This is a genomic window from Prevotella veroralis DSM 19559 = JCM 6290, assembly GCF_000377625.1.
Classification (GTDB): domain Bacteria; phylum Bacteroidota; class Bacteroidia; order Bacteroidales; family Bacteroidaceae; genus Prevotella; species Prevotella veroralis.
Genome location: NZ_KB898334.1, coordinates 1 through 46,561 on the forward strand (window position 1 = coordinate 1; position 46,561 = coordinate 46,561).

The window sequence follows — 46,561 nt, forward strand, 5'->3', positions numbered from 1 at the left end:
AAGGAAGTATTCCTGCATTTCTGTACTCTTGGAGCGTGCGTGTGCTGAGCCGTAATTGGCTGCAAACCTCCTCGCCAGTGAGGTAAACCTCTCCGCCCAGCATCGGACGGGCGGTAGCGCAATACCGCTCCAGTTTCTTCAATATTCCTTCCATCAGTTGTGAAAACAACAGCATCTGAGGGTCTTTCTGTGTAACGATTTCGTTCTCTGCCATAGTTCATTCAGTTTTTGCGTTCAGTAAATCTGTGATGTCGCTCTCCTTGTAATAACACTTATGTCCAATCATTGAATAAGGAATTTTACCCGTATCTCTGTATGATTGCAGGGTACGTTTGCTGATACCGAGTCTGCGACATACAGCTTCGTTGTCGAGCCATTCGTCCTTTTCGGGCGGATTGCCGATGAGTTGTTCGATACGATGAACAAAATCTGCAAAGTCGGAGCAGTGCTGCTCCCATGCCTTGCGATCGATAATAATGAGTTTCATTGCATTCTTTTTGTTTTGATTACATTATTGTTACACGGCAAACAAACTCATATACAGTCTGTTGCCACTATTGTCGTACGCAAAGGTAAGCGTAGAACTACATTGAACAAAGCAACGCAGAAAAGCAAGGATATAGAAGGAAGAGAAGAGAAATTAGTTTGTCAGTCTGAAAAGCTCCTAAGCTTTCACCAAAAAGCTCTTAAGCTTTTGGCAAAAAGCTTATAAGCTTTTGTCAGATTACTTATAAGCTTTTCATAGATTGCTTATAAGCTTTTCATAGATTGCTTATAAGCTTTTCATAGAAAGCTCATAAGCTTTAAGCGCAAAGGCTGGTAGTTTTCTCTATCAGATTTGGAGTCGCCGCTGAAAAACTCTTATGTTCTGTATAAGAATGGTATGATTGCGGTAATGAGAAGAGGTGCCGGTTCGTTTCATATCAACGAAAATGAAAGTAGGTAACTCTCGAGAGTTCGACAATTCGACATATCGATAGTCCGATAGTTCGATAAATAACGTGAGTTCGACGAATTATAAGTGTCTATAAATTTGGTGATTAGCGAAATTTGTTGTAACTTTAAAGAACTAATATACAAACAGTTACAAACAAAAACCGCTATGATTACCGAGGACAAAGTTACTGAAATATTTTGTATGACAGATGACTTCTGCAAGTTTTCTGATGCAATGACAGCAAAATATACGCTAAAACCTACAGGAAAAAGAAAATATCATCGAAATTCTACAATGTCAAAGGCAGAAGTTATGCTGATAATGATTCTATTCCACGATTCTGGTTATCGCTGCTTTAAACATTTCTATCTTGAAAAAGTATGCAAGCATCTTCTCCATTTGTTTCCAAAAGTTGTTTCTTATAACCGTATAGTAGAATTGGAAAGGGATGTAGTCATACCCTTAACCTTGTTTATCAAGAAGGTTCTGTTGGGCAAATGCACGGGTATAAGCTTCGTTGATAGCACACCATTGCGTATCTGCAAAAACCAAAGAATAACATATTCACAAAGTTTTCAAAGGCATAGCCCAAAGAGGAAAATGCTCTATGGGTTGGTTCTTCGGTTTCAAATTGCATTTGATTTGCAATGATAAAGGAGAGCTTCTCAACTTTATGATAACGCCGGGAGATGTTGATGACCGTAAGCCTTTGGAGTACAAAGCATTCATAGATTTTATATATGGTAAGCTATTCGGTGACAAGGGCTACATCGGCAAGAACCTATTTCAAAGGCTTTTCGTTGACGGAATACAGCTTATAACCAAATTGAAAAGTAACATGAAAGGAGCCTTAATGAGCGTTTCAGACAGACTTTTACTCAGAAAAAGAGCCATTATAGAAACGGTGAATGATGAACTTAAGAACATTGCGCAGGTGGAACACTCCATACATAGATACTTTGACCGCTTCATCATCAACTTATTATAGGCAATTACCACCTATTTCCTGTTTCCAAAGAAGCCGTCCATCAATGCACAAAGATCATTTACACTCCCCTTACATCGTTCTGAATCCGTCGAACTCACGTTATTTACTATGTGTTGAGTCTTGCGGCGAACCAATTGTTATATTCATATGGTTGCTGATTTTCTCAGCGTTAATGTGTTGTCTGTATTCATTTGGGGTTAGATGTATCTCTCTTAAGAATTGTTCGTAAAACAGTGTTGGTGTATTGTATCCCGAGTTAAAAGCCACTTCATTGACCGTAAGGTTCGAATGAGTTAGTAATTTACAAGCATATTTAATGCGTATGTTGGCAAGTACTTGGAATATACTCTTGTTGGTACATTTCTTAAAATATCGGCAAAGTGACGTCGGATTCTGACTAACAAAGTCAGCAAGTTCCGTGAGAACAATCTTCTTCTGGAAGTTATTATATAAATAGGTGAATACCTTGTCAATGGCAGTATCGGTATTAGGAGCTTTGTAATGGCTGAATGCTATTGGTGATAATAGCTTTGTTTGTGAACAGTTATATAATCTTTCGAGAATCTCATACAAAGCAATCAGACGCCTTGTATAGGACTGTGAATCGAACAAAGATAACCTTGAGAGGAGGTCCTCATATAATCCTTCATCATAGAAACGTATGCCATACTGGCTTTTCGATAGCAAATCAGCAATATGTTCATAGTCTGGTAGGTTAAGAATATCGGGTGGAAACATGTCTGGACTGAACTGTATTGTTTCACTTGTACTATGTTCCATAGCTTCTGTTTCTTGGCTATTTCCCATTCTACTTTTGCATAAATGCAGATGGGGAATATTACTTCCGATAAGTGCAACGTCGCCCTTTTTGTAGTCAGCAACCCCCTCTCCAACAAATTCTGTCCCACTTCCGCTGGTAAACAGGATGAGTTCATATTCGGAATGTCTATGAAATGGTAGATTAAACTCAGTGTATGTAATGTGACTGCACATGGTTTGCACATTATGTACTATCTTTCTATCAAGTATTACCATCTTTTTCTGCAAATGTAAATATACTCTATAACAACGCAAAGATAGTGTATGTTATTATTAAAAACAAGTAGTAACTTTACATTTTAAAGATAACTATAGTCAAAAAAAGCGGATTTTTAAAACATAACAATTAATTTTTAATTCAAAAAAGATTCTCTATGAAAGAAAAAAACAACTTCATTATACCAATGCTTTTCCTTGCTTTCATGTTCTTTACTTGTGGCTTTGCATTGGGAATCAATTCCTTATTAGTACCAGTATTGAAGGTTTCGCTAAGCGTTTCGTCCACAGAAGCATATATGCTTATAGGTGCTACGTTCTTACCATTCCTTATCTTTGGTTATCCAGCAGGCTTATTGATAAGTAAAATTGGATATAAGCGTACGATGGCTGCAGCTTTTGCCATGTTTGCTATAGCCTTCGGAGTGTTTATTCTCTCTGCAGCTGAAAGGAGTTTCATTATCTTTTTATTGGCATCTTTCCTTTGTGGAACAGCTAATACGTTCCTACAATCTGCTATAAATCCTTATGTAACAATCCTTGGACCAACGGAGAGTGCAGCAAAAAGAATCTCTATTATGGGCATGATAAACAAGTTAGCATGGCCTGTATCACCTTTGTTTATTGCTCTTTTTGCAAGTAATAGTGGAGGTGTTGGCTTGGAAGATCTTGACAAACCGTTCTTGGTTATAATCTGCTTATTTGTAATCTTAGGTGTCGTAGCACTTATATCACCATTGCCAGAGGTGAAAGCTGCTGGAGAAAATGACGCTGATGCAGATTCAGCAGTATCCGACTACGCAAACAGTAAGCATTCTGTCTTCCAGTTCCCACATCTTGTTCTTGGAGCAATTGCCATATTCTTTTATGTTGGTTCAGAGACCATCGTCTTGGGTACACTTATAGATTATGCAAGTGAATTAGGTCTTCCTCATCCTCATACGTACTCATGGATTACCCCAATCAGCATCAGTATAGGATATATCGCAGGTATTATTCTTATTCCTAAGTATCTTTCACAGACGAAAGCCTTACAGATCTGTTCCTTCGTTGCACTGTTTGGAACGCTACTTGTATTGTTACTCCCGGGTGTTTATAGTATTTATGCTGTAGGTATCATGGCATTAGGCTGCTCATTGATGTGGCCAGCATTCTGGCCTTTGGCTCTTATGGACTTGGGTAAATATACCAAGGAAGGCTCATCACTAATGACAATGGGACTTATCGGTGGTGCTGTTATCACTGTGTTGTTCGGACTTATTAAGGATGTTAGCAACATTCAATATGCGTATGGGATCTGTTTTGTCAGCTTTTCTTATATCCTTTTCTATGCATTCAAGGGCTATAAGTTGAGATAAAAACTTCTTCTTCTATAGCATAAGGATATCGGTAATCTATTTGAGAAGTGATATAAGTTGAATTGAAAACTTCTCCTTCTACAGCTCGTGAAGCTCTTTGTCCTTTTTAAAGGAGGACATAGAGCGTGCGAGCTGAATCTATTAAGTAGTCTCTCAGCTTACAGTATATCCATAATGGTCCATATTATTGGTCATGGTTCTGTCGCTGAAACACAATTAATTCTTTGTAAACTGTCGTTGGAACGTTAAAAAATCACCGACTGAAAGGCACATTTTTTATTGCCAATCCCGCCGTTTCTTTCGTCTTCTTCACGTCCGTTTCTCAGTCTGTTCACCCACCTTTTGAATCGGTAAAGCCGCTACCCTGATGACAAAGCACACTGAGCTTACTTTGAAAAACACAACGGAACGAACAGAAACAAAAATCCTTACACTTCTCACTTCGCTATCTTTCACTTTCCCTACCATATCCCTTCTTTATCTCCTTTGTAACCTTCAAGATATCAATAGGTTACAAACGGGCTTGTAAAAGGTGCCCTTTTTACATTGCAAAACATGCCCTTTTACACATCAAAAGATCGTAGATTAAAAAGCAGATGGGAATAATCTTTACATCTGAACAGTTCTTCCCTCCCTCCGTTCTGCTCTAATGCGAGGAGAGAAAGCGCAGAGATTCCCTAAAAAACAGCTGTTATGAGCGTGTAAATCTTTATATTAAGATTAATGTTCTCACTACTGATGGTATCCGCGTAAAGCCTCTTATAGATCGCAGTCTTTCTTGTTTTTGCTTTTATGTTACCGTGATCTCGACGAATTATAAGTGTCTATGGATTTGGTAATTAGTGAAAATCGTTGTAGCATTAAGGAGCTAATATACAAATAGTTATAAATAAAAACCGTAATAATCACCTATGGAGGAGTTACTGAAATATTTTGTATGGTAGTCGATTCCTGCAAGTTTTTTGATGTAATGACGGCAAAATATACGCTAAAACCTACCGGAAAACGAAAGCATCGTCGTGATTCTATGATGTCAAAGACAGAAGTTATGCTGGTAATGATTCCTTTCCACGGTTCTGGTTATCGCTGCTTTATTGAAACGGTGAATGATGAACTTAAGAACATTTCGCAGGTAGAACACTCCATACATAGATACTTTGACCGCTTCATCATCAACTTATTATAGGCAATTACCACCTATTTCCTGTTTCCAAAGAAGCCGTCCATCAATGCACAAAGCATCATTTACACTCCCCTTACATCGTTCTGAATCCGTCGAACTCACGTTAAATAGATAGTTCGAACGATAGACCGTTTGGACGAACGTAAGAATTATCTATCTCTCTGTGGTTAGATAGATAAATCGTCCGTACGATTAACAGGTAGAATGCTTATTTTATCGCTTGCGTCCAAAGAGCCTGAGTATGCCGTATTCGTTCGGGCATTTCTCTTTGGCGGTCAGCCTACTTTCGCAAGGTTGGAGCGAAAAATACAACCGTACAATAAATTGGACTTGAATGAAAACCGTTCTCGGCAGACAGAAGAGAAAAGCCCTGCGGTGGAGATTTTTCGCTCCATCAGCAGGACTTGACCTTGCAAGAAAGTAAAGGCAACCGCCATATCTTTGCCCGACCGATTACGGTTTCAGGGAACTTTGCGTAAGGCTGTTTATAAAGCGTAAACAAACGTTTTATCTGTCCGCCTGACCTACTGTCGGCAGATTATTGCTCTCGATGAGCAGCACTATCGTGCCAGTGAGTTCGGTGTAAAGACGGTCGTATTGTCCGCTTGCGGAAAATGTGTCCGTCAAACCGAACTTGTCGAATGTGGCTTGAACAGCCTTGTTCGACAACAATATGGGTGCAAGCTTATCGGGGAGCGGAGCAGGCAGTTCCCTCTCAAACTCGTTCTCCAAGACAGAAACAAGCGTGTCGTACTTGGAAAAGTGCAAACCTTGATACAATACCTCACTTGCTATGTTCTCTGCTTCGAGGTGCGAAAAACCTTATGCCACTGCATCGCAGTAAGCAGTGAGAGCCATGTCTGCCCATGCAGTGATAAACTCCGTATCTTGCAATCTCTCGGGATGATGCTCACTCATATAACTTCTTAACTTCAAACGAAAATAGGAAAGTTCCTGTTTGTTGTTCTCTTTCATAATCGTTTAGTTTTCAATCGTGAATAATAAATGTTTGGTAATTACTTCCTTTTTATGCTTGTTGCAATGGAACGTTCTGCCGTGCTATCGACTCACAATAACCCTCAAATACAGTATGCTCCCTGTCTGTGAGTGCAGTCATATCCTCCTGTATCTTGTGGTCGGTTATCTTTCCGTAGATTTGTGTCGTACCGATATTACTGTGTCCGAGCATCTTGCTGAGTGTTTCCATTGAAATGCCGTTGGATAGGCAAATTGTGGTCGAAAAGGTATGGCGAGCCATGTGGAAGGTCAAACCTTTCTCTATTCGGCATATCTGCCCGATGTTCACACAGGCAAAGGAAGCTTTGCGTATGGTCAGGTTGGGGAATATCAACTCGTCCGCTTTCTTGTCCTTGATATAAAGCGAAAGGATTTGCCCCGCAATAGGCAGGAGTGGGATGATGGCTTCCACGTCGGTCTTCTGTCGCTTGATGCGGATTTCCTCAGTACCATCCGCATTACGGATGATATGCTTCGGTTTGAGCCGTTGCATATCCACACGAGCCAGCCCCGTAAAGGCACAGAATAGGAAGAGTTGCCTTGCACGTTCAAACTGCTTGTCAATGATTGGGGTTTGTAATACTCGTTGCAACTCCTCCGTGGTGAGATAACGCCTTATACGGTGTGGCAGTTCTGCCTTGTAATCCACAAAGGGGTCGATGCGGATGTATTTCTTCAGCTGCCCGATGCTGATGAGTTTCCGCAGGAAAACGACGACAATCTGAATGGTGGCAAGGGAGAGATTGCGCTCTGATTTGAGGTAGAAGTCCAGCCCTTCGATAAAGCCATAATCCAACTGTGAGTATCGAATATCTTCCTGGCCTAAGCATTCACGCAGATAGGACTCAATGAGCTGCGCTGCATAGATGTAGTTGGCAAAGGTTGGCTTGGCAACTGAAATTCCCACACAGGGACGCTTATCCTCGATGAAGAGATGTACTTCCTCCAAAAGCTTGTCCTCTTCCAAAAGTTCACGCTTCAGCAGTTCGGCTGTGATATAGCCACGTTGCCATACCAACTCTTGATATTTTGCGTTGGCTTGTCCATCTTTGGCTTGCAGATAGCGATTGATTTCCTTCACCTCTTCACCTGTGCCCTTGCATCGCCCTTTCCTGCTGTCCCAAAGTTCGGAAAAGGTTTCCTTTCCCGTGCTGTATTGCACCTGCTCACCGTCTATGGTGATGCGCCCCATAATCGGGCATTTGCCGTTCTTTTTCTCTTTGGAGCGGTTGATATAAAAGAGTGTCTTGAATGTACTACGTGTCATAATGTCAAAGTTTTAAGGTGAATGTATCTTGTATGCGTTGTTGCACTTTCTGCATATCCCGATGGATTCTTTCGGAGGAAACCGCTGCATATACCTGTGTTGTTCTCAGGTTGGTGTGTCCGAGCATACGGCTCACCGTTTCGATAGGTACACCTGCCGAGAGTGTGATAAGCGAAGCAAAGGTGTGGCGAGCCATGTGGAAGGTCAGTGGGCTTTCCATGCCGATGTTTCTCTGTATGTAGTGAATGCCATTGAGAATAATGTCAGTAGTAGGGACATCAAATACAAAGCCTGCACGCTTTCCCCTGTACCGCTCTATTATCGCCCAAGCAGGAGGAAGTACTTGTACACGATACGGTGTCTTGGTTTTCATTCGCCTGCCCTTGATGCAGAGTTTGCCTTCTTCAGTGACGATATTCTCCTCCCGAAGATTGCGGACATCTGAGATTGCCAGACCTGTGAAGCAGGAAAAGACAAAGAGATCACGGACAATGCGGTAGTTCTCCCACTCAATCTCCAAGTCGATGATGTGTTCAAGTTCTTCCTGCGTAATGCTTCTTGGTTCGCCCTTTGGTCGCTCGTAACTGTAGCCCAAGAACGGATAGAAGTCCAGCACGCCTTTCTTTACCGCCATGCGGACGATGGTCTGCAAGGTGGATAAGGTACTGGATATGCTGCTGCGTTTCAGTCTGCGGTCGATGGTAAGATAATACTCGAAGCCTTCAATAAAGGATTTGTCCAACTGTGAAAGAGGAATGTCGCTTACTTTGTGCTTCTTTTGTACATACTCACGGAGCAGGGAGAGCTGGTAGGTACGGAGTTTGAATGTCTTTAATGCTCTGTCAATGCCTATACGCTCCTTTGTCTGTATGAGATACTCCCCGAAACTCTCCAAAAGCAAAGCTTGGCGGTGGATTTGCCCCTGATAGGCATCCCTCACATCAGTGGCGGTAAAGGCTTCTTCTCTTTCACTGAGTTTGTGAAAGCGTGCGTGGATGAGTGCGGTGCCATTCACCGAGTTTCTGATTGACAGACACCGCCATTGCACTCTTGCCGACGAGCCGTTGCTTACGGCTGTCCCAAAGAGTGAGCGGAGCCTTGCACTTGGTGGAGAACCCTGAATGAGTTCTGCCAACTGAGATGCGCCCAATAACAGGCACAAGTCCTTTCTTGTCGGTTCGTTTCGCCTGAACGAAGAACGATACTTTCAGTTTGTTTTCCTTCATTTTTCTGTCGTTTTTTCTAAATTTCCTTTGCTTGCAAAGGTACAGATGAACAAGTATTCCTGAGCGATGCAGAAAAATGAAAGATGAGGAATAAAAACCTATGAAACAGTTATTTAGCTTCAATTCGTAACCCCTTTTTGCTTTTCCCTTGATGGGTTACGATTTGGTAACGGAACTCCTGCCGTTTGATGCTCGTTTTCGCTTACCCTCAAAATAGCAAGAAAATGCTAAATAGTACTATTTCAAATAGTTACATTCCTTGCGTTACCCTATATTTCCCTTAATTCTTAGCTACTGATTATGCAGATAAGAGTATGCTAAATAATGACGATAAAAAACAACTTATGAAAGCTTTCCGTCTGCTCAACGAATTTATGGAAGAGATTATTGGAAACCAAAACAGGAGTTTTCAGATGATATTAATTGAGCATGCGGATGAATCGTATTGGAAGGATTTAGAGTATTTCCATACTACAGCAAAATTCTCTAAAATTGATCAAGGAGGCTTAATTCCTAAATATATCTACGAATAATGGTAAACTTAAAATTAGGAGTCCCTACAATAGCCACTATACAAAAAGTAGGTAATAAGTTAAAAGAAGAAGGTGTAGCATTTGCTTCTAAAGCAGATGATATGTCATTTGCTTCTGATTTTATATCAACATTGGTAAAAAACACATTCAAGTTTGATGTTTTTAGACAATTCGATTCAATAGAGTCTTTAGACATGAATTTGTCTTATAGATTTGTACACAAGATATTTGAAAATAAAGATGATATAGTTAAGCAATCTAACAATCTTGCTATACACCTTTATAACCAAAGCATACACCCTAATATAGCCAATGGTGAGTTTTATGTAATCTACATTGACGGTTGCATCCTTAATAATGAAACTGTTGATGCGCTCATGCTTCTCAAAACAGAAGCTAAAGATAGTTTCTTAACTGTGTCCTATGAGAATGGCGAATATTCAATAAAGCCGCAGTTAGGCTTGAGTACAAAACACTTGGATAAAGGTTGCTTAATTTTTAATACAAAATCAGAGGAAGGGTACTTGATTTCAATAGTGGAAACATCAACTATTCGTCAAGATGGTAGATATTGGTCGAATAACTTCCTATATGTTAAGGATATTATCACCGATTTTCAGTATACAGAAAACATAGTGAACTTTTGCTCTTTTATAGTGCAAAAGGTAAGTAAAGAACATCCTGAAAAATCCTTGAAATTAGCGAAGGCGTCTCGAAGAATTACACAAATGTTGCAAGATGATGGTGCCGAAATTAATACAAATGAATTGATTTCATCATTAGCAATAGATGACGAAGTAGCATCCTTATTACCAGTGTGTCGAAAGGAATATGAAGATAGAACAGGAAAAATACCAGAAATATTTAAATGCACACAAAATGCGACGAAAAGAAAAGCTATAACAAAGGCAAACATTATAAAGATAGGGACAGATTTTGAACTTAAGGTGTTAGATGCGTCTGCCTTTATTGAACAGGGATATGATGATGAGAAGAAAAAGAATTTTATTAAACTATACTATGAATAAGTATCATAGTATCCAAAAGTTTCGAACACATCCAAGGTATGGACGAGAATATTGCCTCTGAATGTTAGGCAAATGTATAATCTTTCTTGTACATTTCTTTTTTTCACAAACATCTCATACTATATTCAATTTGATCGTATGAACTGTCCGTTAGGGCGGCTTTTTGTTTTCCGTGTCTTCTATTCTTATGGTAAATAAGGGTGTGTCAAAATGCAAATTAATAACTTGACAACTTTCAAGCTATAAGTAGGTTTTCCTAAAAGCAAAGAAAAGACCATTTCTTTACTCAAAATCGAGTATAGAAATGGTCATTTTTTATTGGATTGTTTTAAACTGTAAGATTATCAAAATGGTATTTTTATTTTGACACACCCTCGTTTTTTGTATTCGCCCTGCTTCTCTCCCTGCACTTCCTCAACTTATGCCGTATATCATGTCGGGATCGGTTGTTCGTTGTCAGCGGCGAAGGTAGTTCCAGGCTTCTACGGACAAAAAAGGTGGGGCAGCAAGCCGTTTAGACGACAATCTCCACACTTCTATTTCATTGCAGGTAGTATTCTCGCCGTAAAACCTTGTTTGTTCTAAGCCCTACCTTTTTTCGCCCCTGAAACGAGAACGACCGACATCTCACTCTCTTTTCATGGGAATACCCTGTGAAATAAGTTCTCGGATGGCAAAACGGGATCTACCTTGCCATTTTTGTTCTCTGTCATACTTCCTTAATTTTTATTGTTATACAATTCACTGTTCTTTACGTTGCCAAGATATTTACCGATGGAGATGAATACATCCGTTATCGGAGATATATCCAATAATTGGCTTGTACCAGCAGGGCTACATCCTTTGTTCATACCCTTTCTGTGGAGATGTTAATTAGCGTCCATCAATACAATCGAACGATTGTATCTGCTTTTGCACATTCTATGCCTTTGGTAAATGTACTGGTATAACGTTCGTTGACAATACGATGATTCCTGTTTGTCACAATGTAAGAAGGTATTTTAACAAGGTCTTTGCTGGACTTGCCCAGAGTGGCAAGGGTACTATGGATTGGTGTAATGGATTCAAGTTTCATCTTCTTTGTAATGATTCAGGTGAAGTAATAACATTCTGTCTTACAGGAGCAAACGTTGATAAAAGGGATCGTAGAGTCTGGACGGTATTTGCAAAGGTACTCTATGGAAAGGGTTTTGCAGACAGAGGGTATATCAAGCAGAAACTCTTTAAAAGTCTGTTCAGTCAAGGTATTCAACTTGTTCATAGTCTTAAAGCAAAGAAGAAGCTTATGCCTATGTGGATAAGATTATGCTAAGGAAAAGAATATCATCGAGTGCATTAATGAACTGCTAAAGAACAAAGCGAGCATCGTACACTCACGACATCGATCGGTACATAACTTTATCATGAACTTATGTTCAGCCCTTACGGCATATTGCTTTTTTGAGAATAAGCCAGAGGCACTACCTGTATATGTAGAAAAATCAAGACAGTTAGAACTATTTTCATACTAAGCTGACAGGTTCGCCCAGTTTTTCTCACCTGTTTGCGAATCGTTTTCCACCTGTTCCAGCATTCTTTCTCACCTATTCCCCATTCCTTTCTAACGTGTTGCACATCATTTACACACGCATATAATGTTAGTCTCATCGTGATGAGACACAAGTTTCATCGTGAAGAGACACTGGTTTCATCACGATGAGACACTGGTTTCATCATGATGAGACTAATAAAAGATACGGATAAGAAAGACACAAGAAGCATGAGAAAGGAATGAGGAACTGGTGAGAAAGAATGCGGAAACCTATTAGACAAAGAGTGCGAACGGGGATAATATTATTCTAACACAAGAGGTAATATATGGCTTCCATTCTATTAAAAAAAGTACTATATTGGGGAGCTGGGGGTATCCTTTGCCTTTTAGTATTTGTTTTTAATATTAAGGAACTCGGCAATTTTGAGCCTTATAAGCAAGTATGCTACACATGTGCGTTTAATGTAAAAGTAACTTATCATTATTTTCTAATCACGACTTTGGAGTGATTAGAAGCATATAACTAAATTATGATTTTTATCTTGTGTTGATTATTACGGAACTCAGTGGGAGAGCAACCCTTTTTTCTTCTAAAAATACGGTTAAAGTTACTCAAGTTGTTATATCCACATTTAAAACTTATCTCAGATATGGTGTCTGTTGTATCTATCAGCATACGCGTGGCATATCCTAAGCGAATATCTATGATATAATCACTTAATCTACGCCCAGTATGCAACTTAAAAAAGCGACAGAATGCACCCTCACTCATATTTGCTAAGTCAGCTAATGTCTTTAAACGGAGTTCATATTTATAGTTCTCAAGGATGTACTTCTTTACACGTAGAATACGCTTACTATCGTCCTCAACATTTACCCGTGCATAGCTTGTTGTGGCAAGTGTTCGTGCACCAGTAGTCAAGGAAAGGGTATGCAAAATATTAATAAATTCCATCAACGCAGTGAATCGGTCGTTGATTTGACTAAGTTCGCTCAACCTTTCATACACTTTCATGATTGCAGAAACAGGGAATGCCAGTCCCATTCTCGCTTCTTTCATCATGCGTCTGATACTTTCAAACGGAGTCTTCCCAAAGAATTGGTCGTAAGCAGTTGTCCCTTCTCCGAAATTAAACTGAATGGTTATCTCCCGAATATCTGTGCTTTTACATTCATGTTGTAGCCATGCATGTTCAAGTGTAGGATTAGTGATGAGCACTAAATCATAGTCACCAATCACTTCATTACTGTCTCCAACTATTCTTTCTACCCCAGCGGCATTCTCTACGAAGTTTAGTTCGAAGGCCTCATGATTATGCACAGGATAAGAAAAGCTCCCTTTACGCCTATCTGCAATATAAAGGGCATCCGTCTCCATCAAAGGTGTAATTTCGTGTAGTACACATGTATCCATAAGAATTATTTTTTTAGATAACGACTCTGTGTAATACTTTATTGCACGTACCACACTGTGGAAGAATGAAGAGATTTATGCCTTGTTGATTAGTGCTTCTCGCTCTATTATCTCTAAACACATTCTCGTATTATGGTAAGGGCATTTCCAGAATCCAGCCTTATCGTCTATTATGTTTGGATGTTTGTTCTCGTCACAGCCCCAAAACCATTCTCCTTGTTTATGGTCGACAATATACCGCTTGGTATAGTCCCAGCATCTTTGTGCGATACAGAGAGATTCTGTATCACCAAAATATTGATAAAGGTCGACATGCCCAATGATACACTCGCACATCACCCACCATTGACGTTGGTTGTCAACTTTTGCTGTGTCGGTCCATCGTTCATATATCATAGAACCATCATTTTGTAGACCTTCATCAGCAGCTATCGCAATACGTTTTATAGCAGCCTCCACTTTAGTCAGCAACTGTCTTTCACCTAACTCCAATGCAGCCTCATGCAAAAGCCATACAGCCTCAATATCATGACCAAAGCTTTGTATGTTACGCTTGCCTTCCCACTCATCATTAAAGAAGAGATCCAAATGGTTTGTATTGGAGTTATACAACCGTTGTAAGAATGTACTAATTAGATTCTTAATGCATTCAGCCAGTTCTGGGGATTTCCACACACGATAGAGATTTGTGTAAGGTTCAAGAATATGCAAATGCGTGTTCATTGTTCGTGAACCATTCTCATCTTTATCACTCAGTCGCATGTCAGCAATAGGCTGCCAGTTACGTGTTAAAGCTTCAACATACCCATTGTTTATAGAGTCAAAAGCATGTTGCTCAATGTCATTATACAGCTGTTTTGCATACATCAAGCATTCTTCATCATCTGTTGCACGTGCAAATTCGCTTAATCCGTAGATAGCAAATCCAATAGCATAAGTCTGTTTCTTGCTATCAAGTATATTCCCTTTCGCATCTAAGCTCCAGAATACACCTCCCTCTTGCTTGTCGATGAAATGAGAAATAAAATAGTCTTTCGCCCTTATTGCACCTTCAAGATACTCTGGCTTATGTAATACTCTATATGCGGCAGCAAAAGCCCAAAGGATACGAGCATTTAGTACGGCTCCTTTTTCGGCTGTAGGTATGGGATTACCATTCCCATCTATTCTACCCAGAAAACCGCCATTATGTTCATCAACCATCTTATTCAACCAGAAAGGGAGAATATTCTCTGTAAGTTCGCTTTGTAACTCTTTCTTCAGTTTATACATAATCATTTTCTTTTTTCTTGTAGTTTAGTAGTTATTGATTTCATCTTTGCTTCTGAAAGAGGATAAAAGAAGATAAAAGCTAATGATAACAAAGCTCCAATAGCAGGCAAAATAGAGAGGAACATTTTTATACCTTGTATCGTTTCAGCCGACTGAACAGCATTAGCTTGAAATCCAAACTGCGCAAGCATCCAGCCTGTTATAGCTGTACCAAAAGCCCAACCGAATTTCTGACTCATCGAAGAAGAAGAGAATATCAGCCCCGTTGCCCGATTCCCTGTTTTCAGTTCACTATAATCAGCACAGTCAGCATACATGCTCCAAAGCAATGGGAAGATACTACCCGCACAGATGCTGATAAGCGTTTGTAGCAAGAAAATAAGGAAGAGTTGATCCTTATTAAGCCAAAAGAAGCCAATACTCAGTAAAGCAGCAATAGCCATTGCTCCCATAAAGGTGTGTCTTTTTCCTATACGATTACTGATAGGAGCTGCAAGAATTACTCCTAATATATTGGCAGCTTGTCCAACAGCTAAGTAAAGTCCACTAAGAACAAACGGAAGCCCTAAAAACGTAATACAACCAACAGAAGTCTCGTCAACATAATACTTAAAATAATAAACGGTGGCTCCATCACGTATAGAATTAAAGACCAGCGAGGCAACACCTGCACCAAGCAGAATCCACCATGGTCGGTTATGCAATAGGTCGCAAATATCAGTCTTCAAGGATGTTTTCTCTTTCTTTACAGATTTCACACGTTCCCTTGTCAGTGCAAAACAACCTAAGAAAAGAAGAATGCACACAATAGCAATTACTACAACAGCCATTAGCCAACCAAACTGTGGTGCAGTAAGCCAGCCATACACAGAGCTATGGCTATCATTACCGCTGAAAGCGTTTACCAATGGCATAAAGAGTAATAAAGCTAAGAACGAGCCTATATAAGCAAATGTCATGCGGTAAGTGGCTAACGTGTTTCGGTCGGCAGAATCAGGACTCATTACTCCCAACAATGAGGCATAAGGCACATTGATAGCCGAATAGACCATCATCATTAGTGCATAGGTAATAAAGGCATATACTATCTTTCCTGTCTCGCCAAATGGAGGAGTCAGAAAAGTCAATATGCCAATCAACCCGAATGGCAAAGCAAGATAGAGCAGATAAGGTCGAAAATGTCCCCAACGTGATGTGGTTCGATCAGCCATAACACCAACAATGGGATCAAAAAAAGAGTCCCATACACGCGTAATGGCGAACATGGTTCCAACGACTGCTGCCGAGATACCAAACACATCAGTATAAAAAATCATAAGATAAGCTCCAAACAGTTTCCAGAACATGGATGACGACATATCGCCCAGTCCATAGCCTATCTTTTCGCTAAGATGTATCTTCATAATGAACGATTTTTAGCAATGAGTTTCTTAATTGTTTCTACACTTGCTGCTGTAGTAAAGCCATCTTGCGGTGTATGTAAACAGTAATCAACTAATTTTTCCACAGTTGATGTTGCCACGTGCATACGTGTATCAGAAGAAGCATAATAGATAAACACACGCCCATCCTCATCAGCAATCCAGCCATTTGAGAAGACTACATTCATGACGTCACCTATATATTCGCCCCCCTCGGGTACAAGGAGATAACCTCCTGGCTGTGCGATCACACGTGTAGGGTCATCCAAAGCAGTCATATACATATAGAGAACATAACGCAATCCACTGGCACAACCTCTTACGCCATGTGCAAGATGCAACCATCCTTGTGGAGTCTTAATAGGGTGGGGACCTTCACCATTTTTCTGTTCCATGATGGTATGGTAATGGCGTGCATTAATAATCTTCTCTTCACGCACAACAGCATGTGTAATATCATCAACCAAAGCCCAACCAATTCCACCGCCAGAACCAGTATCAATAAATCCATCTTGCGGGCGTGTATAGAAAGCATACTTTCCTTCTACAAACTCAGGATGAAGTACAACATTACGTTGCTGGCTTGATGAGATAAGATCTGGTAAGCGTTTCCATTTTTTCAAATCCTTTGTACGTGCTATTCCTGCTGTAGCGGTAGCTGCAGAAAGATCACCAGGCTGACTATCATCGTGTCTCTCTGCGCAGAACACACCATAGATATATCCGTCCTCATGTTGTGTTAGACGCATATCGTAGATATTTGTCGCAGGTGTCTCCGTATCAGGCATAGTGATTGGTTCCTCCCAAAAGCGAAAATTATCCACACCATTCGGACTTTCTGCCACAGCAAAGAAACTCTTGCGATCAGCCCCTTCCACTCTGACGACCAATAGGTACTTCTCTCCCCATTTCATAGCTCCAGCGTTGAGTGTTGCATTCATCATGATGCGTTGCATCAGGAAGGGGTTAGTTTTCTCGTCCATATCATATCGCCATTCCAGCGGTGTATGCTCTGCGGTCAGGATGGGATTAGTATAACGCTCGTAAATACCATTACCGTTCTCTATTATGTGGTTTGGCTTAGATAGTAAAGATTCGTGTCTATCCTTAAGCTCTTTTAATTTTGAATTAAATATTGACATATCGCTTTTATTAATTTTTGTGACGATTACATTTTCTTTTTTCAGTGTATTTCTCCAAATGACTACGAAATAGGAACGCACCTTGTTTATAAATATCTTTGAAATCTTTTGCACATGCCTTCTCTGGAGCTGGTCCGAAATTCTCCTCTGCATTATCCCACGCATTTCGCCAAAGTAGAACATAACACGGTTTGAATCCCTTAATACCCGGTAAGAGCGTTGATGTGTACCACTTCTCATCAGGTGTATTTCGGTAGCCAGCCTCTGTTAATGCATACAATTTATTATGGCTCTTTGCATAGGCTGACATGATTTGCATCTCATTCTGACATTGGTTTATAAAGTCTTGTCTACCATTATTCTGATATAAATCAACACCTAACACATCAACATATTTATCGCCTGGATAAAATCGGAAATAATGCTCAGCAGTGTCGTCAGCCTGTGCATTGGGCGAATAACTCCAAACAATGTTAGACAGACCAGCTTGTCTCATAGTGTTATACGTAAGTTGATATAAAGTCTTATACTGTTCAGGGGTGCATTGTTGGTATCCCCACCAAAACCAGCTGCCACTCATCTCATGCCATGGACGGAAAATAACAGGGATGCTATTACCCTTATTATCCTTAAGTGACTTAAAGAAAGAGCCCAATCGTTTATGCCATAACTTCATCTTCACATTCTCCTTGCCCCCAGGAAGGACAGCTGTCACAGCATTGCCCTCCGTGTTCCAAGCATTCTGCCCAGTTACAGGGTTATAAGGATGCCAGCTGATGGTGATGATGCCTCCTTTCTTATAATGTTCTATAATTTGTTGGCGCATTTTATCGAATGGGACACCATCCAAATTCTTCTCATTGCCCAATTCCAATCCTCCCAGTTCACAACCGAGTACTGCTGGATAATCACCACAAACATCATTTACATCGCTTCTTCCATACTCCCATTTCCATGTTGTTCCATAGAAAAGAGCATCTTGATGACCAAACATTATACCATACTTTCTAAGTTGTTGTAGACGTTCGATAAGTTGTTCTGCTGGTGTCTTCTGCATATTCTTTCGCGCTACTGCATTAATTGTTAGCAAAGCTATTGCTATAATAAGGATAACTTTTCTCATTTCACTGAATTGTAAAGGTTGCTTTTTGTAAATCTTCATCACGACTACTTCCACCTATCATAACCTCAAACTCGCCAGCTTCTACTATTGGGTTCATATTGAGATCATAGAAAGCCAGTTTATCTGGTGTGATAGTAAACTCAACAGTGCGCTTCTCCCCTGCTTTTAATCCCACGCGTAGGAAATCCTTTAATTCTTTCACAGGACGAGAGACCGATGATACAAGATCGTTAATATACAATTGACAAATCTCCACACCATCACGTTGACCAGTATTCTCAATGGTCACACTTGCTATTATCTGAGTTTTACCATCGTTTGGAATAATTTGTTTGCTAAGTTTCAAATTACTATATCGGAAACTTGTATAACTCAGTCCATATCCAAAAGGATAGAGCGGCTTATTATCTGTACACACTGCGGGATGGAAGAAAGCAGAACGTTTATGGTTATACCATGTTGATATTTGTCCTGCACTTCGTGGTATTGTCATAGCAAGTTTAGCCGAGGGATTTACCTTACCATATATTATCTCTGCAACCACCTGTCCTCCAAACTGTCCAGGTTCCCACGCATTGATAATAGCAGGAACATGCGCTGCTGCATAACGAAGGCTGAGTGGTCTACCACTGATAATAACAACAATAGTAGGTTTTCCTGTTTCATTTAATCGTTGTATCAGTTGATTTTGTAGTCCTACAAGGTCAAGATTGTCACGATCAGTGTCTTCTCCTGAAGTACGTTCATTCCAGCGGAAGCGCATCATATATTCACCACAACAAACAATATTAAGGTCACAGTCTTTGGCTGCAGCTACAGCTGCATTAACTTGTGCTTGCGACATGTTGCGTGGATCCCAGCCTTGATCAACGAACTTGAAATCCGTAGTTGGTGAGACACTTTTCAATCCGCGTAAGACCGTCCAAACCTGATCCTCTGGTTGAAGTTCACTCCAATCACCCATAATATTTTGGTCGTTAGCATTGATACCAGTCACCAATACTTTTTTATATTTCTGTGCATCGAGTGGTAATAGGTCATTCTCATTCTTTAACAAGACGATACTATTACGTGATGCTTCCAAAGCTGTGCGCTTGTGTTCTGGGTCGTTGATGACACGGTCACGTGTTTTAACATCACTATAAGGGTGCTCAAAGAGTCCCAGCCTAAATTTTACGGTCAATATTCGTCTGACGCTTTCATCTATTCTGCTTTCAGGTATTCGACCCTCTTTTACCAATTCAACTACAGCTGTTTGCCATTCTGGTCCATGCATGTGCATGTCCATTCCAGCCATAATACTCTGGTAAAAAGCCTCTTTATTGTTGGCAGCAGTACGATGTTGGTCCACACAATGCTCGATATCCATCCAGTCACTTACAATAAAACCTCTGAATCCCCATTCTTTACGCAAGACATCAGTCATAAGCCAACTATTTGTATGGCAAGGTACACCATTCAAATCATTATGTGACATCATCACATTCCAGTCTCCCCCTTGTTGAATAGCAGCCTTGAAAGGTGGGAAGAATACTTCCCGTAAGGTGCGCTCAGAGACTTCACATGGTGCACCATTTGTTCCATTGATAGAATATGACCCCCCTACGAAATGTTTTACACAACCTAATACGTCCTGTGCATTATCTAAATTACGCTGATAACCTTTGTTTGTTGCTACTCCCATCAATGTGACTAGATAAGGGTCTTCACCAAAGGTTTCACCACAACGTCCCCATCGTGCATCGCGAGCCACTTCAACATTCGGGTTGAAATTCCAATGCATATTCATTGCACGCATCTCTTCAGCTGTTTGTCGAGCTATTTTATAAGCCATATCCACATCAAACGATGATGCCAATCCAATATTTGTTGGATAAACAGTATTACCTTTACATTTTGCGTTACCATGAATCGCATCGATACCGATAAGAAGAGGTATCTGCAAACGACTTTGCATATTGAGTTTTTGTAAGTAGTTTGCTTCTTCCATGGTTAATACATGTAAGAAAGAGGAAACCAGTCCACGTCTTGTCCAGTCCTCCATATCCTTTACCGTAACGCCAGGATAGAAGGCACTTGCAGTGTTTGTAGCCAACTCTTCTGCCGTCATTGAAGCCGAATTCTGCTTAAAATGCTCAATACCCACAAGCTGATTCATCTGTCCTACTTTCTCTTCGAGTGTCATTCTGCTCAAGAGGTCATTGACACGTTGTTCAATACTTGCTTTCGGGTTCTTATAAATAGGTTGTTCCTTTGTTCCTGCCATTGCATTCAATGTTATAGCCATAAGGGCTATTGTTAATATTTGTCTCATCATTCATTGACTATTTAGATTGATTTGTAATTGCTGTTTTGATGACTTTAAGTGTACTCTTATCCGTCGAGAATACTGAGTTAAGTCCTTGGGGCTCTTGTGCAGGGTCACCAGTATAGTCGTCACCAGACTGCCATTGTTCATGCCGTGGCAGTGCCTGTCCACCCCAACCCCAGAAATTACAACCAGCAAAGTATCCACCTCTTGAAATATCAGCTTTCATCAGTGAGAAAATGAAGTTATAATAGGCGTCACGTGCCGTTGTACTTGCTTTTTTTGAGAAAGAAAAACCATCTCTTGGATATCCAAACTCTTCCACCACAAGGGGTTTATTCAGTTGCCTGCATATTGCCAAGTGCCTATTAATATACTCTCTTGTCATTGCTTCAGCATTTTTCAGATGTTGCGTTAGCGAATCTTGTTTTGCCCACCCCCAATTATAGGGCCATATATGTATGTTACAATAATCGATATTTGGATCTGAGCAGATTCGCTGCCAAGCATCGTAATCATCTTCACAACCCCATGCACCTTCTGACCCGACACTTACCAAGTGGTTCTTATCAAGGCTCTTTATCAAAGCTGCAGCCTTAGAAAGCCAACCTTCAAAAGCAGGGAGGAGTGCCTTATCAAAAGCACGAGGCTCATTCCCTATCTGCCACGACATGATGGATGGATCATCAATGTATCGTTTACCAGTATAACGATTGATACGACAGACAATAAACCTCACATGATTGAAGAATAGTTCTTGTGCTTTGGAGTTAGTGGCAAATTGTGAGGCATATTTCATATAAGCTGGATATCCTGCTACATTAGGTTGCACTGCCTTCCCTGCACCAGCATTTTCCAGATAGAAGCCATAGCCGCCACTCCACTCCCATGAATTATTCAGGTAGAGAACAGCTACCATATTGCGAGCCTGTAGCTGTAGCATAAGATAATCAAGTCCTGCAAGGAGAGAGTCATTATACACACCTGGTGCTGTCTGAAGAACTGGCTTAACTTTACATTTCGAGTCATCATCCCCATCACTACCCACTAAAATACGGAGATTTGTGATGCCAAGCCGTTTCAATTCATCAAGTTCTTTATTTAGTCTTCTTCGATTTCCGCCCTTTCCTGTTGAACCTAAAATAGCTGCATACCAATAGTTTGCACCTATGAAGGTATAGGGCTTATCATTACGACAAAACCTTCTGTTCTCAACAGTGACAAAAGACTGTGCCTTTATAGAAACTGCACAAAGAAGACAAAGGACTAAAAGGAAATATCTTACACTTCGCATAACTTCTTGAAATTACATGATTATAGTTTCAATTCTTTGGCTATCCAATCCTCCCATTCGTCCCATTGTTCTTGGAACCAATAATGACCTGTCTCCTGATAAATACTCAACGTCTTCATACTCTTTATAACGTTATAAGTGGCATAGGTAGTGTTCGGTGGGACAACTTCATCGTTATATCCAAATGAAATCCAGCATGGAACTTTCAGCCTACGTGCAAAATTTACTCCATCAAAGTACCCACTATTAACTACTTTCTTACTGTCAGGATTCTTCTGACCATAGAAATAATGTGGCCAACCGCAAGCCTTACCATGTAGAGAGGCTGTATGGTCGCACATGGCAGCATGAACAGCACCTATAAAACTGACCTTTGGGTGCAGGGCTCCACATACCAATGATAACATTCCACCTTGGCTTGAGCCTGTTACACCTAACGTTTTCCCATCCCATTCAGGTAACTGGGTAAGATAATCTACAGCTCTCAATGCACCAATAAATATACGTCTATATGGCATTTGATACAAGTTATCAAGATTAGCTTCCCAATAACCATTTAAAGCACCATGTAGTAGATCATCGTACACCTGTTGCTGCATCGTGACAGGTATACCATGAACACCTATTTCGAGTGTAATAGCTCCGCGGTCAGCCATATATATATCACCTTGATAAGGTCTAACACCTGCCCCAGGTACACGAAGTAGTGCAGGACGTGGTTCCTTGAATGCTGTTGGAATACAAAGGATACCATAGATTCGGCTACCAGAATTAATCCCATTGAAACTTACTTCATAAACCGTTACACGATCGGTGCAGCGTTCTGGTAAAAGACGACGATGAGCATCAAGTGGATATTGACTTGCCTCTTGATATGTTTTTTTCCAGAATTGATCAAAGTCTGCAGGACAGTTGTCTGTTGGCTGGAGCGTCTCTGGTGCAAAACTAACTGTACACAAGCCTTCATGTGTCTTATTACCGATGTGCGCCACAACTTTCAGCCGATAGAAACCAGCTGTCTTCATAGACGCTTTCCAAGTGGTCGTGCCATCCCGCAAGACAACATCCTTTTGTTTTACATCAGGATACATAACTGGTCCAGCCTCTATATCAACTTTCGCTTGGGGGAGTGGACAGCCCTCCTTCAGTACAGTTACCTTAAAGATAGCATTCTCCCCTAAACGATAGTTCCAACTTGCATGATCGGGTTGAACCATTACTGCAATCTCACTTCCGCGTATCTGTGCACAGAGATTAAAACTTATCAGCAATAGAAAGCTGAAGATAAATATTAACCGTTTCATTATCTTTATTAGTTGTGTAGGTTATGAATGTGGAGAGAAAAAACATAAATGCTTCTCTCAGACTTAAACTATTGTTTTATTAAACGATAAGTTATCACATCTTGTGCAGGAACTGACACTTTACGTTCAATTTTTGATTTGAGCGTTGTTTTCCCTTCCATTCGTCCAGTCCATAAATTCTTTATCTTATAAACATTCTGATCAAAGGCTGTACTTCTCTTGCTTACTTCTTCATCTGTAAGATTGAAGTCTTGCCAATTGAGTGAACAAGAGAGCGATTGACGTGTAGGATTAAAGATGGTCATTGCCCAATCTCCATTGGATAAAGGCTTGAACCAATATTCGAGTCCCTCACGAATGAGGAAACGAAGTCCCTGTACTCCAAGTTTATCTTGATCAATAGCAATAAGGTCTCTATTAGTTAAGATAGCTTTCGTCTCATCACTCATATTGCGTACATCATTTCCAAGAATAAGTGGACTCGCCATCATACACCACATAGTGAAGTGTGCACGGTCTTGATTGACTGATAAACCATTCCCCACTTCTAACATGTCTGGGTCGTTCCAATGTCCAGGTCCAGCATAGCTCCGCAGACTATCATTACGATTGATACAGTCTATGATGCTACATTGTATATACGTTGGGAATACGTGCGTAGAATCAAACGAACACCAAATATCTGGTCCTATGCGCCATGAGTCGCCAATACCCTTTGCCCAGCGCCAAGGGTGGTTATCTCCCCATTCACACATAGAGAAGAAGATTGGCCGACCAGTAGCCTGAAGAGCATCACGCATCAGTTGATAAGCACCTTGTGCATTAACATTGGTTGTATTACACCAGTCATACTTCAGATAATCAATCCCCCAACGAGCATATTGCAAAGCATCTTGATACTCATGACCTAATGAGCCTGGTCGTCCTGCACATGTTTCAGAACCGGCATCGCTATAGATACCTAACTTTAGTCCACGTGAGTGAACATAGTCGGCAAGAGCCTTTATTCCATGTGGAAAATGCTTAGGGTCAGCCTGTATAAATCCATCAGCATCACGTTTACCATGCCAGCAATCGTCTATATTTATATATGTATAACCAGCATCTTTCAGTCCGCTTGCCACCATGGCATCGGCTATGCTCTTTATAATATCTTCATTAATGTTGCCTTGAAAATTGTTCCATGAGCTCCACCCCATCTGTGGTGTCAGTGATAGACTCTCTCTTGTTTGTGCTCTTCCAATTACAGGGAGAAGTAGAAGTAATAGGATTGTTAAAAGGAATCTTCTATTCATCTTCATTTATCAATTTTAGTTTTTAGATATTTACGATGCAAAGATAAGACTTAAAAGACGAAACTAATCATACTATCTTAACCAAAACTGACACTTTATGAGATTATCGGAACACTGGCTCTTTATTTCATTTTGCGAGAAAGATGTTTATATTCATCTTCCGTTCTAACTATTTGTTTTTTATTGTCTCACGATCTCCTGTTGAATAAACAAGCCTCTTTGGGCGTGGAAGATACCATCTCTTGACGTGCAACTAATCCTTGAAAATGAAGAAAAATAGAAGTTGGTGTAAACGAACTGATAATGAGCAGGAAACGGAATAATTTGCATAGAAGTTCCCTTTTCAAAAAGGGCAGTAATATGCAGATTTAGGCAGAAGTTCAGTTACCAAAGCGTTACCTGATTTTGGGATAGGTAACGATGAAGTAATGTTCGGTAACTAAATTATTTTTGCTCGTGTGGCTGTTGCTGTGGTCGGCAGTTTTCTGCATAAGTGAGGAACGCTTTGAAATTGGTAATTTTGCCACAAAACATCAAAGCGTATGAAACAAGAGAAAATGAAGGTGTTGCTCTACCTCAAAAAGAGCGGACTTGACAAGTCGGGCAAGGCTCCCATCATGGGACGTATCACACTTGGAAGGAGTATTGCGCAGTTCAGTTGTAAACTCTCCTGCAACCCCGACTTGTGGAATCCACGAGAGAGCAAAATGGACGGTAAGAGTCGTGAGGCGGTGGAGATAAACGGTAAATTGGAAAATCTGCTGTTGTCTGTTCAGTAAACTAAAATCATTATGAGAAGTACATTCAAGATACTGTTCTATATCAACAGACAGAAAACTAAGACAGACGGCAATACCGCCATTCTCTGCCGTATCACCATCGATGGAAAGAGCACAGCCATTACCACAGGTGAAGAGTGCAATCCCTCCGGGTGGAACAGCAAACAGGGGTTGACAACCAATAGGAAGACCAACCAAAGAATCAATGAGTTCAGGGAATTGGTAGAGAACACCTATCGGGACATACTGACGAGGGAAGGAGTGGTAAGCGTGGAACTTATCAAAAACCGCTTGCAGGGTATTGCCACCAATCCCACCACACTCCTTGCCATGAGCAGGGCGGAGCTGCAAGCCGTCAAGGAGAGTGTGGGCAGGTCAAGGGCAGAGGGGACTTATCTGAACCTTTACTATTCTGATAAAAATCTCCGAGAATTTATCGAAAACAAAGGAGTACAAGACATATCTATCACCACCATTACGGAGAGTCTGTTTGAGGAATACCGTTTCTTCCTGAAAAAGCGTGGGCTGAAAGCATCGACTGTCAATACTAACCTCTGTTGGTTGAGTCGACTGATGTTTCGTGCGGTCAGCAAGAGGATTATCCGCTGCAATTCCTTTGAGAACGCCAAGTATGAGAAGGAGGAAAAGAAGATACGCTTTCTGCAAAAGAGCGAGGTAATGAAACTTATGGCAATGAGGATGAACGACAGAGAATCGGAATTGGCACGGCTGATGTTCGTCTTCTCCTGCTTCACAGGTATGGCTATCGCTGATATGGAAAATTTGGAATACAGCCATATCCAAACGGCAGCAGACGGACAGAGATATATACGCAAGGAGCGTCAGAAGACAAAGCTTGAGTTTGTCGTGCCGTTACATCCCATAGCGGAAGCTATCATCAACTATTATAGGAAAGAGCTGGCAAGAAACGAAGAACAGCAGACGGTGAAAGAAAAAGGCGACAGCCTTGTCTTCCCCCATGAATGCAGCCGGAGCGTGATAAACGACAGACTTAGCATTGTGGGCAAGGCTTGCGGCATTAAGGAACGGTTGTCGTTCCACATGGCAAGGCATACTTTCGGCACCATGACACTCAATGCAGGAATCCCCATTGAGAGTATAGCCAAGATGATGGGACACGCTTCCATATCAAGCACGCAGATCTATGCGCAGATAACGGACAACAAGATTTCCGAGGATATGGATAGGCTTATTGCCAAGCAATCAGCAAAGGAGAAAGAAACTGCCAAGAGAGAGGCTGGTGAACTTTCGGAAAATGTAATAACTCATAAAATGGAGGAAACAGCATGAAGGCTATCAATAATCCCAAAAGAAAAATAAGCGTAAACAATCAGCGTAGTTATTTCGATTGGACTGATGAAATACAGGTCGTTCGCAAGGGGAATGGCGAAATCGTTATGGCGGAAGGAGAACTTGCAAGGTTCTTCGGCGTAACGTGGAGTAAACTCAACCACAGACTGCAAACGGTAATGAAATCCCCTAACCTGCATCCCGATGAGAGGGTTGCAGGTGAGGAGGAAGTCATAATCAACGAACAACTAAAAGGTTATGCTCCGCTCTATCCGCTTCCTGTCATCATCGCCCTGTCTTTTCAGTTGGACAGCGCGGAAGCCCATTTATTTAGAGAGTATATCTGTCAGAGATTGAAGAAACCTGCATCCGTGATAACACCGATATTTCTGTCCGGTAACACGAATAACTAATTGATTATTTCTTATCTTTCCTTTTTCTTTCACCGATTATATCTTACTACATAACTACATTAAGGGATAATGTATTGAAAAAGAAAGGTTTACATTGTAGTTAGTTGGAAGTCCTTACTATTACTACCATAGAACTACAGGCTACAATATAGTTGTCCTTTAAACATATTATTTTAATCTGGAATTTGTGGGGGTTGGAATAAATTATGTATTTTTGCAGTCATATAGTACACAATTACGTTATGCAATAAAACACCTATGAAATATAGATACAAAATAATACTCATATTTTTAGCTGCCGTGTTTAAACTAAGCTCTATTTGTGGGCAAACAGACACGGCTACGCTAAAAATTAGTTATAAAGCAGCATTTAAGTCTTGTGTAGAACGTCCGCAGCTGTTCGATGATATGATATTATTGGTTGGAAAGCAAATGAATATATTTTCTGTTTAGGGCAAATGCTTGGTGCCACCAGGAAAGCATAAAATTAACTTTGTGGTTTGGGAGCGAACATCGGTGCCTCGAGGGTATAGCTCGCAGAAAATGTTCGACTATGATGTAGAGATAGAACTAAAATCGGGTGGTTTATACGTCGTACAAGAACACCCTTCGTTGCCTTCTTTGAACATATCTTTAAGCTGTTTTGCTCCTAATATGCGTAAAATGGAGAATGAAAACCATAAACAGAGAGTTTGAATGTTACCATTCGGGGTGTTCTACTCGTTGTTTTGGCAAAATAATATCGTAAAGAATAAAGTAATATTACCTTATAAATATGGACGCAAGTACACTCTATTTCTGTTTATTTTTGTGGTGGGTAATTAGCTATTTAGCTGTTTCTTACCTGGTAAACCCGTCTCATGTGCGTTGGAACAACCCTATAAAGCAAAGTCGTATTGTAGTTCTTTCGGCTCTTGAAGTATCTTTTTTAAGCTTTATAGCACATTCTTACGTATATATAGAGGAATATCAAGCGAAGAATAACATAGAATTCAAATCAATATCCCACTTTTTTTCCTGTCTTACCGACCCACAGTCGAAGCCCATTTTCGAGGCAGATTACTTCTTGATGTTAGTTGTAATAGTTGTTATTTCTATAATTCCGCTTATCCGACACCTACGTTTAATATGGTGGATAAGTAGACACCCACACTATTCAATACTTATTTTCAAGGTGATACCCGAGATGCCGCCTCGCCAAATATTTATACTCAGCATAGATAATAAGGAATCTTGTGGCGGAAGATACATCTTGTCTTATTATAAATACTTGGTGTTGCCAGGCAAACATAAGTACCAATTCTGGTTGGGAGAACTTCATGGAAAAGGCAGTTATAGGCGTTTGTTCGGCCAAAAAATGGACCTTGATTTGTTGGCAGGGCATCAATACATTGTAGAAGAAGATGCTATGGAAGACAAGTTTAACATTCATGATACTTCGTCAGTTACCGATAGAGATAACTAAAGTAAAGAAACAAGTTAAAAAAATAGGTTATGATCATTGATTTTTTTGGATTTTAAGTTTGTGGTTACTATCCTTTTTGGTGGCTGTTTTGCTATATTTTAAATGGACCGCCCCCATTCTCGATCGATGGAACAACCTATTAGGACGGAGCGTTAAATTTGTAACACTTAGCGGTACCCTTCTTTTTATCAGTATTTGTGTGTTCTGTTACAAAACTATTGAGTGGGAAGTGTCTTCTAACAATACCGAAATTCGGAACTCTAACAGTCCTTCTTCCGATGATTCAAAGCCCAGAGTTATCTTCTCTCAGAAGGGCGATTTCATCTACATATTAGTTGTTCTATCTCTGGCATTTGCCTATTTTCTTATTCAATACCAGCGTTTAAAGCGATGGATAAGCGAACACCCAGACTACGCCATACTGGTTTTCGACCTTCAAGATATGGGATATGTTAAGCAAAAAGGGAGAATAATAAACGATGGTTTTCTCCCTATTAGCAGAGGACGAATCTACTTCACAAGAAGCGACTGCGGTTCCTGAAAGAGAAAGGCCAACAAACAAGCAGGACACAGAGAATACCATGCACTCTGAACCTGCACAGAACACTGAGCGTGCAACCGTTCAAAGACGCATCAGTGCCAAGATGAAAAAGAAAACACTTGAAGCCTACAAGCAAGCCTTTCTTGTACCGACTAAGTTAAACAACCGCAAGGCGGTTTATCTGAGCAAGGAAACACAGGAGCGTGCCGACTTCATTGTGCGTAGATTAGGCGACAGAGGCAGCAACCTTTCAAGCTTTGTTGAGAACATCGTTCGTCAGCATCTGGAGGAATATGGTGAGGACATAGAGAAATGGAGAAGACTGTAAGCCGTAAGAAAAGGTAGACGGTTTTCTGGAAAAAGGTCTACCCTTTCCTCAAAATAGGTCTACCTTTTCGAGCAAATAGGTCTACCTTTTTTGCTAAAAGGGTCTACCTTTTCTTCTTCAGCTTAGTTCTCTGTGAGAATACCACGAATGCAGTTGGTCATAGAATGCACGGCATTCGTTTTTAGGCTATAAAACGTTTTAAGCGTAAATGGTTTGTTCGGTAGCATTGCAAGACGTCAGTTTGTACCCACAAACAGCGCTTGCTCCCTCGTCAGACTATCGGGGAGATAAGACCGTAATCACTCCGTTCTCATCGGTCAGCATTCAGGAATTAAGAAATAACAAACCATCTACAATGATAAACTTTCAAAGAAACTTATATGAAAAGATACAAGGGAAAAACTGCCCGATGGCAGCAACAGAATAAGGAAGAACAGCGGATGAACAAGACGGAGTTCATCAAGGTAAGATGTACCTTAGAGGAAAAGCAACGTATCAAATCAAAAGCGGAAAGCACAGGGCGGAAGTTCTCTGACTACTGCCGTGAGATACTCCTTAACGGAGAAGTAACAGCTGTTCCCAAGATGACAGACAATGAGAGGGAAGCCATTGCCATTCTTCAACATACAGGAAAGTTCTACGGGCAGGTTTCCAATCTCATCAAAGTCAAGGACGAAAGATGGGTACTCATCACAAAGAACCTTTCCTTATGTGCCAAAGAAGCATTTAAGCGGTTTTACGACCCTCATTTTCGTGTGGATGATGAGGTATATAAGGTCTTAAATCTGAAGAGAGATGATAGGTAAATGTAAGGCGATAGCCCACGGCCGCACGGCTTTGGACTATATTTTTAGAGAAGGTAAGCTCGGCTATCGGCTTGCCTTCCACAATCTTTGCAGCAGGGAACCAAAGGCAATCTATGAGGAAATGAAAGTGATCAGCGACTACAACAGCCGTTGCAGGAACAAGTTTCTCCGTATCGAAATCGGCATCGCACCGCAGGACGAGAAAAAACTGCCCGTGTCCGAACTGATGCGGATAGCCCATTTGTTTGCCAAGCGAATGGGACTTGACAACCATCAATGGGTGGCGGTAACGCACAAGGACACCGACAACAGACACATTCACATCATCGCCAACCGTATCAGTCTGTACGGAGAAGTCTATGATACCACTTTTGTGAGCAACAGGGCAGCAAGGGTGGCAGAGGAAATAAGCAGGGAGAAAAACTTGACTATCGCAAAGGCGGTCAAGGCGGAAAGGAAATACCAAAAGGAAAAAGTCAGCCAGACGAGAGAGCAAACCAAGAAAGAGGTGCAGCAAATCTGTTATTCCCTGCTTGACAAGTACAAAGGTACGGGTATCACAGGGCATTCCATGTTCCTCTACGAGTTGAACAAGAACGGAATTTCCATAGGGCGCATGAAGAACAAGCAGGGCAAGGTCTATGGATTGAAGTTCTCATACAGAGAACATACATTCAAGGCATCCGAAATCGGCAGAGAGTTCGGCTACCGTTCCCTGCAGAAGAACTTTGAAACAACCAACAAGGAAGAATCAAGGAAACCACACCAAACAATACAGGAAGCAACAGAAAAGAACGAACGCCCTGATACTGGTTATCAACTCGTACCTCCAAGCCGTTCCTCAATTTCACGAGACAATGACACCTCACAAGTGCAGAATCCTATTAGTACAGTGGCAGACACCATTGTTGGTGCAGCCGACGAAGTGGTGGAAGGATTAGGCGATTTGATTACACCAACCGCACAGGGCGATGACCATGCCGAAACAGCATGGCAACGCAAATTGAGAAACCAAGCCAACAGGAAGAAGATACGAGGAAGAAGAATATAATCACTTTTCCAGCAACAAACAATATTAGAAAATGCAGAAAGAAGAATATCTCATCAAAAACGCTTGTTATTCGTTAACAAAGTATTATCTTTGCAGACAGAATAACAAGCGTTCTTTCTTTAGCAGTAAACAGCGACACAAAGCATTTCGCTCGTTTCCAAATCGTTACCTATTTAGTTTTACCAATAAGGTAACTTCTTTATTTTCAGACAGATATATTTTTATAATTATCTTGACGTGCAGTAGGTGCCCTTTTGAAGTCCAATAAAGCACCTTTTACTTTATTGCGTTATAACTAATTGATTTTCTGTGGATTGCAGACCTGATTCGTATATGTATTTTTGCCGTTATTTATAGATGTTTCCTTTGAAGTCATGTAATGATTTTTCAAAACCTTGTCTGCAAAAGAAGTTTATAGATGGATTCATAAATACAAAAAAAGTAGGCTGGAATAGCCAGCCTACTAAATGTCCATTACATCTAAAAATCTGTGTGTAAGAAACAAGTCTTATCACTCTAACTTTCTGAAGACCCAGAAATAAGAGTAACCTATTTATCTTGTGAGTACTGGCTTTCCCAGTTAGCCTCTTCTGGCTCTTCTCCCTTACGACCCTCAAGCTGAATAACAAAACTCTTTGCAGGGAAGTATGGAGTAATGTGAATATCAAGTAATACACGATCCTTTTGGTTTGGATCTTGCTCAATTCTCATCACTCGGAATTTCTCTATCAGACGTGTTGGACCTTGTATGCTATCAAGGAACTTCACAATCTGACTTCTCAAGTCAGCCTCTGTACGAGTAGTCCAGTTCTCGAATGCACGACGGTTCAGGAAGTCGAAAAGAACCTTAGAGATATAATCGAATACACGAACAACAGAGTATGTCTGCAATCCAAGGTTATCACCATTGAAGAGTGTCTTGGCAGAGAATGCCATCACCTTACTATACTCGTTGACCATTGGTACAAGACCCATGCGCTCTATTTCAGAAATCTCGCTTTTCTTCAAATCAAAACGTACACTCTCAACATCATTAAGACCACCGAATTTCTTACCAGCAACAACCTGTGACATCAATGTGCTGTAGATTTTACCAGCAAGTGCAGATGAGCCTGGAACGTAAAGATTGTCTTCTTCTCCTACCTGTACTACTTTCTGGCGTCCTAAAAGCCAGTTACATGTCATAATAATGTTTGACTTGTATATATCACCACCAGAATGGTCAGCATTAAAGAAGACATCAACAACATCGTCTGGTGTTTCTAAATCCTGGAAGTCGGTTAGGAGCATTACCTTATTGCTGTGTGCAATCTTACCCCACTTATCAAGTACAGCATTAGAACCTAAATATCCAGGGATGACAAGCAAAGAATAGTTGCGGCGGAGATCGAGACGATCGAAGTTATGCTTAAGCTCATTACTGATATAGTCAATGAAAACTGGATTGTCTAAGTCTTTCAATTGATCCATTTCAGCATTGACAATCGTTATGTTCTTTACCTTCTGACTCTCTGTATTGCGATAGAATAAAGCAACTGAACGGTAAGAAGTCTCAAGTTCGCGTGTACGAGCCAAAACCTTACTAAGATTTTTATTCAGTAAGTCCTCAACATGCAACGCTCTTTCCTTAGCCTTATCTCTCATTTGTTCAGCAGACTGACCAGATTTTAAAAGATCAATCCAAACCTCAAGACGATTGGCAAGAACCTTACGTTCATTCTCCCATTGTGCATCAGAGAGGAAAATGTTTCGGCGTGCCTTGCGTGTAGGATTCAGATTAGAAAAGCCGTCAATGATATTCTCTAAGAAAGTAAAACCACCATATTCTTTCAGCTTGTCTATTGCGTTAGCTGCAGAGGTGGTTCCCTGCTGTGCTATAGTACTTTTACTAATAGAAGGAGCCTGCTGTTCCTTAGCCTTTATTTTATTATTGTCCATTTTTAATTTAATTTTGATTCTTACTTGGCTTCTGTATTCTTAATTTCGTCAAGTGAACTCTGTAACAAATCAATTACAGCTTGGCGGGTTTCAGGATTAGCCAAAGCTTTCAGTAAGGCTTTATTTGATGAAAGTTGGCGAGCAATCTTTATATTCTGCTCTTTCTCTACATCAAGTTTACTAAGGAAAGCACTATGCTCTTTTAACTTTTCTGAGTCAAAATCTCCAAGATTCTTAAAGTGCATTGTCTCTGTGACATCTTCACCGTTGTCATCTTGCATCTCAAGTGTAACAGATGGTGAGAAATGTTCAAAGACATCTTCTACTGTTTGTAAACCATAAACCGCTTCAGGACTGGCTGGAGCCTCATCGGTTAACTTCTGTACTAACAAAGTTCTGTTGGAAGGGATGTCGGCAATTGACTCATTAGCGTCAACATTTACTTCATTTCCTCCAATTCCATAATCATAAATGGCCATATTTCTTATATTTAAGTTTTATCTAATAAGTTACAAATATACTCAAATCCGGCACAAAGCTATAAAATTTATACGTAATTCTCGTAAATTAAATGTGAAAAGACATTTATAAGCTAATTTTTATTATATTTTATTGATGGAGTTACTCAAAAAAGGTTGTTCATGGAGCACTATCTCCTCAAAACATCATTATACAAAAAGATATTTTATAAAAGTTCATTACGGATAAAAAGCAGTTCATAGATAAATTCGTAAAAACCAAAAATAGGGTTGGAGGGACTGTTATTGCGAAGAATTAGTGTAGCAGGAAAAAGAAAATGGTAAATAAGATTGTGCTCGCAGTAAGAAAGACATTCATATAACAATTTTACCATCTTAAGTACCAATAATTAAAATCCACTAATATAGTTCTTTAATGAGAACAATTCTCCTTTTTTAAGTATGGGATATTACCAATGGCACAATAATATAATTACGTAATATACTGTAGATATGAGATTTACATTTATATGCAAGCGTACAAGCATTCAGATTTGACCTACTTTTATTTGTTGTAAAATATTTTCCCGAAACCTCACAAGTTATGAAATAATGTAGGTGTTTTTGCCCCCTAAAAATTGGTTCATCCGACATTTGGAGTGATAACCTATAAATGATACTCAAAGTTTGAGACAAAAGTCTCTTCATAACCTTCTCATTAATAATGGATTTAGACTAAATGAAGTGAATCTATAAGTTATAGTAACTCCTGCACTACTAATTAGCACATTATGATTATAATTCTCCGTATATAAAGGGTTTAACATATATGAGCAATGGTGTAAGTAGTTGATTATTAATAACTAATTATTATCACTCCAAATTCCAGAAGACCCTAAAAATTGACCCACTGTTTGACCCACTTTTTCTCACGGAGTATTAGAACCTAAGTTATCAATAAATAAAACATCATATCAAATTATATCAGTAACTTCTTGATGTCCTGATAACTTTGACATGATTTGATATAAATCTTTAATGATTTTGTATAGAAGTCCATTTCCCTCTCTCTCCGCTTCGCATAGCGAGTTAAGTCCCTAAGTTACAACAACTTAGGGACTTTTTATTTATCTATACTAAAAAGTTGCCCCACTTTTTGCCCCAAAGTTGCCCCACTTTTTGCCCCACTTTTTGCCCCACTTTTTTCTCCGAAAATTTGTTCAATCCTGAAAAACGCTTTTTTATGTAAATATTTTTCAGTATTTGTAATTACCTGTTTTTCAATGAATAACAGAAGTCATAAAAAGTAGGAATCGAACCTTTCATATCAGATTATATCAAACGTTTCATTTATCGGATTTTTCGCCACTTGCAAATCACTTTCCCTTGCGGTTCGTTTTTGCCCTAATCAACTCCGAAGCTCGAATGATAGCCTTCTTGTTTAACACCACCCCTCCTTTACTTAGCCCTACTCTTTCCAGTGAACGTTGCTTGATACCAATATTTTCTGCTGTCAGTACACTATAAATTGCAGGAATAGATCCGAAATAATAGTTCTTCCTCCCTTCCATCAGTTGCACATGTATTACCTTTACCATAGTCCTTTATTATCTTTGATTTACCTCAAAGTTACAAAATAAGCCCTATATACGATATTTTGAGTGATAAATCTTCAAAATATCTATCTTGATTAGTTTTCAACTATTCTACAGTAGACATATCTGGCTTTAATTTTCCTTTGCAAAGGTAAGCAAGGTCGTAAGAACACAAAGTACCGCTACACTATTTAAGAATATTCTCACGGCAGCCTTCCACAAATCAAAGATTTGGGTTTTCCATGAGAATATCCTTAAATTACTTTGCTTATCTTCCTGATGACCTTACTACCTTATTTGCACGTAAAATTTGAAAGCTCGATAGTCTCCTGCTGTAAAAAGTAGAGAACTAAAGGGAAAAGTATTCACTTTAAAATAACACATATGGAAAGATTAAAGTTGCAGAGAGTGGGAAGAAACTACAGTGGGAACATTGCTTACAAGGATGAGAAAGGTAATTTTTACCTTGACCTAAATACAGCTACTAACGCAATTCCAACAGAGTTATATCATTGCCATCCATCTAATGATATGGACGGAGAACCAGGGTATCCTTTGCAGTGTGATTTTGAAATCATAAACCCTATCACAGATATAGAAGTTAGAGAGTATCATTTCAGAGGAAAATATATGATGTTATCGAAGATATACAATGATTTGACAGCATATTTTGGAGAGACAGGCGAGGAAGAACGTGATAAGCAAGACTTTCGTTATCACAATGACAAATATGGTCTTTGGGGTGATACCATTGCGGAAACTATAGACGAACTAAAGAGACGTTGGCACGAAATACCCGAAGACTTAAAACCTGAATGGTGTTCATGGGAGGATATTGTGAAGTTGGAGCGTAAAGCAGAATTAAGCAACTTCCAATAATATGTTGTATATGGTTACACTGCATAAGTAATCTTTATATCTATTTTTCTACTTGCAACTTACATGCAAGTAGAGAATTTATTAAATTTACAGTCATAAAACTAAAAGCTATGTTTACAATCGAGAAATTCAGAAACGAGTGTGCTAATGTTTCAACAGAAACCGAACTAAGAGAGAAAATTGAGGAGTGTGCAAGATTCTTCGGCTATGATGTCCGTGAGAAAGGTTGCTCTCTATATGATTTCTTTCCATGGGGATATAAATCTGACTATATTGGACGCTTCTTTGTTGAGCTAAAGAATGGAAATAGCTTGTTAGCAGACAATGCTACAATAGCAGAAGTTGAGCCAAGAAAAGTAAAGTTCTATGCTAATTATGATGACCCAGGAAGTGGTGATTACGTTTATACTTTTGAAATCGTATAAATTCACTTTTGGTTTAGCGTAATCCTTTTGTAAGAATAAGTGTATATATCATCTTAGATGCTGGTTTTCTTAAAGATTGCCAGCTTCTTTTTTGTGCTGCGCCAGATGGTCGCAGCACACATCAATCATAGCCCTATCAAACACGCTATCGCAAGTTTTTCTCTTTCTTGCTTTTCCCTAATGATTCTGCTTTATCCCTCGACAGCTTCGCCAGTGTCCTGTAAAGCATCAGGAACGCACTTATCTCATATACATGAGCGTACTTATCCTTTCTGCTTTACAGAACACAGGCTACGCCGAAACCCTTAAAACAGTCTGTGCTGTTTTAATCCCATGAAAATCACAGTCTCATGTTCTACGAAACATTTCGACAGAGGTTTTCAAGGGACTTTGGGAGAGCGGTTATGACAGTATTTTGTTTTAAAGCCTACGGCAACTTTGCTATTCTTTACCCTTTAGTTTAGGGCGAAGCCCTGCATCCTTTGTTATCGCTTACACTCCTTGCATACACAGTCTGGCTTTAATTTTCCTTTGCAAAGGTAAGCAAGGTCGTAAGAACACAAAGTACCGCAACGCTATTTAAGAATATTCTCACGGCAGCCTTCCACAAATCAAAGATTTGGGTTTTCCATAAGAATATCCTTAAATTACTTTGTTTATCTTCCTAATGACCTTACTACCTCATTTGCACGTAAAATTTGAAAGCCTGACCGTGATGCTGTAAAGCAGTTGAACGAGAGGGAAATGTATTACTTATTAGCAACAAGAATTATGACAAACAACTATGCTATCTTGCTATCGTTAGGCTTCTGTAAGGAAGATTATAAGTTTGAAAACTTCAAATCTGATTTTGGTTACGATTGGACAAGTGAAGATTTAGACGATGCTATTGAGAGTGCAGGATTTGATATACGAAATGTAAGAAACTGCTTGATGGATATACTTTGGTTTAAAGTTGTGTATGAATATGTTGATAATAAAGGCTGTGATAGAGAAGACTTTGATTGCTATGTGAACGGCTCACTTGACACCCACTTCTACTTCAAGGAGACCGAGGTAAATTCAACAGAAGACATAGAAGAACTTCTTGAAAGGGAAAATGAAATATCACATCGTCAAGTTTTTAATGCTTGACGATGTTTTACATAAACAAATAACAATCTCATCAATATGGAAAATCTATTTGAGACTTTAGTTGAGAAACTTCGCAAAGGCATTGTTTCTTTCGTGTATCGTAAGAAAGACGGCACAGAACGTCATGCGTGTGGTACGCTATATGGTATAGGACACACCATTAAGGGCAACAGCATTCATCACCATAGCAAATTTACACTTGCTTACTATGATGTAGATTGTAAGGCTTGGAGGTCGTTTCTCATTGACAATCTCATTGAGGTAGGCGAACTTCGTAAAGGGACAATAGCAGAACATCATGATATTTGTCTTGCACTTGTTGTTAAGCTAAAAGAGAAGATGAAGAAAGACGGAGTTACGGCTTTCGCTTATCGTAAAGTTGATGGTTCTGTGAGATATGCACATGGCATTCTTTCGGATAATATAGATATTACGGGACAATACTTTTGCTATTATGACACAGACAAGCAAGAAGAACGTAAATTTCGTATTGACGCTTTCATTGGTTTTGGTGAGCCATCAAGCATTGAGGTAAACAACATCTTCACAAACAATGAAGAGCCACAAGTGACAAGTGGTAAGTCTTATAATGACTTTAGTCAGCTTGACATTAAGACCATTCTTGCAAAGAAAGGTATAGATATTGAGGACACGGAGAACTTTATGGTCATTGACTTATTGCCCAAGCTGAATAAGGAACAACTGAAAGACCTTATCATAAAGGCAACAACGAGACTTGCAGAGTTATAAAAGGCAACGGGGGGCTTGACCACCCCTCCACAAACTTATATGTTTATGAAACAAGCAAATCCTAAGAAGCGAACACACCGATATTGTGCTAAATGCAATCATGAAGTGCAGTATGAACGAGTATTGGACTATCCCTTTTATTGTCCGCAGTGTGATGAAAATATGTATAACTTTGAAACGTATAGAAGAAAATGAGGTATCCAAGAATAGATGTATTCAAGCGCACGAAGCATACCCCTACTTACCAAGAGTTCTTTATAGTAGACACCATGCGACCTAATCGTCCAAAATGTAGTAAGTGTTGGAAAACAAAACTGCAAGCTGATGCTTATGCAAGACATGAACTTGCTTTATTAAAGAACGAGGGATATGAGAAAGTTGTTTATAATTCTATGATGATAGACTTATCAAAGTTTATCCGTTAGAAGAAAGTCCGTGGTTTGTCGCCACGGATTTTTGCTGTGTGCTGCTCCTAATGGTCGCAGCACAGATCTATCATAGCCCTCTTTCATTTTACAAGCCCTTGATTATATATACAAAACCTCCCTTTTGCCCTATCAAAACACACTATCGCAAGTTTTTCATTCTTACTTTCCCTCATGTTTTCTGCTTTATCCTCACAGCGTAGCCAGTGTTCTGCAAAGCATTAGGAACGCACTTATCTCATATACATGAGCGTGCTTATCCTTTCTGCTTTGCAGAACACAGGCTACGCTGAAACCCTTAAAACAGACAGAGCTGTTTTAATCCCATGAAAACCACAGTCTCATGTTCTACGAAGCATTTCGACAGAGGTTTTCAAGGGACTTTGGGAGAGCGGTTATGACATCATCCTATTTTAAAGCCTACGGAAATACAGCTATTCTTTACCCTCTTATCCTTGGGCATAGCCCTGTGTTCGTTGTAGTCGTTTACCCTCCTTGCATACACGATCTGGCTTTAATTTTCCTTTGCAAAGGTAAGCAAGGTCGTAAGAACACAAAGTATCGCTACGCTATTTAAGGATATTCTCACGGCAGCCTTCCGCAAATCAAAGATTTGGGTTTTCCATGAGAATATCCTTAAATTACTTTGCTTATCTTCCTAATGACCTTACTACCTCATTTGCACGTAAAATTTGAAAGTCCGATCGTGATGCTGCAAAAGCAGTTAAACGAGAGGGAAATGTATCACTTTAACAATTAGAATTATGGCAACATTGGCAAAAGCAAGCTACTGCATAGAGGGTAGCAAGGAAGACTTAAGGAGACTGTATAAGCTCTTTGACTTTATGACAGGGAGTAAGCACTTTTTGGTAGGTTCGTGTGATAGTTTGGAGGCTAACATCTTGAAAGAACTTGGTACTACAGAAGAACAGCTAAGTAAAAATAATATTCACGGGTTCATTGATACTTATGAACTTGATGAGAATGTTCTGAGAATAGAGACAAAAGAAGTATGCCATGTGAGCGATTTTCGATACCTATTGGCACAGCTAATGCCAAAGCTGAAAATTTATTATATTTTTGAGAAGTGGGAAAACCACGTTTACAATTCAAATGATACAGATGGTAAGTATTTTCCAGAGCGCTACTTAGTTCATGCTTGTATAAACGGTACAACATTTCATGAATATTTTAGAACTGAAGATGAGATGAAAATATTTGTTTCCAAGTTAATGGGAAGAAAGGATGTCACAATCGACGAAATTGGAGAGTGGATAGAAGAACATAGAAACAAAGATAATTTCATCAATATAATTGAAATGGAATATGTAGTGTTATGAAAGGCAACGGAGAGGCTAACCACCTCTCCATTGCCTTTTATGAAATTAAAAGATAGTTTTCATTCTATGATGATAAACTTATTAGAGTTTATCTGTTGAAGAAGTCTGTGGTTTTTCGTCGCATATTTCTCGTGTGCTACTCCTGTGGGTCGTAGCACACTGGTACATAAAAGCCCTCATTCATTTTTATATCCCTTAATACAAGGCTGTAATGTATACAAAGCCTTCTATTACCCTATCAAAACACGCTATCGCAAGTTTTGAACTTCTAACTTTTCCCTAACGTTTTCTACTAATCCTCCAGCGTAGCCAATGTCTTGTAAAACATCAGGAACGCATGTTTCTCATATAGACTTTGCAGAAAGTCTGCTATCACAGACTTCCACTAAAATCTATATGAGCGTGCTTTTCCTTTCTTCCTTACAAAACACAGGCTACGCCGAAACCCTTAAAACAGTCTGTGCTGTTTTAATCCCATGAAAATCACAGTCTCATGTTCTACGAAACATTTCGACAGAGGTTTTCAAGGGACTTTGGGAGAGCGGTTATGACAGTATCTTGTTTTAAAGCCTACGGCAATACAGCTATTCTTTACCCTCTTATCCTTGGGCAAAGCCCTATATTCTTTGTTGTCGTTTACACTCCTTGCATACACTTGTCTGGCTTTAATTTTCCTTTGCAAAGGTAAGCAAGGTCGTAAGAACACAAAGTACCGCTACGCTATTTAAGGATATTCTCACGGCAGCCTTCCGCAAATCAAAGATTTGGGTTTTCCATGAGAATATCCTTAAATTACTTTGTTTATCTTCCTAATGACCTTGCTACCTCATTTGCACGTAAAATTTGAAAGCCCGACAGTGATGCTGCAATAGCAGTTGAACGAAAGGGAAATGTATCACTTTAAACAACAAGGATTATGATTAAGGTAGTAGATAGTATTTATCCATCAAAGACAAAAGGATTTTTTGAGGTGGAGATTACAGAGGGGTTGATAACCGTAAATGGAGTAAAAATGAAAATAGTATATGACAAGAGATATACATTTTGCTTAGAGAATTTCACGTGCGTAAAAACACGAGACAATCAGATGTTAAAGCGTATATTGCAACGACCAAATTTTCATGACTTAGCAATTGAGATTTGTGAGCATGTAATGAAGTATGGAAAATAAATAACTAAAAGATATAGAATATGGCAAATTGGGCAAGTACAAGCTATGCTATCGAGGGTAGCAAAAGCGATTTAGAGAGAGTATTTAATGTTATTGATGGTTTTGTCAAAGGCAATACAAAGCCTGTTGAAGAAAACGCTTCAAAGGAATGGGAAGGCAATATCATTAAAATGTTAGGAGCGACGGACGAACAGATGAAGAACAACTATTTGCGTGGTTTCATTCAAACGTATGAGATGATAGATGATGTTCTTCGTATAGAAGCAGAAGAAGCATGGGGAGCAACCGATTTTCGTCATCTTTTGGCAAAGCTCATGCCCGGACTAACTATCTACTACATCGTTGAGGAAAGTGGTTGTGAAGTCTATGCAACTAATGATTGTGATGGCAAGTATTTCACAGATAGCTACTATGTTGATATTTGCATTGACGGAGATTACTTTAGTGAATATTTCGACACAGAGAAACAAGTCTTGGCTTATGTGGCTCAGTTATTGAAGAAAGAAGCAGTCACGATGGCAGAGATAGACGAATGGAACGAGATACAAGATGATAGCGAAAACTACATCTATGTTCATGAGTTCGAGTATGTAGCATAAAGAAGGTAACGGAGGGGGTTAACCACCCCTCCACAATAAACAATATTATGAATATACCAACTATAATTCAAGTTTTGACCGTCGTATCACCAAACGCAACTGTTATTTATCAGCAAGTATACGTAAATAATGATTATGCAGCTACGGCTGACCGTGACAGGCAGGTAAGAATACACAAAGATATGCTCATTAGTGGAGGTATGATTTGCTTAAAGCAGTTTTAAGACAGAAGAGTAATAATAGATAACGGAGGGAGTAATCGTCCCTCCTCAAACAAAACAACAATATGCAACATCAAGATTTTTATCACCAATATGCTACTATCCAGGAAGAAGAAGTAAGAGCTTTAAACGAAGCATTGCGCAACAGAACCGACAAGGAGTTTCATTGGTATGCTGACTTCCCATATGTAATTGCCGAGCTTTCTACTTGTGATGGTCATGTAGATGCAAAGGTCATGGCAGTGAAGTATCCTGTTACCCCTTCAAGCGGTATCCTCATTATGCCCGACGAAGATAATGAGTATTACGAAGTTGGATATAATGATATTCAATTCGGAGATATTGATGGTATATTGGACGAATTACCCGAGGAATGAAAAAGAAGCCCCACTGATATTCATAATAGAATAATATCAGTGGGGTAATACTTCTAAATCTATAGGCTTTAATTCACCTTATCTCCTTCAATGATAGGCACTGTCATAGGCATACCGCCATTGTTCATATAGCTATACGTTCCTGTCCTTTGAGGATTTTTCATGGTAATCACTTGGTCACTATAAAAATCCTTACCAATTAGCACAACCGTATTGCCAAGATACATATCTAATTTCTTGTCAGAGATTTCTTTTGCTAAAGCAGCATCTTCTCCAATCACCTGAAACACCTTGAATGATGTCTCCTTTTTGTTTTCATAGCTTACAGGCTTTTCAAGACGCTGTATAGCATCGTCTTCGTTGTTCTTTTGGCTTACAAAGCCAATAATGAACAACACCGCTATTGTCAGGACTATGCCCGACAACATGCCGATAAAGAAAGATTTTTTGTTCATTAGTTATTTATTTTCAAATTTAAGTTTAGGCGGACTTTACACAATATCAATAATCTTATCAGCTATTCGGAAATACTTGTCTTATAGAACTGTACCCATAGCCCTGTTTCTCTTTGCCAGCACCTCTTTGCATAGCTCAATCCGAGGCTCTCGCATAGTCTATGTTTGCCATAAGCATATGTTCGATTAATATATGTTTGCAAAGTTACAAGAAATCGAACTTAAAAGCAAATGGATATACCTTTTTTTCATGTCATGCTTTGAAATCCGATTAATTTTAATATTATCAAACCCTATTTACATCAAAATAGCCCTTGTTACATAATCCATTCGTCAGAGCCAAATAGCACTGACTTCATTTAGCCCTCTGCAAAACACACTATCGTAAGTTTTGTTCTTGTAAGTAGCCCTAATTAGCTTCTATGAAGCCCTGTGATTATAGGCGTTGCCTACTTTTGTGTTGCTACTCTGCATTGATTTTTATTGTGCAAAGGTAGCGTTGCTTCCATTCCTGTGAAAGTACCGCTATCGCTATTTTCAGCAGATTTTTCACAAACCCACCGCAATTTCTCTTACAGACAAATTGGGTTTCCATGAAAAATCTACTGAAAATTCCTTGCACATCCATTCCATCCACGCTTTTTCCATGCACATAAAAATTCAATCCCGAGCAGCCCCACTTTAAAAAGTGGGAACTAAAGGGAAAAGTATCAAATCATTAAAACTTTTAGCTTATGCAGACAATTCAATTGCAAGTTAGTAACATCGACCCTATGATGATGGGTTATGAGCAAAAGACCACATTTTGGATGGACTTTTCCATTGCAGACAAGTTTGGTATCGCTGCTATCAAAGATACCTACAAACGAGCTTTCAACGCATGGAAAGGCAATCATATTTATCTTACAGAGCTTGTAATGGTACTCAATCACAAAATTTGGCAATGGTACAAGGAGAATGAAGCCGTTGCAAGAGTGTACAACACACTTTGGGAAGAAGCCGACCTATGGGCGCAAGAGAACCTCAAAGGCAAAGAGCTTGAATACTTCTACAAAGTAACTGACTAAAAGGAAACGGAGAGACTAACCATCTCTCCACAATACTTACTTAAATGAAAGACCTAATAATACTGATTAGTTTTGTAGCAAGTGCAATAAACCTCATAATAGTGGAGCATCCTGGTGATTTTCATAAGTGTATTGCATTTATCTTTTTTGTGGTTATGGCTTGTTTATGGATAGGCGCAACGAAGCAAGGACGTAACATCACTAAGTCTCTATGTGATAACGTTTAAATCTGTATATCATGGGAAAGATACACTTATCAAGCCCCTGTCCTATTTGTGGAGAAAGAATATTCATGAATAGTCATGGATACCAATGTGAATGTTGTAGCTTTAATTTTAGCTATTATATCTGTAACAGATACATTGACAAAAAAGAGGCTGAGATTATTCTTGGTGGAGAAAGAATTATCTTAGATGGTTTCTCGACAAACTCAGGACATGTTTTTTCTTCTATTCCTGTATTAGATGGGTATTCTATACGTCTTGACAATACGGTTGATTATATCTCTGGAATTGGTAGAATTGTTGTTGGTAATAAGAGCTTTACCGATAGCAAACAACCTCATAAGTTGAGAATACAACGAATATATAATGGTCATAGGCTGACTATTTCAGAGATTAAAATCTTACTCAATGAAGGAACTGTTTTAATTGATACTCTTGATGAAGAAGGTAATGAAACTAAAAATATTCTTCAATATATGAAGAATAAACAAAAGGTATCATTCCACCGGTACTAAGGCAAAGGAGTCCCTGTCTCACGACAGAGGCTCCTTTTAGGGTTTAAAAAATCAGTTATCATTAAAACTTAATTGCTTATGTTCTTGTGGTTCTATGTGCCAACCATACTCTTGTAAGTTTTTTGCAAAAACAAAATCAATGAGGCTTTTTTGCTTATATTTCTTTGTTCCTTGCACAAACTTAGGTTGTTTTTGCTTTTCATAAAGAACCTGGATTACCTGAGAGTAACTTTCCTTACATCGTAGCTGTTCTTTATCTATTTTTTCCATGTAATAATCTACTTCATCTTTATCTAAATAGCTGTTAAGTAGTTGTAATATGGTATCTCTTTGAAAAGTTTCATCAAGTTGAAGCCAGTTGGTTTGCTTGATTTGTTTTCTTTTAGCAGGACGTTTAGTTTTATTTTCTTCATAGGGAAAAAGATACTCCCCCTCTTTGCATGGACGGTCTAATTCTGAGTCTTTAGATTTAGGGTGTTCACGTGTGTAGATGTAAAAGCGTAAAGACTTTGGAGAGCCATTACGCCCACGTCCATAGCGTTCTGCAACCTCATAATCAAACCATACATCTGAACGTTTTTCTCTATATAACTTATAAAGTTCCTGTTGTGCAGGAATAATAACTTTCTCGACCATCGTTTTAAATCGAGTATACTTCTCTTTCTCCAGCAACTCACCAGTCTTTGGGTCATGCAGCTCGGAAAGTCCAAAAGTAAAACGAAATGCTTCAACAGACATCTTGAAAACACGTTTCTTATATGTTTCGTTCGGGGTAGATGGGTCTACAAAACGAAAATCACCTGAGTACTGACAACAGAACTCATAGAATTTCTGTGAATACTTTGATTCGAGTAAGATGGCAGTGTGAAGATTTAAAACTGTAAATGATTTAGTTAGGCAGATAACATAATCATATAGCTCTGGGGAAACACGCACAGTATAATCATTTGTTGCTGTATTCCAGCGAAAGGCATCTATCCAATGAAAATAATCTATGACAAGTTGATTTTTCTCATTATTGTGAAACTGAATGATTGCTTTTTGAGCAAGCGAGCGAACGGTCTTATAAGTTCGAACAACATTGGTGTTGCCTCCTATCGATGATAAATCCTTATCTGTCATATTGAAGACAAGTTTTTCCCAATTTTCACGCATCTTCAATCCCATTTCTTCATAGCGCATTTTAATTGCTTCTGACAACTTATAAAGAAAACGTCGCTCCATCATGGTATAGCGTAATGGTGAGCGCATCAATAGATTGCTGAAACTGAAAGGACTTCCTGTCGTTCCTCCATTCTCAATCAAAGTAAAAATCCGTTTTGTCATTTTTAAACCCTTTAAACTTTTCTTTTGGATAAATCCTTATAAGGTCGTAGCGAAAATATATTAAAGGGTACTGGAGGCGACAACTGTCTACTATACCAGCAATTGTATTAAAGTGTCTCGAAACGACAATACAAAGATATTTCTTTTCTTTCATATACGCAAAGAAACTTCATCTTTTCATAGTGAAATCTAAGTTGTACTAACAAGCAAAAAGAAGGTGTTATTCATTCTCAAAAGGTTACATAATAGTTCTCAAAAGGTTACATAATAGTTCTCAAAAGGTTACATAATA

Annotated in this window: 42 protein-coding genes and 5 pseudogenes; 26 read left to right on the plus strand and 21 right to left on the minus strand. The window is 39.4% G+C overall.

The window, feature by feature from the left end; all coding sequences use genetic code 11:
* Together D464_RS0109110 and D464_RS13280 are read right to left on the minus strand one after the other, a co-directional pair.
* Nucleotides 1–214: MerR family transcriptional regulator (locus tag D464_RS0109110; protein ID WP_018911130.1), on the minus strand; the 214-nt coding region annotated here is incomplete at its 3' end.
* Nucleotides 215–217: 3 nt separating this feature from the next.
* Nucleotides 218–487: a helix-turn-helix domain-containing protein gene (locus D464_RS13280; RefSeq protein ID WP_018911131.1), complete on the minus strand. Its 270-nt coding sequence runs from the start codon at nt 485–487 to the stop codon at nt 218–220.
* A gap of 615 nt (nt 488–1,102) precedes the next feature.
* On the opposite strand from D464_RS13280, the pseudogene D464_RS13290 reads away from it, so the two are divergent.
* Nucleotides 1,103–2,042 (plus strand): annotated as a pseudogene (locus D464_RS13290) (IS982 family transposase).
* On the opposite strand, the gene D464_RS0109130 reads toward D464_RS13290, so the two are convergent.
* On the minus strand, nt 2,025–2,960 hold the full coding sequence (locus D464_RS0109130; protein ID WP_024985804.1) for an AraC family transcriptional regulator: 936 nt from the start codon (nt 2,958–2,960) through the stop codon (nt 2,025–2,027). The pseudogene D464_RS13290 and the gene D464_RS0109130 overlap by 18 nt on opposite strands.
* A gap of 158 nt (nt 2,961–3,118) precedes the next feature.
* Here D464_RS0109130 and D464_RS0109135 point away from each other — a divergent pair, with 158 nt between their 5' ends.
* The gene (locus D464_RS0109135; protein WP_018911135.1) at nt 3,119–4,318 is read left to right on the plus strand and encodes an MFS transporter; all 1,200 of its coding nucleotides are present in this window, start codon (nt 3,119–3,121) and stop codon (nt 4,316–4,318) included.
* A gap of 937 nt (nt 4,319–5,255) precedes the next feature.
* Nucleotides 5,256–5,504: a transposase gene (locus D464_RS13950; protein ID WP_051076970.1), complete on the plus strand. Its 249-nt coding sequence runs from the start codon at nt 5,256–5,258 to the stop codon at nt 5,502–5,504.
* 504 nt (nt 5,505–6,008) lie between these two features.
* Here the strand turns inward: D464_RS13950 and D464_RS12635 are convergent.
* The 3 genes and pseudogenes from D464_RS12635 to D464_RS12640 all read right to left on the minus strand — a co-directional run bounded on the left by D464_RS12635 (nt 6,009) and on the right by D464_RS12640 (nt 9,011).
* Nucleotides 6,009–6,476 (minus strand): annotated as a pseudogene (locus D464_RS12635) (DUF1896 domain-containing protein).
* A 52-nt stretch (nt 6,477–6,528) separates the two neighbouring features.
* Nucleotides 6,529–7,785 (minus strand): site-specific integrase, encoded by a 1,257-nt coding sequence (locus D464_RS0109160; protein WP_018911137.1) that lies wholly within the window; start codon nt 7,783–7,785, stop codon nt 6,529–6,531.
* A 4-nt stretch (nt 7,786–7,789) separates the two neighbouring features.
* Nucleotides 7,790–9,011: pseudogene (locus tag D464_RS12640) on the minus strand (tyrosine-type recombinase/integrase).
* 314 nt (nt 9,012–9,325) lie between these two features.
* Here D464_RS12640 and D464_RS0109170 point away from each other — a divergent pair.
* Nucleotides 9,326–9,544: a DUF3732 domain-containing protein gene (locus D464_RS0109170; protein WP_018911138.1), complete on the plus strand. Its 219-nt coding sequence runs from the start codon at nt 9,326–9,328 to the stop codon at nt 9,542–9,544.
* Nucleotides 9,544–10,572, plus strand: a complete 1,029-nt coding sequence (locus tag D464_RS0109175) for a nucleoid-associated protein (RefSeq protein WP_018911139.1) — start codon at nt 9,544–9,546, stop codon at nt 10,570–10,572. The genes D464_RS0109170 and D464_RS0109175 overlap by 1 nt, the downstream gene beginning before the upstream one ends.
* Before the next feature lie 719 nt (nt 10,573–11,291).
* Here the strand turns inward: D464_RS0109175 and D464_RS14100 are convergent.
* Nucleotides 11,292–11,423, minus strand: coding sequence for a hypothetical protein (locus D464_RS14100; RefSeq protein ID WP_262502523.1), 132 nt, complete (start codon nt 11,421–11,423; stop codon nt 11,292–11,294).
* Between the two features lie 59 nt (nt 11,424–11,482).
* Here D464_RS14100 and D464_RS12645 point away from each other — a divergent pair.
* A pseudogene (locus tag D464_RS12645) lies at nt 11,483–12,083 on the plus strand (IS982 family transposase); the annotation flags it as partial.
* Nucleotides 12,084–12,626: 543 nt separating this feature from the next.
* Here the strand turns inward: D464_RS12645 and D464_RS0109190 are convergent.
* From D464_RS0109190 to D464_RS0109230, 9 genes are all read right to left on the minus strand, one after another.
* On the minus strand, nt 12,627–13,517 hold the full coding sequence (locus D464_RS0109190) for a helix-turn-helix domain-containing protein (RefSeq protein WP_018911141.1): 891 nt from the start codon (nt 13,515–13,517) through the stop codon (nt 12,627–12,629).
* Nucleotides 13,518–13,592: 75 nt separating this feature from the next.
* Nucleotides 13,593–14,789 carry an AGE family epimerase/isomerase gene (locus D464_RS0109195; protein ID WP_026284676.1) on the minus strand — a complete coding sequence of 399 codons (1,197 nt, stop codon included), beginning with the start codon at nt 14,787–14,789 and terminating at the stop codon, nt 13,593–13,595.
* A gap of 2 nt (nt 14,790–14,791) precedes the next feature.
* A complete protein-coding gene (locus D464_RS0109200) occupies nt 14,792–16,192 on the minus strand; it encodes an MFS transporter (protein WP_018911143.1) in 1,401 nt (466 codons plus the stop codon).
* Nucleotides 16,189–17,352 (minus strand): glycoside hydrolase family 130 protein, encoded by a 1,164-nt coding sequence (locus D464_RS0109205; protein WP_018911144.1) that lies wholly within the window; start codon nt 17,350–17,352, stop codon nt 16,189–16,191. The genes D464_RS0109200 and D464_RS0109205 overlap by 4 nt, the downstream gene beginning before the upstream one ends.
* Nucleotides 17,353–17,362: 10 nt before the next feature.
* Nucleotides 17,363–18,475: a glycoside hydrolase family 26 protein gene (locus D464_RS0109210; RefSeq protein ID WP_024985808.1), complete on the minus strand. Its 1,113-nt coding sequence runs from the start codon at nt 18,473–18,475 to the stop codon at nt 17,363–17,365.
* A 1-nt stretch (nt 18,476) separates the two neighbouring features.
* Entirely contained in the window at nt 18,477–20,792 is a 2,316-nt protein-coding gene (locus D464_RS0109215) for a glycoside hydrolase family 3 N-terminal domain-containing protein (protein ID WP_018911146.1), read from the minus strand.
* Nucleotides 20,793–20,799: 7 nt separating this feature from the next.
* On the minus strand, nt 20,800–22,077 hold the full coding sequence (locus tag D464_RS0109220) for a glycoside hydrolase 5 family protein (RefSeq protein ID WP_018911147.1): 1,278 nt from the start codon (nt 22,075–22,077) through the stop codon (nt 20,800–20,802).
* Nucleotides 22,078–22,097: 20 nt separating this feature from the next.
* The gene (locus D464_RS0109225; protein WP_026284677.1) at nt 22,098–23,381 is read right to left on the minus strand and encodes an acetylxylan esterase; all 1,284 of its coding nucleotides are present in this window, start codon (nt 23,379–23,381) and stop codon (nt 22,098–22,100) included.
* 68 nt (nt 23,382–23,449) lie between these two features.
* Complete coding sequence (locus D464_RS0109230; protein WP_018911149.1) at nt 23,450–24,682, minus strand: glycoside hydrolase family 27 protein; 1,233 nt, start codon at nt 24,680–24,682, stop codon at nt 23,450–23,452.
* Nucleotides 24,683–25,218: 536 nt separating this feature from the next.
* Between D464_RS0109230 and D464_RS0109235 the strand changes: the two are divergent.
* The 8 genes and pseudogenes from D464_RS0109235 to D464_RS0109275 all read left to right on the plus strand — a co-directional run.
* Nucleotides 25,219–25,452 (plus strand): annotated as a pseudogene (locus tag D464_RS0109235) (Arm DNA-binding domain-containing protein); the annotation flags it as partial.
* Between the two features lie 15 nt (nt 25,453–25,467).
* Nucleotides 25,468–26,766 (plus strand): site-specific integrase, encoded by a 1,299-nt coding sequence (locus tag D464_RS0109240; RefSeq protein ID WP_018911151.1) that lies wholly within the window; start codon nt 25,468–25,470, stop codon nt 26,764–26,766.
* Nucleotides 26,763–27,179, plus strand: a complete 417-nt coding sequence (locus D464_RS0109245; protein ID WP_018911152.1) for a hypothetical protein — start codon at nt 26,763–26,765, stop codon at nt 27,177–27,179. Before D464_RS0109240 ends, D464_RS0109245 begins: the two co-directional genes overlap by 4 nt.
* 258 nt (nt 27,180–27,437) lie before the next feature.
* A complete protein-coding gene (locus tag D464_RS13955) occupies nt 27,438–27,632 on the plus strand; it encodes a hypothetical protein (RefSeq protein WP_018911153.1) in 195 nt (64 codons plus the stop codon).
* A 322-nt stretch (nt 27,633–27,954) separates the two neighbouring features.
* Complete coding sequence (locus tag D464_RS0109255; protein ID WP_018911154.1) at nt 27,955–28,644, plus strand: hypothetical protein; 690 nt, start codon at nt 27,955–27,957, stop codon at nt 28,642–28,644.
* A 479-nt stretch (nt 28,645–29,123) separates the two neighbouring features.
* Complete coding sequence (locus D464_RS0109265; protein ID WP_018911155.1) at nt 29,124–29,513, plus strand: DUF3408 domain-containing protein; 390 nt, start codon at nt 29,124–29,126, stop codon at nt 29,511–29,513.
* Nucleotides 29,514–29,893: 380 nt separating this feature from the next.
* Nucleotides 29,894–30,319: a plasmid mobilization protein gene (locus tag D464_RS0109270; RefSeq protein WP_018911156.1), complete on the plus strand. Its 426-nt coding sequence runs from the start codon at nt 29,894–29,896 to the stop codon at nt 30,317–30,319.
* Nucleotides 30,309–31,370 (plus strand): relaxase/mobilization nuclease domain-containing protein, encoded by a 1,062-nt coding sequence (locus D464_RS0109275; protein WP_018911157.1) that lies wholly within the window; start codon nt 30,309–30,311, stop codon nt 31,368–31,370. The genes D464_RS0109270 and D464_RS0109275 overlap by 11 nt, the downstream gene beginning before the upstream one ends.
* Nucleotides 31,371–31,919: 549 nt before the next feature.
* Here the strand turns inward: D464_RS0109275 and D464_RS0109280 are convergent.
* The 3 genes from D464_RS0109280 to D464_RS0109290 all read right to left on the minus strand — a co-directional run bounded on the left by D464_RS0109280 (nt 31,920) and on the right by D464_RS0109290 (nt 35,364).
* Nucleotides 31,920–33,308 (minus strand): DUF5458 family protein, encoded by a 1,389-nt coding sequence (locus D464_RS0109280; protein ID WP_004384107.1) that lies wholly within the window; start codon nt 33,306–33,308, stop codon nt 31,920–31,922.
* A gap of 20 nt (nt 33,309–33,328) precedes the next feature.
* Nucleotides 33,329–33,787 (minus strand): hypothetical protein, encoded by a 459-nt coding sequence (locus D464_RS0109285; protein WP_004359671.1) that lies wholly within the window; start codon nt 33,785–33,787, stop codon nt 33,329–33,331.
* Nucleotides 33,788–35,142: 1,355 nt separating this feature from the next.
* Complete coding sequence (locus D464_RS0109290) at nt 35,143–35,364, minus strand: hypothetical protein (protein WP_018911158.1); 222 nt, start codon at nt 35,362–35,364, stop codon at nt 35,143–35,145.
* A gap of 381 nt (nt 35,365–35,745) precedes the next feature.
* On the opposite strand from D464_RS0109290, the gene D464_RS0109295 reads away from it, so the two are divergent.
* The 10 genes from D464_RS0109295 (at nt 35,746) to D464_RS0109340 (ending at nt 42,682) form a co-directional block, all read left to right on the plus strand.
* A complete protein-coding gene (locus D464_RS0109295) occupies nt 35,746–36,240 on the plus strand; it encodes an LPD11 domain-containing protein (protein WP_018911159.1) in 495 nt (164 codons plus the stop codon).
* Between the two features lie 110 nt (nt 36,241–36,350).
* A complete protein-coding gene (locus D464_RS0109300) occupies nt 36,351–36,665 on the plus strand; it encodes a hypothetical protein (RefSeq protein WP_018911160.1) in 315 nt (104 codons plus the stop codon).
* A 771-nt stretch (nt 36,666–37,436) separates the two neighbouring features.
* Nucleotides 37,437–37,799 carry a hypothetical protein gene (locus tag D464_RS0109305; RefSeq protein ID WP_018911161.1) on the plus strand — a complete coding sequence of 121 codons (363 nt, stop codon included), beginning with the start codon at nt 37,437–37,439 and terminating at the stop codon, nt 37,797–37,799.
* Nucleotides 37,800–37,835: 36 nt separating this feature from the next.
* Nucleotides 37,836–38,549: an SH3 beta-barrel fold-containing protein gene (locus D464_RS0109310; RefSeq protein WP_018911162.1), complete on the plus strand. Its 714-nt coding sequence runs from the start codon at nt 37,836–37,838 to the stop codon at nt 38,547–38,549.
* 191 nt (nt 38,550–38,740) lie between these two features.
* On the plus strand, nt 38,741–38,974 hold the full coding sequence (locus D464_RS0109315) for a hypothetical protein (RefSeq protein ID WP_018911163.1): 234 nt from the start codon (nt 38,741–38,743) through the stop codon (nt 38,972–38,974).
* Between the two features lie 764 nt (nt 38,975–39,738).
* Complete coding sequence (locus tag D464_RS0109320; protein WP_018911164.1) at nt 39,739–40,314, plus strand: hypothetical protein; 576 nt, start codon at nt 39,739–39,741, stop codon at nt 40,312–40,314.
* Between the two features lie 916 nt (nt 40,315–41,230).
* Nucleotides 41,231–41,485, plus strand: a complete 255-nt coding sequence (locus D464_RS0109325; RefSeq protein WP_018911165.1) for a hypothetical protein — start codon at nt 41,231–41,233, stop codon at nt 41,483–41,485.
* 20 nt (nt 41,486–41,505) lie between these two features.
* Nucleotides 41,506–42,084, plus strand: coding sequence for a hypothetical protein (locus D464_RS0109330; RefSeq protein ID WP_018911166.1), 579 nt, complete (start codon nt 41,506–41,508; stop codon nt 42,082–42,084).
* A 74-nt stretch (nt 42,085–42,158) separates the two neighbouring features.
* Complete coding sequence (locus D464_RS13750; protein WP_167319246.1) at nt 42,159–42,308, plus strand: hypothetical protein; 150 nt, start codon at nt 42,159–42,161, stop codon at nt 42,306–42,308.
* A gap of 62 nt (nt 42,309–42,370) precedes the next feature.
* The gene (locus D464_RS0109340; protein WP_018911167.1) at nt 42,371–42,682 is read left to right on the plus strand and encodes a hypothetical protein; all 312 of its coding nucleotides are present in this window, start codon (nt 42,371–42,373) and stop codon (nt 42,680–42,682) included.
* Nucleotides 42,683–42,750: 68 nt separating this feature from the next.
* On the opposite strand, the gene D464_RS0109345 is transcribed toward D464_RS0109340, so the two are convergent.
* Entirely contained in the window at nt 42,751–43,137 is a 387-nt protein-coding gene (locus D464_RS0109345) for a hypothetical protein (protein WP_024985812.1), read from the minus strand.
* Between the two features lie 734 nt (nt 43,138–43,871).
* On the opposite strand from D464_RS0109345, the gene D464_RS0109355 reads away from it, so the two are divergent.
* Nucleotides 43,872–44,204 carry a hypothetical protein gene (locus D464_RS0109355; protein WP_018911170.1) on the plus strand — a complete coding sequence of 111 codons (333 nt, stop codon included), beginning with the start codon at nt 43,872–43,874 and terminating at the stop codon, nt 44,202–44,204.
* A gap of 238 nt (nt 44,205–44,442) precedes the next feature.
* The gene (locus D464_RS0109365; protein ID WP_024985813.1) at nt 44,443–44,943 is read left to right on the plus strand and encodes a hypothetical protein; all 501 of its coding nucleotides are present in this window, start codon (nt 44,443–44,445) and stop codon (nt 44,941–44,943) included.
* Nucleotides 44,944–44,994: 51 nt separating this feature from the next.
* On the opposite strand, the gene D464_RS0109370 is transcribed toward D464_RS0109365, so the two are convergent.
* Nucleotides 44,995–46,269: a replication initiation protein gene (locus D464_RS0109370; RefSeq protein WP_024985814.1), complete on the minus strand. Its 1,275-nt coding sequence runs from the start codon at nt 46,267–46,269 to the stop codon at nt 44,995–44,997.
* Nucleotides 46,270–46,561 lie beyond the last annotated feature (292 nt).

Excerpts from the sequence above, each read along its gene's own strand:
- D464_RS13280 (WP_018911131.1), bottom strand. The coding sequence starts at position 487 with ATGAAACTCATTATTATCGATCGCAAGGCATGGGAGCAGCACTGCTCC.
- D464_RS0109130 (WP_024985804.1), bottom strand. The coding sequence starts at position 2,960 with ATGGTAATACTTGATAGAAAGATAGTACATAATGTGCAAACCATGTGC.
- D464_RS0109135 (WP_018911135.1), top strand. The coding sequence starts at position 3,119 with ATGAAAGAAAAAAACAACTTCATTATACCAATGCTTTTCCTTGCTTTC.
- D464_RS13950 (WP_051076970.1), top strand. The coding sequence starts at position 5,256 with ATGGTAGTCGATTCCTGCAAGTTTTTTGATGTAATGACGGCAAAATAT.
- D464_RS0109160 (WP_018911137.1), bottom strand. The coding sequence starts at position 7,785 with ATGACACGTAGTACATTCAAGACACTCTTTTATATCAACCGCTCCAAA.
- D464_RS0109170 (WP_018911138.1), top strand. The coding sequence starts at position 9,326 with ATGCTAAATAATGACGATAAAAAACAACTTATGAAAGCTTTCCGTCTG.
- D464_RS0109175 (WP_018911139.1), top strand. The coding sequence starts at position 9,544 with ATGGTAAACTTAAAATTAGGAGTCCCTACAATAGCCACTATACAAAAA.
- D464_RS14100 (WP_262502523.1), bottom strand. The coding sequence starts at position 11,423 with ATGAACAAAGGATGTAGCCCTGCTGGTACAAGCCAATTATTGGATATA.
- D464_RS0109190 (WP_018911141.1), bottom strand. The coding sequence starts at position 13,517 with ATGGATACATGTGTACTACACGAAATTACACCTTTGATGGAGACGGAT.
- D464_RS0109195 (WP_026284676.1), bottom strand. The coding sequence starts at position 14,789 with ATGTATAAACTGAAGAAAGAGTTACAAAGCGAACTTACAGAGAATATT.
- D464_RS0109200 (WP_018911143.1), bottom strand. The coding sequence starts at position 16,192 with ATGAAGATACATCTTAGCGAAAAGATAGGCTATGGACTGGGCGATATG.
- D464_RS0109205 (WP_018911144.1), bottom strand. The coding sequence starts at position 17,352 with ATGTCAATATTTAATTCAAAATTAAAAGAGCTTAAGGATAGACACGAA.
- D464_RS0109210 (WP_024985808.1), bottom strand. The coding sequence starts at position 18,475 with ATGAGAAAAGTTATCCTTATTATAGCAATAGCTTTGCTAACAATTAAT.
- D464_RS0109215 (WP_018911146.1), bottom strand. The coding sequence starts at position 20,792 with ATGATGAGACAAATATTAACAATAGCCCTTATGGCTATAACATTGAAT.
- D464_RS0109220 (WP_018911147.1), bottom strand. The coding sequence starts at position 22,077 with ATGCGAAGTGTAAGATATTTCCTTTTAGTCCTTTGTCTTCTTTGTGCA.
- D464_RS0109225 (WP_026284677.1), bottom strand. The coding sequence starts at position 23,381 with ATGAAACGGTTAATATTTATCTTCAGCTTTCTATTGCTGATAAGTTTT.
- D464_RS0109230 (WP_018911149.1), bottom strand. The coding sequence starts at position 24,682 with ATGAAGATGAATAGAAGATTCCTTTTAACAATCCTATTACTTCTACTT.
- D464_RS0109240 (WP_018911151.1), top strand. The coding sequence starts at position 25,468 with ATGAGAAGTACATTCAAGATACTGTTCTATATCAACAGACAGAAAACT.
- D464_RS0109245 (WP_018911152.1), top strand. The coding sequence starts at position 26,763 with ATGAAGGCTATCAATAATCCCAAAAGAAAAATAAGCGTAAACAATCAG.
- D464_RS13955 (WP_018911153.1), top strand. The coding sequence starts at position 27,438 with ATGAAATATAGATACAAAATAATACTCATATTTTTAGCTGCCGTGTTT.
- D464_RS0109255 (WP_018911154.1), top strand. The coding sequence starts at position 27,955 with ATGGACGCAAGTACACTCTATTTCTGTTTATTTTTGTGGTGGGTAATT.
- D464_RS0109265 (WP_018911155.1), top strand. The coding sequence starts at position 29,124 with ATGGTTTTCTCCCTATTAGCAGAGGACGAATCTACTTCACAAGAAGCG.
- D464_RS0109270 (WP_018911156.1), top strand. The coding sequence starts at position 29,894 with ATGAAAAGATACAAGGGAAAAACTGCCCGATGGCAGCAACAGAATAAG.
- D464_RS0109275 (WP_018911157.1), top strand. The coding sequence starts at position 30,309 with ATGATAGGTAAATGTAAGGCGATAGCCCACGGCCGCACGGCTTTGGAC.
- D464_RS0109280 (WP_004384107.1), bottom strand. The coding sequence starts at position 33,308 with ATGGACAATAATAAAATAAAGGCTAAGGAACAGCAGGCTCCTTCTATT.
- D464_RS0109285 (WP_004359671.1), bottom strand. The coding sequence starts at position 33,787 with ATGGCCATTTATGATTATGGAATTGGAGGAAATGAAGTAAATGTTGAC.
- D464_RS0109290 (WP_018911158.1), bottom strand. The coding sequence starts at position 35,364 with ATGGTAAAGGTAATACATGTGCAACTGATGGAAGGGAGGAAGAACTAT.
- D464_RS0109295 (WP_018911159.1), top strand. The coding sequence starts at position 35,746 with ATGGAAAGATTAAAGTTGCAGAGAGTGGGAAGAAACTACAGTGGGAAC.
- D464_RS0109300 (WP_018911160.1), top strand. The coding sequence starts at position 36,351 with ATGTTTACAATCGAGAAATTCAGAAACGAGTGTGCTAATGTTTCAACA.
- D464_RS0109305 (WP_018911161.1), top strand. The coding sequence starts at position 37,437 with ATGACAAACAACTATGCTATCTTGCTATCGTTAGGCTTCTGTAAGGAA.
- D464_RS0109310 (WP_018911162.1), top strand. The coding sequence starts at position 37,836 with ATGGAAAATCTATTTGAGACTTTAGTTGAGAAACTTCGCAAAGGCATT.
- D464_RS0109315 (WP_018911163.1), top strand. The coding sequence starts at position 38,741 with ATGAGGTATCCAAGAATAGATGTATTCAAGCGCACGAAGCATACCCCT.
- D464_RS0109320 (WP_018911164.1), top strand. The coding sequence starts at position 39,739 with ATGGCAACATTGGCAAAAGCAAGCTACTGCATAGAGGGTAGCAAGGAA.
- D464_RS0109325 (WP_018911165.1), top strand. The coding sequence starts at position 41,231 with ATGATTAAGGTAGTAGATAGTATTTATCCATCAAAGACAAAAGGATTT.
- D464_RS0109330 (WP_018911166.1), top strand. The coding sequence starts at position 41,506 with ATGGCAAATTGGGCAAGTACAAGCTATGCTATCGAGGGTAGCAAAAGC.
- D464_RS0109340 (WP_018911167.1), top strand. The coding sequence starts at position 42,371 with ATGCAACATCAAGATTTTTATCACCAATATGCTACTATCCAGGAAGAA.
- D464_RS0109345 (WP_024985812.1), bottom strand. The coding sequence starts at position 43,137 with ATGAACAAAAAATCTTTCTTTATCGGCATGTTGTCGGGCATAGTCCTG.
- D464_RS0109355 (WP_018911170.1), top strand. The coding sequence starts at position 43,872 with ATGCAGACAATTCAATTGCAAGTTAGTAACATCGACCCTATGATGATG.
- D464_RS0109365 (WP_024985813.1), top strand. The coding sequence starts at position 44,443 with ATGGGAAAGATACACTTATCAAGCCCCTGTCCTATTTGTGGAGAAAGA.
- D464_RS0109370 (WP_024985814.1), bottom strand. The coding sequence starts at position 46,269 with ATGACAAAACGGATTTTTACTTTGATTGAGAATGGAGGAACGACAGGA.